This window comes from Nocardioides sp. T2.26MG-1 (genome assembly GCF_950101795.1).
In the GTDB taxonomy this organism is placed as follows: domain Bacteria; phylum Actinomycetota; class Actinomycetes; order Propionibacteriales; family Nocardioidaceae; genus Nocardioides.
Genome location: NZ_CATNLZ010000001.1, coordinates 573,560 through 628,270 on the forward strand (window position 1 = coordinate 573,560; position 54,711 = coordinate 628,270).

At 73.0% G+C, this 54,711-nt stretch carries 55 protein-coding genes and 1 tRNA gene (2 of these 56 only partly in view); 18 read left to right on the forward strand and 38 right to left on the reverse strand.

Translation table 11 applies throughout. The annotated features are described in order from the left end of the window. The 4 genes in view from QQZ14_RS02825 to QQZ14_RS02840 are tightly spaced (at most 51 nt apart) and all read right to left on the reverse strand, a layout consistent with a single transcriptional unit that may run on beyond the window. A protein-coding gene (locus QQZ14_RS02825; RefSeq protein WP_284532648.1) for a type VII secretion protein EccB crosses the window boundary here: on the reverse strand, window positions 1-882 show its 5' portion. 570 nt of this gene lie to the left of the window's left edge; the window shows 882 of its 1,452 coding nt (coding positions 1-882); it begins with the start codon at window positions 880-882; the stop codon falls past the left edge of the window. A gap of 10 nt (window positions 883-892) precedes the next feature. Continuing rightward, window positions 893-2,242 (reverse strand): type VII secretion integral membrane protein EccD, encoded by a 1,350-nt coding sequence (gene eccD, locus QQZ14_RS02830; RefSeq protein ID WP_284532649.1) that lies wholly within the window; start codon window positions 2,240-2,242, stop codon window positions 893-895. A gap of 27 nt (window positions 2,243-2,269) precedes the next feature. Next, window positions 2,270-2,566: a WXG100 family type VII secretion target gene (locus QQZ14_RS02835; RefSeq protein ID WP_284532650.1), complete on the reverse strand. Its 297-nt coding sequence runs from the start codon at window positions 2,564-2,566 to the stop codon at window positions 2,270-2,272. 51 nt (window positions 2,567-2,617) lie between these two features. Next, entirely contained in the window at window positions 2,618-2,935 is a 318-nt protein-coding gene (locus tag QQZ14_RS02840) for a hypothetical protein (RefSeq protein WP_284532651.1), read from the reverse strand. Window positions 2,936-3,166: 231 nt separating this feature from the next. Here QQZ14_RS02840 and eccCa point away from each other — a divergent pair, with 231 nt between their 5' ends. Next, window positions 3,167-7,120 (forward strand): type VII secretion protein EccCa, encoded by a 3,954-nt coding sequence (eccCa, locus tag QQZ14_RS02845; RefSeq protein WP_284533072.1) that lies wholly within the window; start codon window positions 3,167-3,169, stop codon window positions 7,118-7,120. Window positions 7,121-7,123: 3 nt separating this feature from the next. Here eccCa and QQZ14_RS02850 read toward each other — a convergent pair whose 3' ends face one another. After that, window positions 7,124-7,573, reverse strand: a complete 450-nt coding sequence (locus tag QQZ14_RS02850; protein WP_284532652.1) for a nuclear transport factor 2 family protein — start codon at window positions 7,571-7,573, stop codon at window positions 7,124-7,126. Between the two features lie 197 nt (window positions 7,574-7,770). On the opposite strand from QQZ14_RS02850, the gene QQZ14_RS02855 reads away from it, so the two are divergent. The 3 genes from QQZ14_RS02855 to QQZ14_RS02865 are packed head-to-tail and all read left to right on the forward strand — an operon-like array spanning window position 7,771 to window position 8,794. After that, window positions 7,771-7,947 (forward strand): hypothetical protein, encoded by a 177-nt coding sequence (locus tag QQZ14_RS02855; protein ID WP_284532653.1) that lies wholly within the window; start codon window positions 7,771-7,773, stop codon window positions 7,945-7,947. Between the two features lie 50 nt (window positions 7,948-7,997). Continuing rightward, window positions 7,998-8,294 carry a type II toxin-antitoxin system VapB family antitoxin gene (locus QQZ14_RS02860; protein WP_284532654.1) on the forward strand — a complete coding sequence of 99 codons (297 nt, stop codon included), beginning with the start codon at window positions 7,998-8,000 and terminating at the stop codon, window positions 8,292-8,294. Beyond that, window positions 8,294-8,794 (forward strand): LytR C-terminal domain-containing protein, encoded by a 501-nt coding sequence (locus tag QQZ14_RS02865; RefSeq protein ID WP_284532655.1) that lies wholly within the window; start codon window positions 8,294-8,296, stop codon window positions 8,792-8,794. The genes QQZ14_RS02860 and QQZ14_RS02865 overlap by 1 nt, the downstream gene beginning before the upstream one ends. A 6-nt stretch (window positions 8,795-8,800) precedes the next feature. Here the strand turns inward: QQZ14_RS02865 and QQZ14_RS02870 are convergent, their stop codons facing one another. Together QQZ14_RS02870 and QQZ14_RS02875 are read right to left on the reverse strand one after the other, a co-directional pair. Further along, window positions 8,801-10,318: a potassium/proton antiporter gene (locus tag QQZ14_RS02870; RefSeq protein WP_284532656.1), complete on the reverse strand. Its 1,518-nt coding sequence runs from the start codon at window positions 10,316-10,318 to the stop codon at window positions 8,801-8,803. 77 nt (window positions 10,319-10,395) lie between these two features. After that, window positions 10,396-11,367 (reverse strand): redoxin domain-containing protein, encoded by a 972-nt coding sequence (locus QQZ14_RS02875; RefSeq protein WP_446740472.1) that lies wholly within the window; start codon window positions 11,365-11,367, stop codon window positions 10,396-10,398. A gap of 38 nt (window positions 11,368-11,405) precedes the next feature. Between QQZ14_RS02875 and QQZ14_RS02880 the strand changes: the two genes are divergently transcribed. From QQZ14_RS02880 to QQZ14_RS02910, 7 genes are all read left to right on the forward strand, one after another. Next, window positions 11,406-12,890 carry an FAD-binding protein gene (locus tag QQZ14_RS02880; RefSeq protein ID WP_284532658.1) on the forward strand — a complete coding sequence of 495 codons (1,485 nt, stop codon included), beginning with the start codon at window positions 11,406-11,408 and terminating at the stop codon, window positions 12,888-12,890. A gap of 28 nt (window positions 12,891-12,918) precedes the next feature. Next, a complete protein-coding gene (locus QQZ14_RS02885) occupies window positions 12,919-14,097 on the forward strand; it encodes a pyridoxal phosphate-dependent aminotransferase (protein ID WP_284532659.1) in 1,179 nt (392 codons plus the stop codon). A 72-nt stretch (window positions 14,098-14,169) separates the two neighbouring features. Continuing rightward, window positions 14,170-14,622 (forward strand): hypothetical protein, encoded by a 453-nt coding sequence (locus tag QQZ14_RS02890; RefSeq protein WP_284532660.1) that lies wholly within the window; start codon window positions 14,170-14,172, stop codon window positions 14,620-14,622. Continuing rightward, on the forward strand, window positions 14,619-16,031 hold the full coding sequence (locus QQZ14_RS02895) for a hypothetical protein (protein WP_284532661.1): 1,413 nt from the start codon (window positions 14,619-14,621) through the stop codon (window positions 16,029-16,031). The genes QQZ14_RS02890 and QQZ14_RS02895 overlap by 4 nt, the downstream gene beginning before the upstream one ends. Window positions 16,032-16,111: 80 nt before the next feature. After that, entirely contained in the window at window positions 16,112-16,528 is a 417-nt protein-coding gene (locus QQZ14_RS02900) for a hypothetical protein (RefSeq protein ID WP_284532662.1), read from the forward strand. A 1-nt stretch (window position 16,529) separates the two neighbouring features. Continuing rightward, window positions 16,530-17,468, forward strand: coding sequence for a hypothetical protein (locus QQZ14_RS02905; RefSeq protein ID WP_284532663.1), 939 nt, complete (start codon window positions 16,530-16,532; stop codon window positions 17,466-17,468). Continuing rightward, entirely contained in the window at window positions 17,465-18,751 is a 1,287-nt protein-coding gene (locus tag QQZ14_RS02910; RefSeq protein ID WP_284532664.1) for a hypothetical protein, read from the forward strand. The genes QQZ14_RS02905 and QQZ14_RS02910 overlap by 4 nt, the downstream gene beginning before the upstream one ends. On the opposite strand, the gene QQZ14_RS02915 is transcribed toward QQZ14_RS02910, so the two are convergent. Both QQZ14_RS02915 and QQZ14_RS02920 read right to left on the reverse strand, forming a co-directional pair. Beyond that, window positions 18,752-20,122: a vWA domain-containing protein gene (locus QQZ14_RS02915; protein ID WP_284532665.1), complete on the reverse strand. Its 1,371-nt coding sequence runs from the start codon at window positions 20,120-20,122 to the stop codon at window positions 18,752-18,754. It abuts the gene before it with no gap. 10 nt (window positions 20,123-20,132) lie between these two features. Beyond that, a complete protein-coding gene (locus tag QQZ14_RS02920; RefSeq protein WP_284532666.1) occupies window positions 20,133-21,011 on the reverse strand; it encodes an AAA family ATPase in 879 nt (292 codons plus the stop codon). Between the two features lie 171 nt (window positions 21,012-21,182). Between QQZ14_RS02920 and QQZ14_RS02925 the strand changes: the two genes are divergently transcribed. Continuing rightward, on the forward strand, window positions 21,183-21,548 hold the full coding sequence (locus QQZ14_RS02925) for a hypothetical protein (protein WP_284532667.1): 366 nt from the start codon (window positions 21,183-21,185) through the stop codon (window positions 21,546-21,548). Window positions 21,549-21,675: 127 nt separating this feature from the next. Here the strand turns inward: QQZ14_RS02925 and QQZ14_RS02930 are convergent, their stop codons facing one another. The 3 genes from QQZ14_RS02930 to QQZ14_RS02940 are packed head-to-tail and all read right to left on the reverse strand — an operon-like array spanning window position 21,676 to window position 23,232. Beyond that, window positions 21,676-22,449 (reverse strand): crotonase/enoyl-CoA hydratase family protein, encoded by a 774-nt coding sequence (locus QQZ14_RS02930; RefSeq protein WP_284532668.1) that lies wholly within the window; start codon window positions 22,447-22,449, stop codon window positions 21,676-21,678. Beyond that, complete coding sequence (locus QQZ14_RS02935) at window positions 22,446-22,988, reverse strand: gamma carbonic anhydrase family protein (protein ID WP_284532669.1); 543 nt, start codon at window positions 22,986-22,988, stop codon at window positions 22,446-22,448. The genes QQZ14_RS02930 and QQZ14_RS02935 overlap by 4 nt, the downstream gene beginning before the upstream one ends. A gap of 19 nt (window positions 22,989-23,007) precedes the next feature. Continuing rightward, complete coding sequence (locus QQZ14_RS02940; protein ID WP_284532670.1) at window positions 23,008-23,232, reverse strand: hypothetical protein; 225 nt, start codon at window positions 23,230-23,232, stop codon at window positions 23,008-23,010. A 286-nt stretch (window positions 23,233-23,518) separates the two neighbouring features. Here QQZ14_RS02940 and QQZ14_RS02945 point away from each other — a divergent pair, with 286 nt between their 5' ends. Continuing rightward, window positions 23,519-23,725 carry a DUF1918 domain-containing protein gene (locus QQZ14_RS02945; protein WP_284533074.1) on the forward strand — a complete coding sequence of 69 codons (207 nt, stop codon included), beginning with the start codon at window positions 23,519-23,521 and terminating at the stop codon, window positions 23,723-23,725. Between the two features lie 130 nt (window positions 23,726-23,855). After that, the gene (locus tag QQZ14_RS02950) at window positions 23,856-24,059 is read left to right on the forward strand and encodes a DUF1918 domain-containing protein (RefSeq protein WP_284532671.1); all 204 of its coding nucleotides are present in this window, start codon (window positions 23,856-23,858) and stop codon (window positions 24,057-24,059) included. Between the two features lie 87 nt (window positions 24,060-24,146). On the opposite strand, the gene QQZ14_RS02955 is transcribed toward QQZ14_RS02950, so the two are convergent. From QQZ14_RS02955 to QQZ14_RS03025, 15 genes are all read right to left on the reverse strand, one after another. Continuing rightward, window positions 24,147-24,416 carry a dsRBD fold-containing protein gene (locus tag QQZ14_RS02955; RefSeq protein ID WP_284532672.1) on the reverse strand — a complete coding sequence of 90 codons (270 nt, stop codon included), beginning with the start codon at window positions 24,414-24,416 and terminating at the stop codon, window positions 24,147-24,149. A gap of 168 nt (window positions 24,417-24,584) precedes the next feature. Then, a tRNA-Ser gene (locus tag QQZ14_RS02960) sits at window positions 24,585-24,674 on the reverse strand. A gap of 42 nt (window positions 24,675-24,716) precedes the next feature. After that, complete coding sequence (locus QQZ14_RS02965; RefSeq protein WP_284532673.1) at window positions 24,717-25,298, reverse strand: TIGR03086 family metal-binding protein; 582 nt, start codon at window positions 25,296-25,298, stop codon at window positions 24,717-24,719. Window positions 25,299-25,335: 37 nt separating this feature from the next. Continuing rightward, complete coding sequence (locus QQZ14_RS02970; protein ID WP_284532674.1) at window positions 25,336-27,225, reverse strand: CocE/NonD family hydrolase; 1,890 nt, start codon at window positions 27,223-27,225, stop codon at window positions 25,336-25,338. A gap of 50 nt (window positions 27,226-27,275) precedes the next feature. Beyond that, entirely contained in the window at window positions 27,276-27,875 is a 600-nt protein-coding gene (locus QQZ14_RS02975; RefSeq protein WP_284532675.1) for a LutC/YkgG family protein, read from the reverse strand. Continuing rightward, on the reverse strand, window positions 27,868-29,319 hold the full coding sequence (locus QQZ14_RS02980; protein ID WP_284532676.1) for a lactate utilization protein B: 1,452 nt from the start codon (window positions 29,317-29,319) through the stop codon (window positions 27,868-27,870). Before QQZ14_RS02980 ends, QQZ14_RS02975 begins: the two co-directional genes overlap by 8 nt. Beyond that, window positions 29,316-30,044, reverse strand: coding sequence for a (Fe-S)-binding protein (locus QQZ14_RS02985; protein ID WP_284532677.1), 729 nt, complete (start codon window positions 30,042-30,044; stop codon window positions 29,316-29,318). The genes QQZ14_RS02980 and QQZ14_RS02985 overlap by 4 nt, the downstream gene beginning before the upstream one ends. An 8-nt stretch (window positions 30,045-30,052) precedes the next feature. Next, complete coding sequence (locus QQZ14_RS02990; RefSeq protein ID WP_284532678.1) at window positions 30,053-31,540, reverse strand: rhamnulokinase; 1,488 nt, start codon at window positions 31,538-31,540, stop codon at window positions 30,053-30,055. Continuing rightward, window positions 31,537-33,579, reverse strand: coding sequence for a bifunctional aldolase/short-chain dehydrogenase (locus QQZ14_RS02995; RefSeq protein WP_284532679.1), 2,043 nt, complete (start codon window positions 33,577-33,579; stop codon window positions 31,537-31,539). The genes QQZ14_RS02990 and QQZ14_RS02995 overlap by 4 nt, the downstream gene beginning before the upstream one ends. Window positions 33,580-33,582: 3 nt before the next feature. Next, complete coding sequence (rhaI, locus tag QQZ14_RS03000) at window positions 33,583-34,746, reverse strand: L-rhamnose isomerase (protein ID WP_284532680.1); 1,164 nt, start codon at window positions 34,744-34,746, stop codon at window positions 33,583-33,585. Between the two features lie 6 nt (window positions 34,747-34,752). Next, entirely contained in the window at window positions 34,753-35,163 is a 411-nt protein-coding gene (locus QQZ14_RS03005; protein ID WP_284532681.1) for an L-rhamnose mutarotase, read from the reverse strand. A 147-nt stretch (window positions 35,164-35,310) separates the two neighbouring features. Further along, a complete protein-coding gene (gene rhaS / locus QQZ14_RS03010) occupies window positions 35,311-36,357 on the reverse strand; it encodes a rhamnose ABC transporter substrate-binding protein (protein ID WP_284532682.1) in 1,047 nt (348 codons plus the stop codon). A 32-nt stretch (window positions 36,358-36,389) separates the two neighbouring features. Continuing rightward, on the reverse strand, window positions 36,390-37,472 hold the full coding sequence (locus tag QQZ14_RS03015; protein WP_284532683.1) for an ABC transporter permease: 1,083 nt from the start codon (window positions 37,470-37,472) through the stop codon (window positions 36,390-36,392). Further along, window positions 37,469-38,503, reverse strand: coding sequence for an ABC transporter permease (locus QQZ14_RS03020; protein WP_284532684.1), 1,035 nt, complete (start codon window positions 38,501-38,503; stop codon window positions 37,469-37,471). The genes QQZ14_RS03015 and QQZ14_RS03020 overlap by 4 nt, the downstream gene beginning before the upstream one ends. After that, window positions 38,500-40,047, reverse strand: a complete 1,548-nt coding sequence (locus tag QQZ14_RS03025) for a sugar ABC transporter ATP-binding protein (protein WP_284532685.1) — start codon at window positions 40,045-40,047, stop codon at window positions 38,500-38,502. The genes QQZ14_RS03020 and QQZ14_RS03025 overlap by 4 nt, the downstream gene beginning before the upstream one ends. Before the next feature lie 202 nt (window positions 40,048-40,249). Here QQZ14_RS03025 and QQZ14_RS03030 point away from each other — a divergent pair, with 202 nt between their 5' ends. After that, complete coding sequence (locus QQZ14_RS03030; RefSeq protein ID WP_284532686.1) at window positions 40,250-41,281, forward strand: LacI family DNA-binding transcriptional regulator; 1,032 nt, start codon at window positions 40,250-40,252, stop codon at window positions 41,279-41,281. A 4-nt stretch (window positions 41,282-41,285) separates the two neighbouring features. Here QQZ14_RS03030 and QQZ14_RS03035 read toward each other — a convergent pair whose 3' ends face one another. Next, complete coding sequence (locus QQZ14_RS03035) at window positions 41,286-42,110, reverse strand: class II aldolase/adducin family protein (protein WP_284532687.1); 825 nt, start codon at window positions 42,108-42,110, stop codon at window positions 41,286-41,288. Between the two features lie 136 nt (window positions 42,111-42,246). Between QQZ14_RS03035 and QQZ14_RS03040 the strand changes: the two genes are divergently transcribed. Further along, complete coding sequence (locus QQZ14_RS03040) at window positions 42,247-43,866, forward strand: FMN-binding glutamate synthase family protein (RefSeq protein ID WP_284532688.1); 1,620 nt, start codon at window positions 42,247-42,249, stop codon at window positions 43,864-43,866. 305 nt (window positions 43,867-44,171) lie between these two features. Here QQZ14_RS03040 and QQZ14_RS03045 read toward each other — a convergent pair whose 3' ends face one another. Next, the gene (locus QQZ14_RS03045) at window positions 44,172-45,332 is read right to left on the reverse strand and encodes an alpha/beta hydrolase family protein (RefSeq protein ID WP_284532689.1); all 1,161 of its coding nucleotides are present in this window, start codon (window positions 45,330-45,332) and stop codon (window positions 44,172-44,174) included. A 111-nt stretch (window positions 45,333-45,443) separates the two neighbouring features. Between QQZ14_RS03045 and QQZ14_RS03050 the strand changes: the two genes are divergently transcribed. Continuing rightward, window positions 45,444-46,685 (forward strand): glycoside hydrolase family 1 protein, encoded by a 1,242-nt coding sequence (locus QQZ14_RS03050; protein ID WP_284532690.1) that lies wholly within the window; start codon window positions 45,444-45,446, stop codon window positions 46,683-46,685. Here the strand turns inward: QQZ14_RS03050 and QQZ14_RS03055 are convergent. From QQZ14_RS03055 to QQZ14_RS03095, 9 genes are all read right to left on the reverse strand, one after another. Continuing rightward, window positions 46,672-47,043, reverse strand: coding sequence for a VOC family protein (locus tag QQZ14_RS03055; RefSeq protein WP_284532691.1), 372 nt, complete (start codon window positions 47,041-47,043; stop codon window positions 46,672-46,674). The genes QQZ14_RS03050 and QQZ14_RS03055 overlap by 14 nt on opposite strands. Window positions 47,044-47,269: 226 nt before the next feature. Further along, the gene (locus QQZ14_RS03060) at window positions 47,270-48,133 is read right to left on the reverse strand and encodes a fumarylacetoacetate hydrolase family protein (protein ID WP_284532692.1); all 864 of its coding nucleotides are present in this window, start codon (window positions 48,131-48,133) and stop codon (window positions 47,270-47,272) included. Next, entirely contained in the window at window positions 48,130-48,849 is a 720-nt protein-coding gene (locus tag QQZ14_RS03065; protein ID WP_284532693.1) for an SDR family NAD(P)-dependent oxidoreductase, read from the reverse strand. Before QQZ14_RS03065 ends, QQZ14_RS03060 begins: the two co-directional genes overlap by 4 nt. A 113-nt stretch (window positions 48,850-48,962) precedes the next feature. Further along, entirely contained in the window at window positions 48,963-49,910 is a 948-nt protein-coding gene (locus tag QQZ14_RS03070) for a VOC family protein (RefSeq protein WP_284532694.1), read from the reverse strand. A gap of 16 nt (window positions 49,911-49,926) precedes the next feature. Next, on the reverse strand, window positions 49,927-50,721 hold the full coding sequence (locus QQZ14_RS03075; RefSeq protein ID WP_284532695.1) for an SDR family NAD(P)-dependent oxidoreductase: 795 nt from the start codon (window positions 50,719-50,721) through the stop codon (window positions 49,927-49,929). A gap of 1 nt (window position 50,722) precedes the next feature. Continuing rightward, a complete protein-coding gene (locus QQZ14_RS03080; RefSeq protein ID WP_284532696.1) occupies window positions 50,723-51,139 on the reverse strand; it encodes a VOC family protein in 417 nt (138 codons plus the stop codon). 68 nt (window positions 51,140-51,207) lie between these two features. Further along, window positions 51,208-52,560, reverse strand: a complete 1,353-nt coding sequence (locus QQZ14_RS03085; RefSeq protein ID WP_284532698.1) for an aldehyde dehydrogenase family protein — start codon at window positions 52,558-52,560, stop codon at window positions 51,208-51,210. Beyond that, the gene (locus QQZ14_RS03090) at window positions 52,557-53,555 is read right to left on the reverse strand and encodes a fumarylacetoacetate hydrolase family protein (RefSeq protein WP_284532699.1); all 999 of its coding nucleotides are present in this window, start codon (window positions 53,553-53,555) and stop codon (window positions 52,557-52,559) included. Before QQZ14_RS03090 ends, QQZ14_RS03085 begins: the two co-directional genes overlap by 4 nt. Before the next feature lie 5 nt (window positions 53,556-53,560). Beyond that, a complete protein-coding gene (locus tag QQZ14_RS03095) occupies window positions 53,561-53,851 on the reverse strand; it encodes a putative quinol monooxygenase (protein WP_284532700.1) in 291 nt (96 codons plus the stop codon). Window positions 53,852-54,065: 214 nt separating this feature from the next. On the opposite strand from QQZ14_RS03095, the gene QQZ14_RS03100 reads away from it, so the two are divergent. Continuing rightward, window positions 54,066-54,711: the 5' portion of a sugar ABC transporter substrate-binding protein gene (locus QQZ14_RS03100; RefSeq protein ID WP_284532701.1), read on the forward strand. 365 nt of this gene lie beyond the right edge of the window; 646 of the gene's 1,011 nt are visible here — the first part of the coding sequence; the start codon lies at window positions 54,066-54,068; the stop codon falls past the right edge of the window.

A 54,711-nucleotide genomic window follows, 5' to 3' on the forward strand; every position in this document is an offset into this window, starting at 1 on the left:
CACGACGGCGTCCCCCGCGGCGTCCTGGAGGACGTCGCCGACCCGGGCGCCGCGGGGCACTCCCGCGAGGTCCCACCGCCCGGGCCGCTCACCGGCGTGCGTGAGCCCGAAGCTCGCCCAGCCGAGCGGCGCGCCCGTGGGGAACAGGTCGAGCCAGGCACGCGGCACCCGCGGCGCCAGGGCCCGGGCCGGCAGCCCGAGCGCCCCGAGCATGTTGTCGACGGCGTCCCCTCCGGGCAGCGGGAGTGCGTACGCCGACGGCGGCTCGTCGCCGACCTGCACAGAGGCGACCAGGTAGAAGTCGTGGCCGACGGCGACCACCAGCCCGGTGTCGGGCGCGGGTCGGACGTCGGGCTCCGCGGCGACCCGGACCCGGACCCCTCGGCGGTCGGCCGTGCACGCCGTCCAGCCCGACTCGACCAGCCGGTCGGACGCCGGCAGGCTCCCCGGGGCGCCGAGGATGCCGACGTCGTGGGCGACCACCTGCTCGTCGATCACGTCCTGCGGGAGCAGGATCGGGTCCACGTCGTGGCCCAGGATCAGCCTCGCCGAGGCGAGGTTGACGACCGGGTGGAGCTCGACGTGCCCGTCGTCCGCAGGGCGTGGGTCGTCCTCGTCCGGGAGGACCACGTAGGCCTGCCCGGTCTCCTTCGAGACGACGAGGCCGTGGCTCGCCCAGTCGTCCGGCGGCCGCGGCGCGAGCACATGTGCGATCGCGGCACCCGCGCCTAGCAGTACGGCGAGCGCGAGCCCCCCGACGACCGCGCGGCCGGGGTGTCCCGGATCGACCTCTCGCCCACCGGGGGCACCGGCCACGAACGCGCCGGTCAGCCGCCGCCGGCAGAAGGACGCGGCCTGGGCGAGATCGGAGGAGGTGGGCACGGCGAGTCCCTCACGACCGGATCACGGAGAACAGGCCCGAGGCGACCACGAGCGCCGGCAGCAGGGCGAGCACCGCGATGCTCTCGGCGCGGTCGCCCAGCCCCCGACGGCGCACCGACGCAACCGGCGCGAGCACGGTCACCACGATCAGCAGCAGGCCGACCCCGACCGACGCCGCCGCCACCGTCGGCCGCCACCCGGGGTGCAGCCACAGCACCGCGACCGCGACCGCGGCCAGCCCGGCGGTGCCCGACGCCAGGCCCACGAGGACCTCGGAGCGCGAGCGGTGCCGACGGGTCCGCAGCAGGACGACCAGGCAGCACGACACCGCCAGGAGCGTGCCCGCCACCCCGCGAGCGGCGGCCAGCGGCGCCGCCAGCACGAGCAGCAGGCCGACGGTGGCGGACAGCCCCACCAGGATCTCGTGGGCGAGGCGGGCGTCCGCGGCGACCCGGTCCCGGTCGACCGGCCGAGGAGCCGCCTCGGCGTCGTCGTCCCCGACGGGCAGGTCGGCCGAGACGCCGGTCAGGCCGAGCGCCAGCCGCGGGAACCCGCCGCCGGCCAGCACGGCCACGACGATCACGCCGGCCGCCACCGCGGCCGGGTCGAGGCCGGTGGCCCGCAGCAGCGGGCCGGTCGCGACGAGGATGGCGCCGAGGACCGCCGGCGGCATCAGCAGCGCCCGACCGTGGCGGACCCCGACCAGGCACCCGAGCCCGGTGAGCACCATGGCCCCGCCCGCGACCGGCAGGCCCCCCAACGGATCGTCGCCGGCCGTCGGCACCAGCCCGGCGACCGCGGCGTACGCCGTGGCCAGCCAGGCGACCGCGACCGCGGGCCCGGCCTGGTGCCGCACCCGGGACAGCACGACCGCGCCGGCGGCGAGGACCGCCGCGACCACGCCCGCGGCCGCACCCGCGACGGGCGACCCGCGCTGGAGCAGCACCGCCGCGGCCCCGACGCACAGCGCCAGGGTGACCGCACCCAGCACGGCGCGCCGGCCCGAGGCCGGATCCCAGGGCGCGAGGTCGTGCTCGACCACGTCGACCATCGCCTCGACCACGTCGTCGTAGGTGCGGGCCGGGCCCTCCTCGATCCGGGCGGCGACGGCCAGCAGCCCGCCGTCCCCGACGCCCTGGGCGGCCAGGCCCCGGTCGGGCGCGAGCTCTCGCCCCCGCGAGGTCACCACCCGGTAGCCGGCGTGCACCACGGCCGGGTCGAGGAGCCCGACACTGCGGGCGAGCTCGGGGACGAGCTCGGCGACCGGCACCGCGCCCGGCAACACGAGGTCGACCCGACGGGTCCCCGAGGCGACCGTCACCCGCACCAGAGCCGGCCCGGCCGCCGGTGCGGAGCTCATGCTCGGCCCCGATCCACGGCGTGGCCCTCAGGCCCCGAACGACGCCGCGCCGCGCTGGTCGGCGGCGCGGTACTCGGCGTTCGACTGGACCACGGCGGCACTGGTCTCGTGCAGGAGGCCCTTCATCTCCTGCATGGCGCGGTCCCACGTGGTCTTGGCCGCGGTGTAGGCCTGCTGGGCACTGCCGGTCCAGTCGCTGCGCAGCGGCGCGAGCTCGGACTCGAGGCGGTTGAGCCGCTCGTCGATCCGGGTGACCGCCTGGCCGAGGTCGTCGGCGACGGTGTCGAGGCCGGCGTGGTTGACGCGAAGTCCGTCGAGGGTCATCTCATTCACTCCTCAGGTTGTGCGCATGTGGTGGTGGTGTGGGGTTTGCGGTCAGCCGAGCCGGCCGGCGACGCGGTGGTAGCCCGACGACTGGGTCTCGTCGGTGCGCATGTTGTCCCGCTCGGTCGAGCTCAGCGACGCCTCGAACTCGTGCAGGGCGCCGGTGATCACGCGCTGCTTGTCGGTCCAGGCCCGGTGCAGCGTGAAGAACGCCGATCCCCCCGCCCCGACCCAGGCGCCCTGCTGGGCCAGGATCTGCTGCTCGAGCCCCTTGCTGAGGACGTCGAAGTCCGCCTTGGCGTCGGCCACGAGGGCCGCGGCCCGGCTGAGCGTGCCCTGGCCCTGTCCCATCTCGGGTGCGTACGACATGTCGCCATCTCCTTCCCCCGAGGCGGCGCTCGCCGCCCGAGAATCACTGGTGTCCTGTGTGGCGGTCCGGTCGGTCGCCCGAGCCGGACACGGGTCGATTGCCCGCGCGGCACGGGGCCCGAAACCGGCACCCGGCCGGCCTGTGGAAAGCCGGCAGGCGGGTTGTCCACAGGCCGGGCCGGCCGAGGCGTCACGCGTCCGGCGCCCGGGTAGGTGCCCGGCGTGACCACGATGCTGCGCGGTGCGCGTCCCGACGAGCCGGAGCTGCCGACGGGCCGGATCGTGCTCGAACCACCGCCACGGCTCCAGCCCCACGAGGGCGCCGGAGGCGTGCTCGTGAACGCGATCCCGATGCTCGGCAGCCTCGGCTCCGTCGCCCTGGTCGCGACCATGGGCCGTGCGGGCGGCGGCCGCGCCCTGATCGCCGGCGGGCTGTTCCTCTTCTCGACCCTCGGCTTCGTCCTGGTCCAGATCGACCGGCAGCGCCGGCAGCGCACCCACCAGGTCGCCGGCCCGCGCACCGGCTACCTGCGCTACCTTGCGGGCGTGCGCCGGGCGGCCCGGGTCGCCGCCGACGCGCAGCGGCGGGCGCTCACCTGGCACCACCCGGACCCCACGGCGCTGCCCGCCCTCGCCGACCAGGCGTCCCGGGTGTGGGCGCGCGACCTCGCCGACCCGCGGTTCCTGCACGTCCGCTACGGCCGCTGCGACCAGCCGCTCGCCCTCGACCTCGTCCCGCCGGAGCACACCACGACCGACGAGGCCGACCCGGTCGCCGTCTCGGCCCTGCACCGCCTACTGGGCGTGCACCGGCTCCAGCCCGAGCTGCCGGCCTGGCTCGACCTGCGGTCCGTCGACCGGGTCGAGGTGTGCGGGCCCGCCGAGCCCGCGCGCGCCCTGGCCCGCGCCCTGATCTGCTCGGCGACCACGTCCCACTCCCCCGACCACCTCGCGATCGCGGTGCTGACCTCCGAGCAGCACCTCGCCCACTGGGACTGGGTCAAGTGGCTGCCGCACGCCCGCAGCGACCGGCGCTCCGACGCCGCCGGACCGGCCCGGATGGTCGCCACCTCGCTCCCGGACCTCGCCGGCCTGCTGCCGCGCGACCTCGCGGCGGCGCCGCACCTGCTGATGGTCGTCGACGGGGCGGAGCCGCCGTCGGGCGACCCCGACGTACCCCTCGACGAACGCGCCGGCGTGACGGTGCTGGACCTGCCGACCCGGTGGGGCGACCTCGACGACGCGACCGGGCTCCGCATCCGGCTCGCCGACGAGCCCACCGGGGGAGGCGCCGGCGACACACCCCGGCCGGCGGTCCTGCGGCGACACCGGGAGGAGCCGGTGCGGGCACGCGCCGACCAGTGCAGCCTCGCGACCGCGGAGGCGCTGGCCCGTCGGTTGGCGCCGCTGCGCCCGGTCTCGCCCGGCGGCGCCGGCCGGCCGGCCGGCGGACCCACCCGGACCGCCGGGCCGCTCGAGCTGCTGGGGCTCGACCGCGTGCACACCTACGACCCCGAGTCGGCCTGGCGGGGCCGGCCCGCGCGCGACCGGCTGCGGGTCCCGATCGGGGTGGGCGACGACGGGTCGGTCGTCCACCTGGACCTGAAGGAGTCCGCCCAGCACGGCATGGGACCGCACGGGCTGGTGGTCGGCGCGACCGGGTCCGGCAAGTCCGAGCTCCTGCGCACCCTGGTGCTCGGCCTCGCCCTCACCCACTCGCCTGAGCAGCTCAACCTGGTGCTCGTCGACTTCAAGGGCGGCGCCACGTTCGCCGGCATGGCGCCGCTGCCGCACGTGTCCGCGATCATCACCAACCTCGCCCAGGAGCTCACGCTCGTGGACCGGATGCAGGACGCGCTGTCCGGCGAGCTGGTCCGCCGCCAGGAGCTGCTCCGGGCGGCGGGCAACTTCGCGTCGATCCGCGACTACGAGGGCGCGCGGGCCGCCGGTGCGAACCTCGCCCCGATGCCGTCGCTGCTCGTCGTGGTCGACGAGTTCTCGGAGCTGCTCGCGGCGAAGCCGGAGTTCATCGACCTGTTCGTCGCGATCGGCCGCCTCGGGCGCTCGCTCGGCCTGCACCTGCTGCTCGCCTCACAGCGTCTCGACGACGGCCGGCTGCGGGGCCTGGAGTCGCACCTGTCCTACCGGATCGGGCTGCGCACGTTCAGCGCCGCCGAGTCCCGCACCGTGCTCGGGGCTCCCGACGCCTACGAGCTGCCCGCCGAGCCCGGGCTCGGCCTCCTCAGGCCCGACCCGGCCACGCTGCAGCGCTTCCAGGCGGCCTACGTCTCGGGTCCGCCGCGGCGCACCGCGCGGATCCCGCCCGAGGACGACGGACCCGTCCCGGGCATCCTCCCGTTCACGATCACCGAGGTCTCGGCCCTCGACGCGTCGGCCCCGGCCGCCGTCGTACGCCGCTCGGCGGAGCCGCCCGGCGACCAGGAGTCGCTGCTCGACGTCGCCGTACGCCGGATGGCCAACCGGGGCCCGGCCGCCCACCAGGTCTGGCTGCCGCCGCTGGACGTGCCCGACCCGCTCGACGGCCTGATGACCGACCTCGTCGCCGACCCGGCGCTCGGACTCGTCTCGCCGCACTGGCGCGGCCGCGGCGGGCTGGTCGTCCCCCTCGGTGCCGTCGACCGGCCGCGCGAGCAGCGGCGCGACACCCTGACCGTCGACCTCGGCGGCAGCGGCGGCCACGCGGCCGTCGTCGGCGGACCACGCAGCGGCAAGAGCACCCTGCTGCGCACGATGGTCGCGAGCCTGTCCCTGACCACCACGCCGCTCGAGTCGCAGTTCTTCGTGCTCGACTTCGGCGGCGGCACGTTCGCGCCGTTCGCCCGCCTCCCCCACGTGGCCGGCATCGGCAGCCGGTCGGAGCCGGACGTGGTCCGGCGCATCGTCGCCGAGGTCCGCGGCGTCGTGGACCGGCGCGAGGAGTACTTCCGCGCCCGCGGGATCGACTCGATCGAGACCTACCGCTCGCTGCGGGCGGCCGGCCGCGCCGACGACGGGTACGGCGACGTGTTCGTCGTGGTCGACGGGTGGAGCACCCTGCGTGCGGACTTCGACGACCTCGAGATCGAGCTGCAGCAGCTGGCCGGCCGGGGCCTCACGTTCGGCCTGCACCTGCTGGTCGGCGCCACCCGCTGGGCGGATTTCCGCGCGGCGACCCGCGACCTGCTCGGCACCCGTCTCGAGCTGCGCCTGGGCGACCCCCTCGACTCCGAGGTCGACCGCTCGACCGCGGCGCGGGTGCCGGCCGGGAGGCCGGGGCGCGGGCTGCTGCCGAGCCGGCACCACTTCATCGCCGCCCTGCCCCGCATCGACGGGTCCGCGGACGTCGACGGGCTCGGCGACGGCGTGACGGACCTGGTGGACCGCGTCGCGGCGGCCTGGACCGGCCCGGCCGCGCCGCGGCTGCGGCTGCTGCCCGACCTGGTCACCCTCGAGGAGGTGCGCGAGGTCTCCGGCCCGGCCGCCGACGGTCGGCGGCTGCTGCTCGGCCTCGGCGAGGGCGACCTGGCCCCGGTCGGTCTGGACGTGGACGCCGAGCCGCACCTGCTGCTGTTCGGCGACGGGAGGTCGGGCAAGAGCGCAGCCCTGCGCGCCTACGCCCGGGAGGTGATGCGCACCCGCAACGCCCAGGAGGCGCAGCTGGTCGTCGTGGACTACCGGCGTTCGCTGCTCGGGGAGGTCCCCGAGGACTACCTCGTCGACTACCTCACCTCCGCCACGCAGGCCCAGCCCGCGCTCCGCGACCTCGCGGCGTACCTGCAGTCCCGGCTGCCCGGCCCCGGTGTCACCGCCGAGCAGCTGCGCCACCGCTCCTGGTGGTCCGGCGCCGAGGTGTTCGTGCTCGTCGACGACTACGACCTCGTGGCCACCCAGCAGGGCTCGCCGGTGCAGGTGCTCCAGCCGCTGCTGGCGCAGGCCCGCGACGTCGGCCTGCACCTGGTGGTGGCACGCCGCTCCGGTGGCGCGTCGCGAGCGCTCTACGAGCCGGTGGTCCAGTCGCTGCGCGACCTGGCCACGCCCGGGCTGCTGCTCTCCGGCAGCCCCGACGAGGGACCCCTGCTCAGCGGGCAGAAGCCGCAACCCGCACCGCCCGGCCGTGGCCGGCTCGTCACGCGCGACCGGGGGGTCGAGGTGGTGCAGCTGGCCTGGTGCGAGCAGCGCCAGTGACCGTCACACGTGTGTGTGCTCGCCGGGGCCCTTGACCCTCGCCCCGGGCAGGTCGGCGAGGTTGTAGGTCATCTCGAACGTACGCCGGTAGCCAGTGTGGGCGACCCGCCAACCGTCCGGGGTCCGGGTGTAGCGGTCCTCGTAGAACGCCGCGCCCTCGAGCATGAAGCTGAACTCCGGGACGATCACCTTGTCCTGCAGGTACCAGCGGCCGGTCGCCGCGTCGCCGTCGACGTCGATCTCGGGGTGGTGCGCCTGGTGCAGGGTGAGCCGCCCCTCGCCGAGGTTCTCCCGCATGTAGGCGACCAGCGCCGCCCGGTCGGCGAAGACCAGTCCGTTGTAGTCGCCGGTCGCGTCCGGCAGGAAGCACTCCGCGAACTCGTCCCAGCGCTTCGTGTCGAGGGTGCGCAGGTAGCGGTACTTGAGCCGGCAGATCTGGTCGATGTCGTCCACGAAACGAGAACGTATTCCAGTTTCGCGCTGTTCGTAAGGGACCTCCCGGCACCACGCGGGCCGAGCCCAGCCACGCGCCGGAGGGCAGCGGTTGACCTGCTCGTAACACACATTCAACCTCCCGGCGACAATGCTTTGGCACTCTAGGAGCCGAAGTCGCTCCCTCCGGGCGACCCGACCGACCGATGGAGGCCGAGATGGACCACCCCACCACCACGCCGGACCGCGACCTCGACCGGCTCCGCGAGCAGCGCGTCGAGCTGCGGCTGCGCCACGCCCAGCGGTTGACCAGCCTCATGGAGGAGCGCGCCGACCTGCGCGGCGTCCACGCCCTCGCCGACTACTTCGACGACGCGGTGCGCTGGTCCGCCTGACCGGCACCGGAGGTGACTGAGGTCGGGAGGGGCCTCGTTATAGTCGCGACGTGATCTTCAAACGCGTCGGCGACGGGAGGCCCTACCCCGACCACGGGCTCTCGTCCCGCGCATGGGCGGCGGTCCCGCCCCGACAGGTGCGCCTCGACCAGCTCGTCACCACCAAGGACACCCTCCAGCTCGCGGCCCTGCTCGACGAGGACTCGACGTTCTACGGCGACCTGTTCGCCCACGTGGTCGAGTGGCGTGGCGAGCTCTACCTCGAGGACGGGCTGCACCGCGCCCTGCGCGCGGCCCTCCAGCAGCGCAACGTGCTGCACGCGCGGGTCCACACGCTGGAGGACTGATGGTCGAGGGGGCCCGGTCGGCGATCACGATCTCCGCACTCGGCCTGCTCCTGGCGCTCGCCGCCGCCTGGGGGTGGTCGGCTGCGACCAAGCCGCTCCCGGCCAAGGTCGACACCCCGATCTGCGTCGACCACGGCGTCGCGGCCGGGACGAAGGTCTTCCCGCAGGACGTCACCGTCAGCGTCTTCAACGCCGGCACGCGGGAGGGCTTGGCCGGCCGCACCATGCAGCTGCTCACCGACGACGGCTTCGCGGAGGGCACGATGGGCAACGTCAGCGCACGCGTCGGGGTGGTCCAGATCTGGACCCTCGAGCCGGACAACCCCGCCGTCCGGCTGGTGGCCAGCCGGCTCGGTCCCGGCGTCGAGATCGAGCGCCGCGACCCACCCGGGGTCGGCGTGGCGGTCGTCGTGGGCGACGGGTTCCGCGACCTCGTCGAGGGCCGGCGCTCGACGGCGGCCGACTCCGACGCCACGATCTGCAGCCCGCCGGTGGGGTGAGACCGCTCAGGACGGCGGGCGGCGGGGCGGCTTCTCGACCAGCCACTGGGCGAGCCGGCCGCGCTCGCTGACCTGGCGCAGCCGCTCCTCGGTCTGCCACCGCAGCTTGCGCGGGGTGACCACCAGCAGGTCGTCGCCGTGCCGCAGGACCGTACGCCGCTCCGGCACCAGCGTCTGCCCGTCCCGGATCACCATCGACACCGACGCGCCGCGCGGCAGCCGCAGCTCGCCGACCTCGACGCCGTGCATCCGCGAGGTCGGCGCGATGAAGACCTGGAGCAGGTCCGCGGCGATCCGCTCCAGCGGCGCGGCCTCGACCTCCAGGCCCCGGGGCTCCGAGCGGCGCGCCACCTTGAGCAGCCGGGCCACCGCCGGCAGCGTCGGCCCGGTGAGCAGGGTGTAGATCACCACCATCACGAACACCAGGTCGAAGAGCCGGGTGGCGTCGGTGACGCCCTCGGCCAGCGGGATCGTCGTGAGCACGATCGGGACCGCGCCGCGCAGTCCCGCCCACGAGACGAACGACAGCTCGCGCCACGGCATCGGCTGCGCGACCGAGCTGGCGAGCACCGACAGCGGCCGGGCGACGAAGGTGAGCACCAGCCCGGCGACCACGGCCAGCCCGACTGTGGACAGCGTGATCCGGCCCGGCGAGAGCAGCAGGCCGAGCGTGACGAACAGGCCGATCTGGGCCAGCCAGGCGAGGCCCTCGGCGAAGGACCGGGTGGCGGCCCGGTGCGGCAGCTCGGAGTTGCCGAGCACCAGGGCGCCGACGTACACCGCGGCGAACCCGGACCCGTGCACGAACGTGGCGCCGCCGTACGCGAGGAACGCCAGCGTCATCACGGCGAGCGGGTAGAGGCCGGACGACGGCAGCGCGGCGCGGCGCATCACCCAGGCGCCGCCGAAGCCGGCGGCGAACCCCAGCGCGACACCGATCGCGAGCTCGTAGGCGATGATGCCGACCATCGCCGGTACGCCGTGCTCGGCGGCGGCCCCGGTCGAGATCAGCGTGACGAGCACGACCGTCGGGGCGTCGTTGAGGCCGGACTCCGCCTCGAGGGAGCCGGTGAGGCGCTTGGGCAGCGGCACCACGCGCAGCACCGAGAACACCGCGGCCGCGTCGGTCGGGGACGTCACCGCGCCGAGCAGCACGGCGAGCTCCCACGGCATGCCCAGCAGGTAGTGCCCCGCCAGGGCCACGACCGTCACCGAGACCGCGACCCCCAGGGTCGCGAGCGAGACCCCGAGCCGGATCGAGGGCCGCATCTCGCGCCAGCTGGTGGTGAGACCACCCTCGGCCAGGATCACCGCGAGGGCGCCGAACCCGACCGCGTGCGCGACCTCGTAGTTCTCGAACTGGATGCCGGCGCCGGACTCGCCCAGCGCGACGCCCATGAGCAGGTAGACCAACAGGCTGGGGAGGCCGGCGCGAGTGGACATCCGGACCGCGAGGATCGCGAGGAACGTGACCACGGACCCGACGAGGATGAACGCGTCGAGATCGTGGACGTCGAACGACACAGGTCACCTCGGCGATCGTCGGGGCGCGGGTGCGCAGTCTATCGGTGCGCCCGGTCCGACTCCGGCCGGAGGAAGGGTCAGCCGGTGGGGGTGTAGCCCGGCCGGCCCGAGGCGTCCCACTCCTCCCAGAACGAGGTGAACTCCTCCCCCAGGAACGGGTCCCCGCCGGTCATCGCGATGCCGCCGCGCCGCACGGTCCAGTCCCAGGGCGCCAGGTCCTGCGCGAGCGCGAGCTGGGTCTTGGCGGCGTCGGTGCGCCCGGCGCGCTGGTGGTGCGCCGCGATCCGGCGGTGGGCGAGCGCGAGCTGCTCGTCGTCGGTGCGCTCGGCAGCCGCTCTGTCGGGCACCTCGGGGAGGGTGCCGTCCCGCACCCAGGCCCGCAGCAGGTCGTGGTGGCGGGCGCTCTCGATCTGCGTGAACTCCACGAACTGGTCGTCCCCGGGGGCGATCGTCGGCGGCTTCACGATCCGGTCGTGCTCGTCGACCCACACGACCGACGGGACGTTGGTGATGCCGTACCGCTCCGCGGTCACGTGGGCGGTGTCGACGGCGACGGGGTACGTGGGGGCGGCCTGCTCGATCCAGGGCCGGGCATCCTCCGGGTCGGCGTCGAGCGCCACCGAGAACAGCCGCAGCCCGGCGTCCGCCAGCTCCTCCTGGAGCCGCTGCCAGCCGCCGAGCTCGTGCCGGCAGCCGCACCAGGAGGCCCAGGTCACCAGCACCCGCTTGTGCCCCGAGTGCTGGTCGAAGGAGACCGGGTGGCCGTCGACGTCGTTGAGGGTCAGCGACGGCGCCCGGCCGCCTGCGAGCTCGGTGCGGTGCGCCTCGGCCGACGGGGCGAGCGCCACGACGTCGCCGTCGCGGGCCACGAGGAGGCCCAACGCCTCGGGCACCGAGCGGCCGAGCAGGGGGACGCAGGTGTCGTCGCGGCACAGGCCCTCCGGCTTGAGCGTCCACCCGAGCACGCCCGCGAGCGCCTCGTCGGTGAGCTCCGCGGCGACCTCGCGCTCGGTACCGTCGACGTCGATGAGGGTCGCCACGACGGACAGGATCGCACGGAAGTGGAACTTGTTCTAGATTTGGCGCCATGAGCAGAGGCACCGAGATCCCCGACGTCCTGACCGCCGACGTCCTGACCGCCGACGTCCTGGCCGGCGCGTCGGCGTACGACGTCGTCGTCGTCGGCTTCGGGATCGCCGGCGGCTGCGCCGCGCTCGAGGCGGCCCGGGCCGGCGCGCGGGTGCTGCTGCTGGAGAGGGCCGCCGTGCACGGCGGCACGTCGAGCATGTCCGGCGGGCACTTCTACCTCGGCGGCGGCACCGCGGTGCAGCAGGCCACCGGGCACGAGGACTCGCCCGAGGAGATGTACAAGTACCTCGTCGCGGTCTCCAAGGAGCCCGAGCACGACAAGATCCGGGCCTACTGCGAGGGGTCGGTCGAGCACTTCGGGTGGCTGGAGGCGCTGGGCTTCGAGTTCGAGCGCTCCTACTACCCCGAGAAGGCCGTGATCCAGCCCGGCACCGAGGGCCTGATGTACACCGGCAACGAGAAGGTGTGGCCCTACCAGGACCAGGCGCGGCCGGCGCCGCGCGGCCACAAGGTGCCGGTGCCCGGCGACACCGAGGGCACCAAGATGGTGATGGACCTGCTGCGGGCCCGGGTCGAGGAGGCCGGGGTCGAGGTGCGCTACGAGACCGGCGCCACCAACCTCGTGGTGTCCGGGGAGGGCGCGGTCGTCGGGCTGGCCTGGAAGTCGTTCGACGAGACCGGGTACGTCGCCGCCGGGGCGGTCGTGATCGCGGCCGGCGGCTTCGTGATGAACCCCGACATGGTCGCGGCCTACACCCCCCGGCTCGCCGAGAAGCCGTTCACGCTGGGGTCGACGTACGACGACGGCCTCGGCATCCGGCTCGGCGCCTCGGTCGGCGCCGAGCTCAAGCACATGGACGAGCCGTTCATCACCGCGCCGTTCTACCCGCCGGCGGCACTGATCACGGGCTTCGTGGTCAACCAGCACGGGGAGCGGTTCTGCAACGAGGACGGCTACCACTCGCGCACCTCGCAGTTCGTGATGGAGCAGCCGGACTCCGCGGCGTACCTCATTGTCGACAGCGAGCACGTGGAGTACCCGAAGTTCCCGCTCGTGCCGCTCATCGACGGCTTCGAGACGATCACCGAGCTCGAGGACGCGCTCGGCCTCCCGGCCGGCTCGGTGGTCAAGACGCTCGAGCGCTACAACGAGCTCGCCGACGCCGGCGAGGACGTCGACTTCCACAAGGCACCTGAGTGGCTCGCACCCCAGCGCATCGGGCCGTGGGCGGTGTTCGACCTGCGGCTCGGCAAGGCGATGTACGCCGGCTTCACGCTCGGCGGCATCCGGGTCACGGTCGACGGTGAGGCCCAGCGCCCCGACGGCTCGGTCGTCCCCGGCCTCTACGCCGCCGGCGCCTGCGCCTCCAACCTCGCCCAGGACGGCAAGGGCTACTGCTCCGGCACCCAGCTCGGTGAGGGGTCGTTCTTCGGCCGGCGGGCTGGTCGGCACGCTGCGCGAGTTTCGTCGGCCGGCCGATGAAACTGGACCGGGCCGTAAGGTCGGGCCCGTGAGCAGGTTCGCAGTCGCTTCGAGGGCCAACGTGCCGCCGTTCCACGTGATGGACCTGCTGGCGGCGGCAGCGGCGCGGCAGCGCACGCACGGCGACATGCTGAACCTGCTGGCCGGGCAGCCGATGACCGGCGCGCCGGTGCCGGTGCGCGAGGAGGCCAAGCGGCTGCTCGACTCCGGTGACCCGCTGGGCTACACGCCGTCGGCCGGGATCCTCGAGCTGCGCCAGGCGATCGCCGGCCACCACCGGCGGATGCACGGCATCGACGTCGACCCCGAGCAGGTGGTGGTGACGACCGGCAGCAGCGGCGGGTTCCTGCTGGCGTTCCTCGCGGCCTTCGGGGTCGGCGACCGGGTCGCGATGGCGCGTCCGGGCTACCCCTGCTACCGCAACGTGCTGACTGCGCTGGGCTGCGAGGTCGTGGAGATCCCGACCGGCCCCGAGACCCGCTTCCAGCCCACGGTCGACCAGCTGTCCGAGCTCGACGACATCAAGGGCCTCGTCGTCGCCAGTCCCGCCAACCCCACGGGCACGATGCTGCTGCCGAGCGAGCTGGCCGCGCTGGCGGCGTACTGCGAGGACCGGCAGATCCAGCTGATCAGCGACGAGATCTACCACGGCATCGAGTACGCCCCGCTCACCGGCGGCGACCGCATGGCCCGCAGCGCCTGGGAGACCAGCCGCGAGGCAGTCGTGTTCTCGAGCTTCTCCAAGTACTTCTCGATGACCGGCTGGCGGATCGGCTGGATGCTCGCCCCCGACCGACTGCGCCGGGCAGTCGACGTGCTCACCGGCAACTTCACGATCTGCCCGCCGGTGATCGCGCAGCGCGCGTGCCTCGCGGCGTTCGACGACGCGTCGTACGCCGAGCTCGACGGCCACGTCGCACGCTACGGCGACAACCGCCGGATCCTCCTCGACGGCCTGCCGAAGCTGGGGATCACCGACCTCGCGCCCGCGGACGGCGCGTTCTACGTGTACGCCGACGTCGGCCACCTCACCGACGACACGATGCGGTTCGCGCACGAGCTGCTCGCCCGCACCGGCGTCGCGGTCGCCCCCGGCGTCGACTTCGACACCGTCGACGGGCCGCGCTACATCCGGCTCAGCTTCGCCGGCCCGGGAGCCGAGATCGAGCAGGCCCTCGAGCGGCTGTCCACAGTGCTCGACCGCTGAGGTTTCTCCACAGCCGCCGCCCGGCGACCCTCCCTGTGACCCCACCCGGGGCCAGCAGGAAGGGGGCACCAGATGTACGGCGACACCACGACGATCCGAGCGCTCGCGGCCCGGCTGCGCGAGCGCGGCGACGAGATCCGCGGCGAGGCGACCATGCTCGCGACCCGGGCCGAGCAGGTCCCGTGGCAGGGCCTCGCCGCCGACGCGATGCGCGAGCAGGCCCGGGTCCGCGCCGCGGCACTGCGGCGCACCGCCGCGCTCCACGACGACGCCGCCGACGCCCTCGACCGGCACGCCCGGGAGGTGGACCGGCTCAAGGACCTGATCGCGGCCATCGAGAGGAAGGTGCACCACCTGCTCGCCGAGGCCGCCGACGGGGTCGGCGGCCTGGTCGGCGGGGCGATCCACGGAGCGGTCCACGGCCTGCGGGACCTGGTCCCCGGCGGACCGGCCGGCTTCGTCCCGCCCCCGCCCGGCAGCCGTGCGTGGCTGAGCGTCGACCTCCCGGGGCTGGGCCGGTCATGAGCGCCGACATCGTCTCCGTCACCGGCGGGTCCGCCGGGCTGGCCGCGACGTACGCCGCCGTCCGGGAGCTTGCCGACACCTACGACGCGGCCGGCAGCCGGCTGCGCGGCTGGGCCGCGCTCGGTGCCGAGACGATGACCGACCCCGACCTGGCGGAGTCCGCGATCCTCGCGCCGCTGACCTTCGCGGAGGCCGAGGCCGCGGTGCTGGCCGCGACCACCGGGCCCGACGGGGTGCTGGTGGAGTCGTGCGGCTGGGAGGTCGACGCGGTCGCCGTGCGCGCCGCGGTGGCGGCGCTCGAGACCGCCGACGCGCTCGTCCGGGCGGCGGTCGACCAGGTGGACCACGCGGTCGGCCGGTCGGTCGGCTTCACGCTCGGCGCGACCGCGCCCGGCCTGGTGCCGCTGCTCGCCACGACGCTGCCGCTGGTCCCGCCCGGCGTCTGGCACGCGCTCGAGGACTGGGTCGTCGCCCACCCCGGCGTCGTCCAGCACGCCGCGAACGGCGGCGGCGGGGTGCTCGAGGGTCTCTGGGACGGCACCACCCCGCTGGCCCCGGGCGGCCCCGTGGGCCTGCCGCTGGTCGTCCCCGACGCCGCTGCCGGGGCGGGCCTGCTCGCGCTGCTCTACGGCCCCGCCGGCCACGCCGCGGTGACCGGGCTGCCCGGCGTCCGCGGCGGCCCCGACGCCCAGCCCGGCGACCTGGCGGGGCTGATCTCGCACCTCCACGACGTCGCCGACCTCTCGCCCGACCCCGACTCGCCGCTCAACGGCACCATCGAGATCCAGACCCTCGACGCCGGCACCGACCACGTCCGGCACATCGTCTACCTGCCCGGCACCGACGACATCGCCACCCTGCCGTGGACCCAGGACGACGACACCCGGGACTCGGCCAGCGACCTGGCATCGGCGGCGGGCCACCAGACGGTCTACCAGCAGGGCATCCTCCAGGCGATGGTGCAGGCCGGCATCGGGCCGCACGACCCGGTGCTGCTGGTCGGCCACTCCCTCGGCGGCATGGAGGCGGCCGCGATCCTCGGCCGGGGCGGCGACGGGTTCAACGTCACCAACGTCGTCACCGCCGGGTCGCCCACCGCGCAGGTCGACGGGTTCCCGGCCGGCAGCCACCTGCTCTCCCTCGAGCACCACGGCGACGTCGTACCGCTGCTCGACGGCGCGGACAACCCCGACTCTGTCGAGCAGGCCACGGTCACCTTCGACGACGAGCCCACCGGCATCCTCGACGCCCACGACTACCACCACTACGTCGCCGGAGCGGCGGCGGCCGACGCGTCGGCGGACCCGTCCGTGCGGGAGCAGCTCGCCAGCCTGCACGCCCACGGCTTCCTGGGCGCCGGTGGCGCGACCACCGAGGCGCAGGTCTTCCAGATCGTCCGGCAGCCGTGACCTCCTCCCGCGTTTCGCACCCCGGCATTCGGGGAAGGCGGGCGAGGACCACCCGGCGACGACTCCAGGGAAGGTGGCTCGTGTACGGCGACACCGACGTGATGCGCAGACGAGCGGCACAGCTGCGCGACCAGGGCGTCGACCTGCGCGCGATGGCCGACCGGCTGGTCGCCCAGACCGAGGCGGCCGGATGGACCGGCCGCGCCGCCGACGCGCTCGCTGAGCGGATCCGCGACCGGGCGGCCCTCCTGCGCGAGCTGGCGTCCCACCACGACGACGCGGCCGACTCGCTGGAGTCGCACCTGCTCGAGGTCGACCAGCTCAAGGACGCGATCGCGGGCGCGGAGCGGCACGCGGACCACCTCCTCGCCGAGGGCCGGGTGCCGGGCGGGTTCACGGCGCCGCCCCCGGGCCACCACGACTGGCTCACGGTCGAGCTCCCCCGCGCCGAGCTGCCCGGCGCCGAGCTGCCCGGCGCCGAGCTGCCCGGACCCTGACATGGCGACCATCGACCTCAGCACCCCGCCCCCACCGGCCGCCGGAGCGCTCGACGAGATGCCGCGGCGGCTCACCCTCACCCTCCCCGAGCTGCGCTACGTCGCCGAGCAGGCGGGGGGCGCCCCGCTGCCGTTCGAGACGGTCCCGGCCGGCGCCGACCCGACGCTCGCCGGCCGGCTCGGCGGCGACCCCGCGACCGGCACCGAGGCCGAGGCGTACGCCGCCGCGCTGGCCGCGCTGCACGAGCCGCGCGCCTCGCTGGCCCGCCGGGGCCTGCTGGTCGACACGGTCGTCGACGAGGGGCTGCTCGGTGCCGTCGGGCTGCTCGCGAAGCCGGCGGTCGCGGTCGACGTCGAGGTGGCTGCGGGCGGCGCCCGGGCACGCGCCTGGCACCGGCAGCGAGCCGGCGCGGTCGCCAGCCTGGCGAGCGTGGACGGCCTCGTGTTCGAGCTGGCGTGGTTCCCGGTGCACCGGTGGGTCGACGAGCTGTCCCGGGTCGCCGTACTCCCCGAGGACCACGGGACCCGGGAGTCCGGGGTGCCCGGCCACGTCGACCTCCCCTACGCACTGCTCGACGCCGCCGGTGAGGCGGTCCGCGGGCACCGCTCCGACCTGCTCTCGGTGCTGGCCGCCGAGCACACCGGCCGGGCCCGCGACGGTGCGGGGCGCGCGGTCCCCGACCTCGAGGTCGTCACGCTGCTCGGCGCCCTGGCCGACGAGTCGTGCGGCCGGCTCCGCGCGCTGGTCGCCGACGTCTCCGGCGACGTGACGACCGTGGTCGGGGTCGTCTCGTGGGTCCTGGTCGCCGACGGCTGGCGGGTGCTGCGGCCTCGCCGGGCCGACGGCGTCGACCGGGTCGTGGTCGAACGGGTCGCGCCCGGAGACCTCGCGCGCGAGCTCGCGCCGGTGCTCGCCGAGGTCGCGGGGGTGCAGCGATGACGCCCGAGCGGACCGACCGCTACGACTCGCTGCTGCGGCTCGCCGACCTGTTCGACGGCGCCGGCGCCGAGATGCGCAGCCGCGCCGCGCTCGGCGAACAGGTCCTCCGCGACCCCGGGGTCGCGGAGTCGGCGCCACTGTCGCCGACCACGTTCGGACGGGTCGACGAGCACGTGCGGGCGGCGACCACCGGACAGCGCGGCCTGCTCGGGCGGTCGGTCGAGCTGGACGCCGACGCGCTGGTCGTGCGCGCCACCGTCCTCACCTACCGCTGGATCGACGAGCTCCAGGACGCCGCCTACCGCACGCTCGGCTCGATCGCGGGCCGTGCCGTCGGCTACCTCGCACCCGAGGTCGCCCTCGGTGGCGCGATCGTCTCCGCGGGGCTGATCGAGACCGACGCGCTCGACCGCGACGAGGTCGCGGCGTACCTCGACGAGCTCGCCCGGCACAACCCCGAGCTCTTGGACCACGTCGCCGGCGGCGGTGGTCTCCTCGACGGCCTGCAGATGCGCTCGCTGCTGACGGCGAGCTTCCTCGCAGGCGACTCCGGCCCCGCTGCCGCTCGCGGCGGACTGCGGGCCGCGGGCGCCGAGCCGTTCGCCACGGACCTCGGCTCGGCGCTCCGTGACGTCGCGGGCGGCCTGGTCACCGCTCCCGCGGGGCCGCCGCACGCGGCATCGATCGACACCGATCACGGACGCCGACTGGCCGGTCTCGAGGACCTGATGACGGCGCTGACCTCGGCGCCCGACTCGGTCTGCGTGCACGAGGTCGCGCCCGCGCGCTACGTCGCGTTCCTCCCCGGGCCGCACGTCGGTGCCGGGGGACGGCTGCTCCTGGCCGGCGGCGACCACCTGACGTACGCCGAGCGCGCGATCCAGGCCATCGAGGCGGCGCTGCCGCGGGCCGACGAGCCGGCGCACGTGATGCTGGTCGGCTGCGCCCAAGGGGGCGTGACGGCGGTGGACATCGCGGCCGGCATCGTGCCGGCCGGCTTCGTCGTCGACCAGGTCGTCACCGCCGGGGCGCCGTCGGCGCTGGTGCCGCGGGTCCCGGGCCCGACCCGCGTGCTCTCGCTGGAGGACCGCTCCGACCCGGTGGCGCTGCTGGGCTCGCTGGTCAACGCCGACGCCGACAACCGGCTCACCGTCGTCTTCGACGGCGAGGGCGCCACCGGCTCCGCCGGCTACCTCGTCGGTGGCCGCGCGGCCGACGCCGCGCCACACCCCGAGCTGCAGGCCGAGATCGACCGGATCCGAGAGCTGGGCTTCCTCGGGTAGCTACAAGATGTCGTGCACCAGCTCGCCGAGCTGGGTGAGGTTGCGACACTCCACCATCGGCACGATGTCGCCGTACCTCGTCGCGGCGGAGTCGCCGGTGTCCCAGTGCCGGCGGTGCTCCGGGTTGAGCCACCAGGCGTGCCGGGCCGAGCCCGCGAGCCGCTTCAGCACGTCGAGGTTGAGGTCGCTGTAGTTGGAGCGGGCGTCCCCGAGGATCAGCAGCGACGACTTCGGGCCGAGCGCGTCGGCGTGGTTCACCTCGAACTTCGCCAGCGCGCGGCCGTAGTTGGTGCGGCCCCACAGCGCCGCGTGCGCGGTGCTCGCGGCGAGGTCGGCCATCACGTCGGCGGGGTCGGCGCCGGGAGTGAAGTACGGCGTGACCTCGTGGACGTGGTCGATGAACGTGAACGCCCGTACCTTCTCGAACTGGTCGCGCAGGGCGTAGACGAGCAGCAGCGTGAACTGCGCGAAGTTCGCGACCGAACCGCTCACGTCGCAGAGCACCACGAGCTCCGTGCGGTGCGGCCGCTTGGGCTTGTGGTGGGTGATCATCGGGACACCGCCGGTCGACATCGACGCGCGGACGGTGCGCCGGAAGTCGAGCGGTCCCCGTCGGCGGGCGTGGTGCTCCTGGGTGAGGCGGGTGGCCAGGCGTCGGGCCAGCGGGTAGATCTCGCGCCGCATCTCCTCGAGATCCGCCTTGCGCGCGGCGGTGAAGTCGAGCCGGTCGATGGTGGGGCGGACCGCGACGCCGGCGACGTGGTCGGGCCCCTTCTCCTCGGCGATCCGGCGCCGTGCGTCGGCCTCGACCAGCGTGGTGAACGAGCCGATCCGGCGCGCGGCCTCGCGGCGCCCGTCGTCCTCGGGCCGGCCCGCGGCGAGCAGAGCCGCGACGATCCGGTCGGTCAGCTCGGCGGGCGCGACCCGCTGCAGGGCGGTGTACGCCGACCACGACGACAGGCCCGGACCGCGGCCCGGCATCGCGCCGAAGCGCGCGACCATGTCCGCCGCCAGCTCGACCATCGCCTGCCGGTCGCCCTCGGCCAGGGCGTCGACGACCTGGTCGCGGAAGCCGGACAGCGCCTCGGCGTTGTCGCGGACGCCGCCCTCGGGGTCCTGCTCCCGGGTCGCCGCGGCCGCCCCGTCGCCCACCATCCGCGGGAAGTAGAGGTCGAACAGGGCGTCGAACGTGGGCCGCTGCGACTGCTTCTTGACCAGCGTGGCGGCGTACCCCGCCCGTACCGTCGCGCGGTCGTCCCACTCCAGGGCCCGCAGCGCCCGGATCGCGTCGAGGTCCTCGGCGAGCGACACCGACAGCCCGGCGCCCCGCAGGGCCTCCAGGAACTGGATGTGGCGGTCGACGAGACTCATGACGGCACGCTCATGCCCGGAGCCGTAGCTCCTTGACGGCGCGCGCCTGGTCGGACGCGTGCTTGAGGACGACGCCCAGGGTGTCGGCGATCGCCCGGTCGTCGAGGTCGCCGATCTCGAGCGCCACCAGCGTGCGCGCCCAGTCGACGGACTCCGCGATCGACGGCGCCTTCTTGAGGTCGAGGTCGCGCAGCCGGGTGATCGTTGCGACCAGCTGGGCCGCGACCCGCTCCTCGAGGTCGGGGACCTGCGAGGACACGATCTCGCGCTCCCGCTCGGCGTCGGGGTAGTCGAGGTGCAGGTACAGGCAGCGCCGCTTGACGGCCTCCGACAGCTCGCGGGTGGCGTTGGAGGTGAGCACGACGAACGGGCGGCGTACGGCGCTGACCGTGCCCAGCTCGGGGATCGTGACCTGGAAGTCGGAGAGCACCTCGAGCAGCAGCCCCTCCACCTCGACGTCGGTTTTGTCGACCTCGTCGATGAGCAGCACCGTCGGCTCCTCCCGCCGGATCGCGGTCAGCAGCGGCCGGGTCAGCAGGAACTCGTCGGTGAAGATGTCGTCGTGGGTCTCCGACCACGCCTGGTCGGTGCCCTGGCTCGACTGGATCCGCAGCAGCTGCTTCTTGTAGTTCCACTCGTAGAGCGCCCGCGCCTCGTCGAGGCCCTCGTAGCACTGCAGCCGCACGAGGTCGGCTCCGGTCACCCGCGCCACGGCCTTGGCCAGCTCGGTCTTGCCGACGCCCGCCGGACCCTCCACCAGCAGCGGCTTCTCCAGCGCCCCCGCGAGGTACGCCGTCGTGGCGGTCGCCTCGTCGGCGAGGTAGCCGGACGCGGCGAGGCGGGCAGCGGCGTCGGCAGGCGTGGCGAACCACGAGTTCGGCTGCGGCATGCGCGACATCCTCGCGCACAACGACGCTCCCCGCCGGTGGGGTGTGACCCAGGCGACCTGGGCCCGCGGTCGCGTCACCTCGACCGGTCCTCCTCGTTGTCGATCTGGGAGAGGGACGCGCGGGTCCTGGGGGGACAGGCGCGGAGGAACGGCACAGGAGGAGCGAGACCCATGCCCCACCGACTCCCTGGTCGCGTGCGCCTTGCGTGCGGTGCGGTCAAGCTCGCGGTCGTCGCCGTGCTGGCCGTGCTGGCCCTCGGCAGCGGCCCCGGCGCGGCCGTGGGGCAGCGGAGCTCGGCTCCCGTGGACGTCGACCAGCAGCTCGCCGCCCAGCCCGGCCCCGTGGCGCGCAAGCTCGCGCGGCACCACTGCTCGCCCACCGGCTTCGACGACGGCCGGCAGCCGGTCTCGGCCGTGGTCCGCTCCGCCCGCGGCGCGCTCCGGTTCGTGGACTTCGACACCGGCTGGCGGGTCTACACCCGCCACGGCGCGGCCACGCTGGTGGCGGTCTGCCTCGACGACCCGCCGGTGCGGTAGGCGCTTGCGGGGTTCGGCTGCTGGCAGCCGATCCCCGCACGACACGCCGGGGCCCATCGGCGTGTCGTGCGGGTTCCGGCTGCCAGGTGTGACCGGTGGTGCCGTTGAGGCGGCGCCTCAGCGGGCGCTACGACGGGGCCGACCCGTGCCGGCCCTCGCCGCCGGCGAACCGCGCCGCGCCGTCGAGCGCCCCGGCCGCCAGCGACACCAGGCCGTGCCGCAGCTCACCGGCCATCGCGTCCTCCTCGCTGAGGCCGTCCTGCTCGAGCAGCGAGAGCCGGTCCTGGCGCAGGCACTCCTGGGGCAGCGCCGCCAGCGAGCGGGCCAGCGCCTCGGCCTCGACCCGGGCCTGCCCGACCGGCACCACCCGGTTGACCAGGCCCATCCGCTCGGCCTCCCACGCGTCCACGGGCCGGCCGGTGAGGACCAGGTCCATCGCACGGCTCGTGCCGATCAGCCGCGGCAGCCGCACCGTGCCCCCGTCGATCAGCGGCACGCCCCAGCGCCGGCAGAACACGCCCAGCACCGCGTCGCCCGCCGCCACCCGCAGGTCGCACCACAGCGCCAGCTCGAGGCCGCCGGCGACGGCGTACCCCTCGATCGCGGCGATGACGGGCTTGGAGAGGCGCATCCGGGTCGGCCCCATCGGGCCGTCGGCTCCCTCGATGGGCTCGGCGACCTGGTTGCCGCGCTCGGTGCCGATCGCCTTGAGGTCGGCGCCCGCGCAGAACGTGCCGCCGTCGCCGTACAGCACCGCGACGCTCTGCGTGTCGTCCGCGTCGAACGCCCGGAACGCCGAGGCCAGCGCCGCGGCGGTCGGGCCGTCGACGGCGTTGCGGGCCTCGGGACGGTCCAGCACCACGGTGGTCACCGCACCGTCGACCTCCACCCGGACGCTCACGACTCGACCGTCCCGGAGACCTCGACGATGCCTGCCGCGTGCCGCTGCGCGAGCTCGCGGTAGTACGGCGGGTTCTGCTCGACCCAGAACTCCGACGACGTGCCCTCGATGGGCTTCGTGGGCCGGGCGGGTACGCCGGCGGCCACCATGCCTCCGGGCAGCTCGGTGCCCGGCGTCACCACGGAGCCCGCGGCGACCAGCGTCCGCGGCCCGACGACCGCCCGGTCGAGGAGTGTCGAGCCGTTGCCGACGAGCGCCTGCTCGCCGACCTCGCGGCAGTGCACGACGCACCCGTGGCCGATGGTGGCGTCGCGGCCGATCACCAGGGTCTCGCCGGGCGCAGCGTGGAGCACGGAGTTGTCCTGCACGTTCGCCCCCTCGCGGACCACGATCGTGCAGATGTCGGCGCGCAGCACCGCGCCGTACCAGACGCTGGCACCGCGCTCGACGGTCACGTCGCCGATCAGCGTGGCGGTCGGGGCGACGAACGCCTCGGGGTGGACGGTCGGGCGCTTGCCCTCGAACTCGAAGGAGACCATGGGGCCCATTCCACACGGTTCAGCGCGTCCGCCGGCGCAGCACCACCACGACGGTCGCCGCATAGAGGGCTCCGATCAGGACGGCGAAGATGCTCTCGGCCGCGGCCGGCACGTCGACGTCCACGTTCGTGGCGGCCACGAGCACCGCGAGCACCAGCACCGGCAGGCCCCAGAGCAGGGCCGCGCCGAACACCGCCGCGACGATGTCGAGCGTCTGCTCGTCCCGCTCCTGCTGCGTGCGCACGGTTCGATCATCCGTCGCCCGCGGCGGGAAGGGAACGGGCACGAGTAACGGCGAGAGGAGCCCCGCCGTATGACACGGCCATGGTCGGGACCGGTGCCCGGGCTTGCGCCTGGTTCCCGCGGTCCGATTCCTGTGTCGGCTCCTCTCGCCGTGGTCCCATCACACCTCGCCGGAGGCCCTGTGGTGCAGGGGCGAAGGTCTCCTATCTCGGGGGCCCCCGGCCCTCCCGGCCACCGACCGCGCCTCCTAACGTCGACAAAGGACTGACCACGAGAGGGACGTGAGCATGTACGCGATCAAGGGCGACCGGTTGCTCGTCCAGGGCAACCGCGCCGGCGAGCCGTTGCGCGACGGCGAGATCATCGCCGTCCGCGGTGACGACGGGGCGCCGCCGTACCTCGTCCGCTGGACCGACGACGGCCACGTGTCGCTGACCTACCCGGGTCCGGAGACCTGGATCCAGCACTTCGTGCACGCCCCCAGCATGGACTGACCTGGCAGCCACCGCGGCCGAGTGCGACCGGCCGGGGCGAAGGTCTCACCTCCCGGAGGTCACAGGCCTCTTCCGGTGCTGCCGGCGACCTTCTACCGTCAGACCATTACCGGTCTGGGAAGGAGCCACCATGCACGCGACCAAGGGCGACCGTCTCGTCATCCACGGCAACCACGTCGGTGAGCCGCTCCGCGACGGAGAGATCGTCGACGTGCGCGGTCCCGACGGCGCACCGCCGTACGTCGTCCGCTGGGCCGACAGCGGCCACGAGTCCCTCACCTACCCCGGACCCGATGCCGAGGTCCAGCACCTGGGGCACGAGGACACGGACTGAATCGAGGCCGAACTGGGCGCCGTCCCGGCCGCTGCGTGAGCGGACGGGACGGCGTATCCGACCGGGCGGGCCGCGCCCGGTCGGACGTCAGTGGGTCAGGTGCACCGGCTTGCGGGTGACCGCGCCGATGTCGACGGCGGCGGTCTCGAGCAGCTGGTGCGCGAGGTCGGCCAGCGCTCGCGCGGCCGCCAGCTCGCTGCCGATCTCGGGCACCTCCGGGTCGGCCGGGTTCAGCCGGGCGATGCCCCATCCGGTGAGCGTGACCGCGGAGAGCTCGGTCGAGAGGCGCGCCTCGGCGCGCGTCTTGCCGTCGTGCTCCCCGATGAAGATCTCCACCGACCAGGTCGTGGTGTGCATGGTCCCTCCTCGGTGTCGTCGTCTCCTCCCAGCGAGGCACCGGGACGGTCCGGTCCACCAGAGGCCAAGGTCACGAGCGCGGGGGGACGTCAGGGCGGTTCACCTGATGACACGCACCGCGGACGAGAACGGCCCCCGATCCGCAGTGCGGATCGGGGGCCGTTCCCATGGCGGTGGCGGAGGGATTTGAACCCTCGGTGGGCTTGCACCCACAAACGCTTTCGAGGCGTTCTCCTTAGGCCGCTCGGACACGCCACCGCCGGAGAGAGTACCGGAGCGGCCCGGTGGCGACGAAATCCGTCAGGGGGTCCAGGCCGGGTCGCGGCCGGTCGCTCCGGCGAGCCGGTCCAGAGCGGGAGCACCGGGTGGGACCGGCACCGGCGGCCCGAACGGCCCGCCGCCGGCGGCCCCGGCCGGCGCCTCGAAGCCCTCGGCGAAGGCGAGGCTGGCGAGCACGGCCTCCACCCCGGGCGCGTAGGGCTGGCCGGTCGCGCGGGCGAGGTCCCAGCCGTGCACGACGACCTCGTCGAGCGCGACCAGCGCCGCGATGCCGGCGGGCATCTCGAACGGGCCGGCCTGGGTGGTGCCGTCGTACGCCGCGGGGTCGCGCCACGCCTCGGCAAGCGCGTGCAGCCGCCCGCTCAGCTCCTCACGCCAGCCCTCGGCCAGCCGCGAGCCGTCGACGTCCGGCGCCCCGTCGCCGGGCAGCGGCTCCTTGCGAGCCGACAGCGTGAAGGCGAGCGAGAGGCCGTTGAGGTGGTCGAGGAGGTCGGCGACCGTGTACGCCGGGCAGGGGGTCGGGTCAGCCAGCTGGTCGTCCCGCACCCCGCGCACGAGCGCGGCCACCGCCGCGGTCGCCGGTCGGAAGTCGATGGTGTCCATGCCAGGACCGACCGGCGCCGCACGGCGTACTCATCGCTCAGAGAGCGGGGACCGTCAGCACCGACGGCCACAGCGGCCCGGTGCGCACGGTGAGCGGCGTCAGCGTGGCCGGCAGGTCCGGCACCGTGGGCAGCAGGTGCGGCACATCGAAGGCCTGGATCGCGATCCGCAGCCGGTGCCCCGGGGCGAGCCGCGCGGCCGTCGGGAACACCTCGACATCGACGGGCGCGACCTCCCCGGGTGGGAGCGACTTCTTCGCCGCGCGCGTGAACAGGTGGAACGGCTGGATCACCGAACCGTCGAGGTAGCGAGTGCGGTCCCGGTCGAGCGCTCGGTGCGAGATGACCTGCCAGCCGCCGGTCAGCCGGGTGACCCTGCCGTCGGGTGCGACATCGGAGACCGACACCGAGAGCATGCCGTCGCCGGACGGGGTGGAGGTGTAGAGCCGGGCGTTGATCGGGCCGCGCAGGCGCAGCGGCGCGGTGAGCGGCTCGGTCTGGAAGACGACCCCGGTGTTGTCGTTGGGCGCGTTGTCCTCCCAGCAGGGCAGCCCGTCGAGCACGGTCGAGGGCAGCCCGGCCATCCACTGCGCGGTCGAGCGGGTGCACAGCCCGGAGACCGGCACCGGCGGCACGATCGCACGGCCGTCGACGGCCGCGCCCTGCGTCAGGACGCCGATGCCGCCACCCGCGGTCGCGGAGCCCGAGAGCCGGAAGGTCTCGGCGTGCTGGTCGCCCATCCACTGCCGCGCGCGCGTCCAGCGGCCGCTGCCCTGCTCGTAGTAGGTGATCGGCGGGATGTCGGAGTCGAGCGCCCGGTCGGGGACGCCGCGCACGTACCGGTCGAACCACCGCAGCTGCAGCTCGCTGAGCGAGCCGTAGCCGGCCTGGTCGATGTCGGCGGCCGAGGAGCCCTCGAGGTGGTTCCACGGGCCGATGATCATCTTCACCGGCACGCCCCGCCGCTCGAGGTTCTCGAAGAGCAGCGGGGTGCCGCGCTGGAAGATGTCGAACTCCCCGCCGACCAGGAACGTCGGCACCTGCACCCGGCCGATCACCCGGTCCGGCGAGCGGTCGCGGTAGAACCTCCCGTCGTACGCCTCCTCGCCCCCGGTGAGCGCCTTCAGCATCAGCGGGATGGTGAACGTCGCGGCTGCGGTCAGGTGGTCCACGAACGCGCCGAACCCCGACTGCGGGTCGGTCGCGGTGACCGCCGGCGGGAGCACGCCGGTGCCGGTCACCAGGCCCAGCCACAGCGGGATGAAGCCCACGTCGATCTGGCCGCCCGAGGCGACGACGTCGCGGTAGACGTCTGCGGCCGGGACTTGCGGGAAGATCGCCTTGAGCCCCTTCGGGCGGGCGCCGGCGGCGAAGATCTGGCTCATGCCGAGGTACGACGGGCCGCTCATGCCCACCCGGCCGTCGCTCCACGGCCGCATGCGTGAGTGCGCCCACTCGACGATCTCGCCGGCGTCCTTGTCCTCTCGGCGGCTGAACGCCGCCCACTGCCCCTCGGAGCTGCCGGTGCCGCGGGCGTCGACGGTGAGCTGCGCGTAGCCCCGCTGCACGAGGTAGTTCGGGCTGCCACCGGTCAGACCGCCGCTGACGGCGCCGGACGCCTTGTTGTACGCCGTGATCGTCACGATCACCGGCAGCCGCCGGCGCACCGGCGTGCCGTCGGCGCGCGCCGGGAGCACCAGGTCGCCGCGCAGCACGGTGCCGTCGGACATCGGGATCGCGAGGTCCGTGCGGGTCACCGTCGAGGGGTAGATCTCGGGCCGCGGAGTCCACACACCCCGCTCAGCCGAGATTGCCGGCGCGCCGTGCGCGCGCGGCATCATGGACGAGATCGCGGGCGCCGGACCCACCAGGGCCCCGGCGACGAGGACGGCGGCGAGACGGCAGCTGAGCCTGCGGATCCGGGTCATGCCGGGTCCAACGACTCCTCCGGCCGCCGGTCACCCCCGCGTGACGTGCGTCACTGCACGAGCAGCACGACAAGGGTCCGGGGGCCGTGAACGCCCTCGACCCGGTCGAGCTCGATGTCGCTGGTCGCCGACGGGCCGCTGATCCAGGTGTGCGGCCGGCCCGGGTCGAGCAGCGGCAGCGCGTCTGGCACGTCGGCGACCACCTGGTCAGCCCGCACGACGCAGACGTGCAGGTCGGGCACCAACGTGATCGCCCGCCGGCCCTGGCCGGGGCCGTGGTCCAGCACGATGGTGCCGGTCTCGGCGATGCCGACCCGCGCCTCGGTCACCACGGCGTCGTAGCCGTCGAGCTCGGCCGCGGACAGCCCGTCGTCGACCGTCGCGCCGGGCACCTCGACGCCCAGCCCGGGCGGTACGACGACACGCGCACCACCCGGCAGAGCGGCCGCGACCCGGTCGGCCAGGTCGGCCGCCGAGCAGCGCTCCACCACGGCGCGGTAGTCGGCGACCCGCTCGGCGAAGTGCGCGACCACGTCGGCGAGCGGCGCGATCCGCGGCGCCGGCGGGACGTCGTACCCCGCCTCAACGCCGTCCAGCGCCGCGCGGATCCGGCCGAGGATCTCGTCTCGGGCAGTCGTCCGCTCACTCATCGCGACCTCCGTCGGTGCGCTTCCACCAGGCCCGGAACGACTCGCGCGGGCCGGGTGGCAGGTCGCGGGCGGAGGCCCAACGGCTCAGCCCGGGGATTACGCCGGCCCGGCGCGCGAGCCGCAGGCCTGGGCCGGCGAGGCGCTCGCCGAGGCCGAGCTTGCGCGCGTCCGACAGCGCCACAGCGGCGCCCTTGAACGCGAGCGCCTCGGCCGAGGGAACCCCGCCCCGGTGGGCGTCGACGACCTGCGCGCGCAGGTCGACGAGGACCGAGGGGATGTCGATGCGCACCGGGCACACCTCGAAGCACGCGCCGCACAGCGACGAGGCGTAGGGCAGCGAGTCGGTCTGCTTGTCCTGGCCGACGCCCTTGAGCAGCGGGTTGAGGATCGCCCCGATCGGACCGGGGTAGACCGACCCATAGGCGTGGCCGCCGACCCGCTCGTAGACCGGGCACACGTTGAGGCAGGCCGAGCAGCGGATGCAGCGCAGCGCCTGGCGGCCGACCTCGTCGGCGAGCGCGTTGGTGCGGCCGTTGTCGAGGAGCACGACGTGCACCTCCTGCGGGCCGTCGCCGGGGGTCACCCCCGACCAGGTCGAGGTGTAGGGGTTCATCCGCTCACCGGTCGACGATCGCGGCAGCAGACGCAGCATCGGGTCGAGCTGGTCCCAGGTCGAGACGACCTTCTCGATGCCGACCACCGAGACCAGCACCTCGGGCAGGGTCAGGCACATCCGGCCGTTGCCCTCGGACTCGACGACCACCAAGGTGCCGGTCTCGGCGACCGCGAAGTTGGCGCCGGACACCGCGACCTTGGCCCGCAGGAACTTCTCCCGTAGGTGGGCACGTGCCGCCGCAGCGAGCACCCGCGGCTCGTCAGTGAGCCCGGCGGGAGCCGGCCGCCCGGCCCGGCCCATCTCGGCGAGGAAGATCTCGCGGATCTCGGCGCGGTTGCGGTGGATCGCCGGCACCAGGATGTGCGAGGGCAGGTCGTCGCCGAGCTGCACGATCAGCTCGGCGAGGTCGGTCTCCCAGGCCGCGATGCCCTCGGCGGCGAGCGCCTCGTTCAGGCCGATCTCCTGGGTGACCATCGACTTGACCTTGACGACCTCGTCGACGCCGTGCCGCCGCGCGACCGTCGCGACGATCGCGTTGGCCTCGGCCGCGTCGCGGGCCCAGTGCACGGTCGCGCCGTTCGCGGTCAGCGTCTCCTCGAGCCGGACCAGGTGCTCGTCGAGCGAGCGCAGCGCGGACTCCTTGACGCCCGCGCCGGCGAGCCGCAGCGCCTCCCAGTCGCAGTTGGCGTTGACCTCGTCGACCAGGCGCTGCCGCTTCGCGCGGATCGTGGCCGTGGCGTGCGCGAGGTTGTGCCGCAGCTGCGCGTCCCCGAGTGCGGCGCGCGCCGCGACCGGGAACTTCGGCATCCCGACGAAGGTGCCGCTCATTCTGTGGCCGCCAGGATCTCGGCGAGGTGCACGGTGCGTACGCCGGCGCGCTGGCGCGACAGCACGCCGCCGATGTGCGTCAGGCAGGAGTTGTCACCGGCGACCACGACCTCGGCGCCGGTCTCACGTACGTGCCGCGCCTTGTCGGTGCCCATCGCGATCGAGGTGTCGGCGTTCTTGACCGCGAAGGTGCCCCCGAAGCCGCAGCACTCCTCGGCCTTCGGCAGCTCGACCAGCGTGAGGCCGCGGACATGGTCGAGGAGCTGCCGGGGGCGGTCGCCCACGCCGAGCATCCGCAGCGAGTGGCAGGTGGGGTGGTAGGTCACCGTGTGCGGGTAGTAGGCGCCGACGTCGGTGACGCCGAGGACGTCGACGAGGAACTCCGAGAGCTCGTGGACCCGGGGCGCGAGCTCGCTCACCGCGGTGACGAGTCCGGCGTCGCCGGACCGGCGCGCGACGATCGAGTGCTGGTGCCGCGCGGAGCCGGCGCAGGATCCGGACGGGGTCACCACGGCGTCGTACCCGGCGAAGGCGTCGACGAAGGTCCGCACCACCGGCACCGCCTCGTCGAGATACCCGGTGTTGACCATCGGCTGCGCGCAGCAGGTCTGCGCAGGAGGAAAGTCGACCTCGACACCGAGGCGGCGCAGCAGCGTCACGACTGCCCTCCCCGTGTCGGGATAGATCGCGTCGTTGATGCACGTGACCATCAGCGCGACCCGCATGCCGCTCATCATGCCTCCGGGCGAGTCGCGAGGCGGCGCTCAGCCGCGTCCCAGTCGAGGCCGGATCGGGGCTCGTAGCGCCGGATGGCGTGGGTACGTCGGACCAGCGATCGCATCGCGGCCAGGTCGGGGAGGTCCACGCCCAGGGCGCGGGCCTGGACGAGTCCGTTGCCCAGGGCGGCAGCCTCCGCGGGCCCGGCCAGCACGGGGAGTCCGAGCGCATCGGCGGTCAGCTGGCACAGCAGCTCGTTCTGCGAGCCGCCGCCCACGACGTGCACGACGTCCACCGGGCGCCCGGCGAGGGAGGCCGCGAGCCGGATGTTGCGGCGGTAGGCGAGGGCAAGACTGTCGAGGATCGTCCGGGTGATCGACACCGGGTCCTGCGGCACGACCTCGCCCGTCCGGTCGGCGAGCTGCTGGATCCGCGCCGGTAGGTCACCCGGTGTGAGGAAGTTCGGATCGTTGATGTCGACGACCGTCCGGAGTCCGGGCGACTCGGCGGCGCCGGCGAGCAGTGACGGCAGCGTGAGGTCACGCAGTCGCAGATCGGCCCAGGTCCGCAGCGACTCGGAGAGGACCCAGAGGCCCATCACGTTCTTGAGGAACCGGATGGTCCCGTCGATCCCGGTCTCGTTGGTGAAGTTCGCGGTCCGGGCGTCCTCGGTCAGCACGGGCTCCTCGAGCTCGAGGCCGACCAGGGACCAGGTGCCCGACGAGATGTAGGCGAACGACTCGGCCTCCGCTGGGACCGCCACCACCGCCGATGCGGTGTCGTGCGATCCCACGGCGATGACCGGCACCCCCGGCGCCCCGAGCTGCCGGCCCACGTCCTCCGACACCGGGCCGATACGCTCGCCCGGCTCCCGCAACGGCGGCAGCACCGACCAGGGCAGGCCGATCCGCTTGGCCAGCTCCAGCGACCATGCTCGGGTCCTGACGTCGTACAGGCCCGTGGTGGACGCGTTCGTCCGCTCGGCCCCCACCTCACCGGTGAGCCAGTACGCCAGCAGGTCAGGGAGCAGCAGGAGCGTCTCGGCCGACTCCAGCACGGGCGTGCCCAGCTCGGACGCCAGTTGGTAGATGGTGTTGAACGGCAGCTGCTGGAGTCCGGTCACGTCGTACAGCTCGGCGTCGGGCACCTGCTCACGCACTCTGGCCGGCACGCCCTCGGTACGACGGTCCCGATGGCTGCGCGGGTTCGCGAGCAGGTGCCCGTCGCGGTCCAGCAGGCCGTAGTCGACGGCCCAGGAGTCGATGCCGATGCCGTTCAGGCGCCCGGTGCCGCTGACCCGACGGACGCCGGCGAGCACCTCGCGGTGGATGCCGAGCACGTCCCAGAACAGCGCGCCGCGAACCGGAACCGCCGCGTTGGGGAACCGGTGCAGCTCCTCGAGGTCGAGCCGGTCGGCACCGACACGGCAGGCCATGACGCGACCGCTGGTCGCGCCGAGGTCGACCGCGGCGACGCGGACGGGCTCCGCCTCGAGACCGGTCATCGCAGGAACGCCGCCGCGACGCCCGCGTCGACCGGGACGTGCAGACCGGTGGTGTGGCTGAGCTCTGCGGAGCAGAGCACGAAGACCGCGTTGGCGATGTTCTCGGGGAGCACCTCGCGCTTGAGGATCGTGCGCTGGGCGTAGAACTTGCCGAGGTCCTTCTCCTTCACGCCGTAGACCGCGGCCCGGTTGGCGCCCCAGCCGCTGGCGAAGATGCCGGAGCCCTGGACGACGCCGTCCGGGTTGACGCCGTTGACCTTGATGCCGTGCTCGCCGAGCTCGGCGGCCAGCAGCCGCACCTGGTGTGCCTGGTCGGCCTTGGCCGCCCCGTACGCCACGTTGTTGGGGCCGGCGAAGACGGCGTTCTTCGAGGAGATGTAGACGATGTCGCCGCCCATCCTCTGCTCGATCATCACCTTCGCGGCCGCCTGGGAGACCAGGAACGAGCCCTTGGCCATCACGTCGTGCTGGAGGTCCCAGTCTCGCTCGGTGGTCTCGAGCAGAGAGCGCGACAACGAGAGCCCGGCGTTGTTGACCACGAGGTCGACCCCGCCGAACGCCAGCACGGCTGCATCGACCATGGCCCGTACCGCTGCGGCGTCGGAGACGTCGACCTGCACCCCCACAGCGACGTCGGCCGAGCCGATCGACGCCGCAGCCTCCTGCGCCTTCTCCAACGACAGGTCGGCGATCACGACACAGGCGCCCTCGGCGGCGAGCTTCTCGGCGGTCGCCCGACCGATGCCCGACGCAGCGCCGGTGACCAGCGCGACGCGGGTGGCCAGCGGCTTCGGCTTCGGCATCCGCTGGAGCTTGGCCTCCTCCAGCGCCCAGTACTCGATGCGGAACTTCTCCGACTCGTCGATCGGGGCGTACGTCGAGAGCCCCTCCGCCCCGCGCATCACGTTGATCGCGTTGATGTAGAACTCGCCGGCCACGCGGGCGGTCTGCTTGTTCGCGCCGTAGGAGAACATGCCGACTCCGGGCACCAGGATGACCAGCGGGTCGGCACCGCGCATCGCGGGCGATCCCTTGACCTTGTTGCGCTCGTAGTAGCCGGCGTAGTCGGCGCGGTAGGCCTCGTGGATCTCGGCGACGCGGGCCTTGACCTTGTCCAGCGGCGCGTCGGCCGGGAGGTCCAGGACCATCGGCTTCACCTTGGTGCGCAGGAAGTGGTCGGGGCAGGAGGTGCCGAGCTCGGCCAGGCGCGGGTGGTGGCGGCCGGCGAGGAAGTCGAGCACGACCTTGTCGTCGGTGAAGTGGCCGACCATCGGCCGGTCCCGGGACGCGACGCCGCGCAGCAGCGGGGCGATCTCGGCGGCGCGGGCACGACGCTTGGCGGGGCTCAGCGGCTCCCATCTCTTCACGCGGGCACCGAACGGCTGCTTCTTCGAGTTCGCCTTGATGTACCTCTCGGCCGTGCGGATCATCCACAGCGAGTTCTTCTCGCACCTCTCGGATGTCTCGCCCCAGGCGGTGATGCCGTGGCCGCCGAGGATGCAGCCGATCGCCTGGGGGTGCTGCTCCTTGATGGCGGCGATGTCGAGGCCGAGCTGGAAGCCCGGGCGGCGCCAGGGCACCCACACGACCTTGTCGCCGAAGATCTCCTTGGTCAGCGTCTCGCCGTCGGCAGCGGTCGCGATCGCGATGCCGGAGTCGGGGTGCAGGTGGTCGACGTGTGCGGCGTCCACGAGACCGTGCATCGCGGTGTCGATCGAGGGAGCCGCGCCGCCCTTGCCATGCAGGCAGTAGTCGAACGCCGCGACCATCTCGTCCTCGCGGGCGACACCCGGGTAGACCTCGACCAGCGCACGCATCCGGTCGAGCCGGAGCACGGCGAGGCCGGACTCCTTCAGCGTGCCGAGGTCGCCGCCGGAGCCCTTGACCCAGAGCAGCTCGACCGGCTCGCCGGTGACCGGGTCGGTCTCGGTGCCCTTGGCGGAGGTGTTGCCGCCGGCGTAGTTGGTGTTCTTCGGGTCGGCGCCGAGCCGGTTGGACCGGGCGATCAGCTCGCTCGCGGTGGTGGTCGTGTCACTCATGGGTCAGCTCCATCCTGCCTGCGTGCCGCCGATGCGGTCCGCCTCGATCTGCTCCTGGTGGCCGCTCTCGAGGTAGGCCCGCATCGGGTTGGCGGGCAGCCCCCGATCCTCGCGCCAGACGGCGAGGTCGGCGCGTACGTCGGTGTAGAAGGCGTCCATGAGGATCTCGTTGGCCAGCAGGACGTCGCCCTCCTCCTGCGCCGTGGTCAGCGCGTCGGTGTCGACGAGCAGCGCTCGCGCGGTCATCTCCTGGACGTTGAGCACCGAGCGGATCTGGCCCGGGATCTTCTTCTCGATGTTGTGGCACTGGTCGAGCATGTAGGCCACCTCGCTGTCCGGGCCGAACGCGCCTCCACGGATGCATTCGAAGAGGATCCGGAACAGCTGGAACGGGTCGGCCGCCCCGACGATCAGGTCGTCGTCGGCGTAGAAGCGGCTGTTGAAGTCGAAGGACCCGAGCTTCCCCAGCCGGATCAACTGGGCGACGATGAACTCGATGTTGGTGCCCGGGGCGTGGTGCCCGGTGTCGAGGCAGACCATCGCACGCTCGCCGAGCGCGGCCACGTGGACGTACGACGTGCCCCAGTCCGGGACGTCGGTGTGATAGAACGCCGGCTCGAAGAACTTGTACTCCAGCACCAGCCGCTGGTCGTCGGAGAGCCGGTCGTAGATCGTGCGCAGGCTCTCCGCCAGGCGGTCCTGGCGCCCGCGGATGTCGGCCTGGCCCGGGTAGTTGGAGCCCTCGGCGAGCCAGATCTTCAGGTCCCTCGAGCCCGTGGCGTGCATGACGTCGATGCAGGCGAGGTGGTGGTCGATCGCCTTCTGCCGGATCCGCTTGTCGGTGTGCGTGAGCGCCCCGAGCTTGTAGTCGTCGTCCTGGAACGTGTTGGAGTTGATCGTGCCGAGCCGGATGCCGAGGTCCTCGGCGTAACGGCGAAGCGCGCCGAAGTCGTCCACCAGGTCCCACGGAATGTGCAGGGCGACCGAGGGCGCGAGCCCCGTGAACCGGTGCACGGTCGCGGCGTCCGCGACCTTCTCCTCGACGGTGCGGGGCGTCCCGGGTGTGCCGAACACCTTGAACCGGGTCCCGGAGTTGCCGTAGGCCCACGATGGGACCTCGATCGCCTGCGCCTCGAGCAGAGGAGCGATCTCGCTGAACGTCTTCATCTCACATCACTTCTCTGCGTCGTCTGCTGCGGGTGCTGCTGCGGGGTCCGCAGCGGGATCGGGGGGCCGGTCGTCCGGCAGTGCGTCGAGCTGGTCCTCCAGGTGGAAGACCTCCTCGAGGAGCAGGAAGCCCTCGTCGGGTGCGCGGCCGTCGATGCCGATGAAGAACTCCGCCATCTCGGCCTGCCACCGGGCGTTCACCTCGGTGCGGGCCATCGCGGCCTGTGCCTCCGCGATCGACCCGGTCGTCTCGACGTAGCCGATCAGCAGTCCGTCCTCGCGGAGGAAGAGCGAGTAGTTGTGCCAGCCGGTCCGGTGGAGCGCACGGAGCATGTCCGGCCACACCGCGGCGTGGCGCGTCTTGTACTCGGCGACCCGGTCGGGTCGGACCTGGAGCTGGAAACACGCACGGGGCATCGGTCCGCTCCTCTCTCGGGCAGCTGGCGGGGGGTGCGCTGCCGTCCGGCCCCATGAGGCTGGACGGAGTGGTGCCGGACGGCAGCGCGGGAGGGCTTCGACCTTGCGCTTGGCCGTCTCCCGGAGCGAGCTCCGGGAGACGGGCGCTCAGAAGTCGAAGTCGTCGATGTTGGACTTGTCGAACACGAACGGGTCGCCGAGGAGCACGGTCGCGTCCGCGTCGACCTCGAAGGTGCCGAGGTCGCCGGCCTCGAAGGAGTCACCCTCCGCGCCGGTGATGTCGCCGTCGGCGAGTGCCTTGGCGGCGTACGCCGCCAGGTACCCCAGGTCGCCCGGGTTCCACAGGGCGAACGCGGTGACGGTGCCGTCCTTGACGTACTCGCGCATCTGGTTCGGGGTGCCGAGCCCGGTCAGCGCGACCTTGCCCTTGTACTTCGAGGCCGAGAGGTAGCGAGCGGCGGCCGCGATGCCGACGGTGGTCGGCGAGATGATGCCCTTGAGGTTCGGGTGGGCCTGCAGGAGCGCCGCGGTCTTGTCGAACGACGTCTGGTCGTCGTCGTCGCCGTAGACGGTGTCGACGAGCTGGATGTCGGGGTGGTTCGCCGAGAGCTCCTTCTCCATCAGGTCGATCCACGCGTTCTGGTTGGTCGCGTTGGCCGAGGCCGACAGGATCGCGATCTCGCCGGCGTCGCCGATCTGGTCGGCGATCAGGTCGATCTGCGCCTTGGCGATGCCGTCCGCGGTGGCCTGGTTGATGTAGAGGTCGCGGCACTCGGGGTTGGTGTCCGAGTCGAAGGTGACGATCTTGGTGCCGGCGGACCGCGCCTCGTCGAGCGCGTCGCAGATCGCCTCGGGGTCGTTCGCCGAGACGACCAGAGCGCTCACGCCCTGCTGCGCGGCGGTGTTGATGAACGGGACCTGGGCGTCCGGCGTGGCCGTGTCGGGACCGACCTCCTCGAAGGTGCCGCCGAACTCCTCGACCGCCTTCTTGCCGCCGGCGTCGCTGGTGTCGAAGTAGGGGTTGCCGAGGTTCTTGGGCAGGAAGGTGACCGAGATGTCGCCGCCACCTGAGCCGCCGGTGTCGCCGCCCGCGTCGGAGCCGCCGCCGTCACTGTCGCTGCCACAGGCGGTCAGGCCCAGACTGGCGACCAGGGTCACCGCCGCGAAGGCGGAGAGTCGTCGGTTGAACTTCATGGAATTGCCTCTCTCTGGTGCTACCCGGGGTGTCACTTGTGGTCGGCGGCCGAACTGCGGCGCCTCAGGGGACCGAGGCCCCGTCCTCTCGTGGCCAGGCCCGAGGCCCACGAGAGGAAGCTGGTGGAGATCACCGAGAGCACGAGCAGCACTCCGATGACGATGTTGATGAGGTTGACCGTCTGGTTCTCCAGGCGCATCGCGCTCGCGAGGACCCCGATCAGGAGGACGCCGGCGATGACGCCGTGCAGCGCGCCGCGCCCGCCGAAGATCGAGACTCCGCCCAGCAGGACGGCCGCGATGACCTGGAGCTCCAGGCCGGTGGCGTTGTCGCCACGGGCGCTGCCGAAGCGGAGTGTGTAGTAGATGCCGGCGAAGGCGGACACCGCGCCCGCCAGGACGAACAGCCACAGCTTGGTGAGCTCGACGTTGACGCCGGTGAAGTGCGCGGCCTCGTCGTTCAGCCCGATCTCGAACACCCCACGCCCGAACGGCGAGAAGTGGAGCAGCAGCGCGAACGCGACCAGCAGCACGAGGAACGGGATGAGGATCGTCGGGTAGGGGTGGTCCTCCCAGATCCGCTTCTTCGCCAGGTCCGTCCACTTCTCGGGGAAGTCGGTCTTGGCGGTGGTCCCGAGGATGCCGACGGCGATGCCTCGATAGAGCGCCAGCGTGCCGATGGTGACCGCGAGGGATGGGAGTCCGACGTACGCGACGAGGAAGCCGTTGAAGGCGCCGCACACGGCGCCGACCAGGATCGCGATCGCACCGGCGACCGGGATCGACAGGCCGGCATCCTGGTGCAGGACCCCGACCAGCACGCTGCTGAGCCCCACCACGCTGGCGACCGACAGGTCGATCTCGCCGGTGATGATCACGAGCGTCATCGGCAGGGCGATCAGCAGGATCGGCGCGGTGTCGAGGAACAGGTAGTAGAGGGTGAGCGGTCCGTCGAAGTTCCCGACGTTGTTCATCGAGTACTCGTAGACGACGACCAGCAGGGCGATCATCGCGACCTCGCGGGTCAGCAGCACCCGGCGCCACAGCGGTCGCGCGTGGGCGGGGTAGACGCGGGCGAGTCCGGCGTCCGGTCGGGACACGGTCGGGGCGCTCACTGCTTGTCCCTCGCTTCCACGAGCTTGCGTTCTTGCCGTGCGGTCAGGAGGCGGTCGAGGACGACCGCGCCGATGATGAGCCCGCCGACGACGGCGCGCTGCCAGAAGTCCTGGATGCCGACGACCGGGAGCGCCCGGTTGATGGTGATGAGCAGGAACGCGCCGATCGCCGCGCCCCAGACCGTGCCGCTGCCGCCGAAGATCGCGACCCCGCCGATGACGGCGGCGCCGACCGCCTGCAGCTCGATGCCGTAGCCGGCGCCGGAGCTGACCGTGCCGTACCGCGCCGTGTAGAGGACGCCGGCCAGACCGGCGAGCGCCCCGGAGAGCACGAACGCCGAGAGGACGCGCCGGGTGACCTTGAGGCCGTAGAGCTTCGCGGCGTCCGGGTCGGACCCGATGGCGTACAGCTCGCGACCGCCGCGTGCGGTGTAGAGGTAGTAGCCGACGACTCCGAGGACGGCGAGCGCGATGATCGTGAGGATCGGGATCCCGAGCAGCGACTGGGTGCCGAGCTTCAGGAACCCGCGCGGCATGTCGGAGGCGTTGATCCGGTCGCTGCCGGCCCAGGTGAGGAAGATGCCCCGGTAGATGTAGAGCGTGCCGAGTGTGATCACGAGCGCCGGGACCCTGCCGAACGCGACGAGCACGCCGTTGACCAGGCCGAGCACGGCGCCGAACGCGAGGCCGGCGAGGAACACAGCGACGATCGGGATGCCCGGGTGGTCGAGGAAGAGCCGGCCGGTCAGGTACGCGGTGAGCCCGAGGGTCGAGCCGACGGACAGGTCGACGCTCCGGGTGACGATGACGACCGTCTGGCCGACGGCCAGCAGGATCAGGATGGACGGCGTGACGAGGAGGTCGCGCCAGTTGTCTCCGGCGAACAGGAAGCCGTGGCTCTTGGCCGTGGTGATCGCGACGACCGCCACGAGCACCGCGGCGACCGCGATCTCGCGGGAGCGCAGGGCGCCGCCGACGACCCGCTGGATGGTCGAGGCCCTGCTGGGCTCGAGCAGGAGGGTGTCGCTCATGCCGTCACCTCCGTTCGGGTGTCGGCGCCCGCGGCCGGGACCGTGGTGACGGTGGCGGCGTGCATGACGGCTTCGGGAGTGGCGGAGTCACGGTCGAGCTCCGCGGTGATGCGCCCCTCGCGGACGACCAGGACGCGGTCGGCCATGCCCAGGACCTCGGGGAGCTCGGAGGAGATCATCAGGATCGCCATGCCCTGGCCGGCCAGGTCGGAGAGGAGGCGGTGGACCTCGGCCTTGGTCCCGACGTCGATGCCGCGTGTGGGCTCATCGACGATGAGCAGCCGAGGGTTGGTCGCGAGCCACTTGGCCAGGACGACCTTCTGCTGGTTCCCTCCCGACATCGTCGCGGCGGTCATGTCGAGCGCGTTGGTCTTGACCTCCAACCGGGCAGCCCACGGACCCGCGGCGCGGGTCTCGGCTCTGGAGGTGAGGACGCCCGCCCGGGCGAGGCCTCCGCGGATGGCGCCGGCGACGTTGCGCGCGACCGAGCTGTCGACGACCAGGCCCTGCTTGCGGCGGTCCTCGGGGACGAACCCGATCCCAGCCCGGATCGCGGCGCGCGGGTTGTGCGCGCGAAGGTCGCGGCCGGCGATCCGGACGTGGCCCGCGTCGTACCGATCGACGCCGAACACGGCGCGGGCGATCTCGCTGCGCCCGGCACCGACGAGGCCGGCAAGACCGACGATCTCTCCGGCTCGGACGGAGAAGGTGACGTCGTGGAACGTGCCGACCGACGTCAGGCCCTCGACCTCGAGGACCACGTCGCCCACGGTCGCGTCGACCTTCGGGAACAGGTCGGACACCTCGCGGCCGACCATGCGCGCCACGATCTGCTCGACCGAGGTGTCGGCAGTTGCGTCAGTGGAGACGTAGTCGCCGTCGCGCATCACGGTGACCGTGTCGCACAGGTCGAACACCTCGTCGAACCGGTGGGAGATGAAGACCAGCGCGCGACCCTCGTCCCGCAGGCTGCGAGCAACCGCGAAGAGCCGGTCGACCTCGACCCCGCTGAGCGCGGCCGTCGGCTCGTCCATCACCAGGACTCTTGCGTCGAGCGAGATGGCCTTGGCGATCTCGATGATCTGCTGATCGGCGATCGACAGTCCTCGCGCCGGCCGGCGTGGATCGATCATCACACCGAGGCGACGGAACAGGCTCTCTGCCTCGGTGCGCATCGCGGCCCGGTCGATGCGCCGGCCGCGGCCCAGCGGCTGGCGGCCCATGAAGATGTTCTCTGTGACCGACAGGTCCGGGAAGAGCGTCGGCTCCTGGTAGATCACGGCGACGCCGGCGGCCTTGGAGTCGGCGGTCGATCCGAAGTCGACGGCGGCACCGTCCAGCTCGAAGGTGCCGCTGTCGCGGCGATGCACGCCGGCGACGATCTTGACCAGCGTCGACTTGCCGGCACCGTTCTCGCCGACCAGGCCATGGATCGACCCCGCGTCGACCGACAGACTGCCGGAACGGAGTGCGACCACGGGCCCGAACGACTTGGCCACGTCACGCAGCACCAGCACCGGGGGCCGCTTCGTGGGACCGGGCATCAGCGCCCCTTCCAGGTCGGATTGAAAGGTTTCAACTCAATGCGCGACAACCTATGTGGCTGCCGTCACAGACGTCAATACCCTCCCCGAAATTCACCGGTAACATCTGGGACACGAGCCTCGGATGCGCGTGGCGGGCACCCATCAGGAGGCCTTGAACGTTTCAGACAGACTGCGGACAACCGCGGCGAGGAGGACACCCGTGACGGTCGGCCCCGGAACGCCTCGTAGCGCCTCGGTGAAGGACGTGGCCGCCGCGGCGGGCGTCTCGCTCGGCACCGTCTCGAACGTGCTCAACCGTCCCGACCGCGTCAGCGACGCCACGCGCCGGCGCGTCGAGCAGGCGATGGCCGAGCTGGGCTTCGTGCGCAACGAGTCGGCGCGCCAGCTGCGCGCCGGGCGCAGCCACACGCTCGCCTACGTGATGCTCGACGCCGGCAACCCGTTCTTCACCGACGTCGCTGCGGGCATCGAGCTGGCGGCCGAGGCCGCCGGGCTCGCGCTGTTCCTCTGCAACAGCGACAGCCGGATCGAGCGGGAGGCGTCCTACCTCACGCACCTGGAGCAGCAGCGGGTCCAGGGCATCCTGGTGACCCCGGTCGATCCCGACGCCGCATCCCTGGTGGCTCTCGCGCAGCGTGGCACGCCCGTGGTCGTCGTCGACCGGGTCCGCCGCGAGCAGGCGCTGTGCTCGGTCGCCGTCGACGACGTCCTCGGCGGTCGGCTGGCGGTCGAGCACCTGATCGATCGCGGACACCGGCGCGTCGCCTTCGTGGGCGGCCCGCCCACCATCGGCCAGGTCCGCGACCGCCTCGACGGCGCCCGCAAGGCGTGGGCCGAGGCCGGCCTTCCCGGGAAGGACCTGCTCGTGGTGTCCTCCTCGGCGCTGACCGTGGCCGAGGGTCGCTCCGCCGGAGCGCGGATCGCCGGACTCACTGCCCGGCGCCGCCCGACCGCGGCGTTCTGCGCCAACGACCTGGTCGCCCTGGGCCTGCTCCAGCAGGCGATCAGGAGTGGGTGGCGGATCCCCGACGACCTGGCGATCGTCGGCTACGACGACATCGACTTCGCCGAGGCCGCGGCCGTGCCGCTGACGTCCGTTCGCCAGCCCCGGCACGAGCTCGGCCGGATGGCGGCCGAGCTCGTGCTCGACGAGTCCGGCAACCCCGAGCACGAGCACCAGCAGGTGGTGTTCCAGCCCGAGCTCGTCGCGCGGGCGTCGACCTTGGGGTGACCGGTCAGATCCAGGTCGTCTCCACGCCGAACTCGTCCGCGACCCGGCGCAGCTCCTCGTCGGAGAGGCCCTCGCCGCGCCCGCCGGCGACCAGGTCCATGTACTCGTAGCGCGCGCCGGTCTCGGCGTACTCGACGCGGTCGACCGCACGGGTGACCGAGATGTCGGAGCGGGACATCACGCCGTGCTTGGACCACAGCACGATCTCGTGGTCGCGCAGCCCGGCGACGTTGGCGGCCATCATCTCGGCCGACCCGGGCACCAGGAACGGCAGCACACCGACACCCGCGGCCAGGCTGACGACGGTCTCCGGCTCCCACCGCAGGATCCGGCGGTTGAACATGCGGGTGTCGCGGTAGCCGGCCAGGTGGCTGAGGTAGGTCAGGTGCGGCGGCTGAGCGTGGACCACCGCCTGGAAGTCGATGCCGCGCCGCGCGACCTGGTCGTCGTGGACGCCAAGGTGGGAGTTGAACTCGCTGGTGAGCCGCTCGAAGAGCCGCCGCGGGTGGTGGTGGAGCGTCGCCGAGTGGCCGTCGTCCCCGACGGTGACCGCACCCACGTTGGCGAGCGGGTCCGCGGCGATCTGTCGCAGCCGCCGCCCCGAGCCGGTGACCAGCAGGGTGTGCCCGGCGAGCGCGGGCGCGGCGACCGGCAGGGTCAGCGGCTCGGTCTCCGGGAACAGCTCGCCGAGGTCGACCTCCCAGCCCATCAGCACCGAGATGTTGCCCGCCCCAGCCTCGCTCGCGTCGATCTCGCTGATCCGGGCGCCGGCGGCGCCCATCGCGCCGAGCAACTCGTCGAGGTCCGGGCGTGCGCTCGGGTCGGTCATGTCCTACTCCGTCCGTTCGTCGAATGAATCGTTTCACAGCCTATCGGCGCGGGCCGGCGCCGGACCGGTGCCAACCGCCCGACCTGCCGGGACCTCCGTCCCGAGTCCCCAGAGCCCAGGTGGGTACCGCCCACCCATGAGGAAAGCCACGCTCGCCGCGCTCCCCGCCGCCGCGCTCGGCGCGGTCGCGGCCCACGACCTGCTGCAGAAGCGGCACGCGATCCTGCGCAACTTCCCGGTGATCGGGCACGCGCGCTACTGGCTCGAGTCGATCGGGCCCGAGCTGCGGCAGTACATCGTGGCGAGCAACGACGAGGAGCGTCCGTTCAGCCGCGACCAGCGGCGCTGGGTCTACGCCTCGGCGAAGCTGCAGAACAACTACTTCGGCTTCGGGACCGACAACGACCTCGAGCACAGCTCTGGCAACGTGATCGTCCACCACCGCACGTTCGGCCGCTCCTACCCCACCCACGGCTCGGTCGGCCAGGAGGCCCGCCTGCCGGCGGCCAAGGTGCTCGGCGGGGCCCGCGGGCGACGGCACGCCTTCCGCCCCGAGTCGGTCGTGAACATCTCCGGCATGAGCTTCGGCTCGCTGTCGGGCAACGCCGTCGAGGCGATCAACCGCGGTGCCGCCGAGACCGGCTGCCTGCACAACACCGGCGAGGGCGCGGTCTCGAAGTACCACCACCACGGGGCCGACCTGATCTTCCAGATCGGTACGGCGTACTTCGGCTGCCGCGACGACGACGGGCGGTTCAGTCTGCCCAAGCTCAAGGCGCTGGTCCAGCAGGCGCCGATCCGGGCGTTGGAGATCAAGCTCAGCCAGGGCGCCAAGCCCGGACTCGGCGGCGTGCTGCCCGGTCCGAAGGTGTCGGAGGAGATCGCCGAGACCCGCGGCGTGCAGGCCGGGGTCGACTGCCTCAGCCCGTCGCGGCACGCGGAGTTCGACGACGTCGACTCGCTGCTCGACTTCGTGGAGCTGCTCGCCGACGAGACCGGGCTGCCGGTCGGCATCAAGTCCGCCGTCGGCGACCTGGCGTTCTGGTCCGACCTCACCGAGGCGATGGCGTCGGGTGACCGCGGCGTCGACTTCGTGACGATCGACGGCGGCGAGGGCGGCACCGGCGCCTCGCCGCTGATCTTCACCGACGCGGTCTCGCTGCCGTTCCGGCTCGGCTTCTCGCGCGTGTACGCCGAGTTCGCCCGCCGCGGCCTCCACGAGGACGTGGTGTTCATCGGCTCCGGCAAGCTCGGCCTGCCCGACAACGCCGTCGTGGCCTTCGCCCTCGGCGTGGACATGGTCAACGTGGGCCGCGAGGCGATGCTGGCCGTCGGCTGCGTGCAGGCGCAGAAGTGCCACACCGGCGAGTGCCCGACGGGCGTCGCGACCCAGCACCCCTGGCTCGCCCACGGGCTCGACCCGCTGGAGAAGGCCGACCGCGTGGCGAACTACGTCAGGACCCTGCGCCGCGACCTGCTGAAGGTCGCCGAGACCTGCGGGGTCGAGCACCCCGGGCTGATCGGGCCGCACGACGTCGAGATCATCGACAACCTCAGCAGCGGCGCGCTGCTGGACGAGGTCTACGGCTACGAGCCTGGGTGGGGGTTCCCCTCGGCCGTGGACCAGCTGCAGATCACGGCGATCATGGAGGTGACCGAAGAGGAGGAGACTCGCACCGAGGGCCCGCCGGAGACCGCCGAGGAGGGCGAGCAGGGCACCGAGCACGCCGGAAGGGGCGGCACCGAGTCGACGTAGGTCCGACCGGCGCGGGCGAGCCCCAGGGTCTACCGTGAGCAGATGGACACGTGTTCCCGGTGCGGACACTCGGCGAAGGTCGCCAGGCTGTCCTGGATCGATCGCCTGTGGGGCCTGCGCCCGCAATGCCCAGCACCGCCGTCGCACGGCGCCCCAGCCACGGCCATGCGCTGCGGGTGCACGGACCCGTGGCACGTGGCCGGGACCTGACCCGGGGACCCTTCGGATGGCCTCAGCCTCGATTCACCGGCGACGCGCCGAGCACACCGGCGGAGGCGGGACCGGGGTCGGTCGACGTCTGACCGCTACGACCCCCCGAGCAGCTCCGCGAACGTGTCGTCGACCCAGTCCGCGACGAACGCGTTGATGTGCGGCATGTGGTCGAGCCCCACGTGCTCGGCCGCACCCTCCTCGACGGTGAAGACCCGCAGCTCGCGCTTCGGGCTGTGGACCGCCTGGTCGTAGGAGCGGTGGGCGTACGCCACCGGGATCTGCCGGTCGTTCTCGCCGTGGGCGATGAGGAACGGGCAGGTGATCTGGTCGACGACGCCGTCGAGGTGGATGCCCTCGGCGTACTCGATGAACTTCTCGACGTCGTCGAACCCCCACACCCACAGCACGTGCTCCCAGTAGTGCGGCACCGGGTTCTCGCCCTCGCGCTGGAGCCGGCGCTTCTGCACCTCGCCCCAGTTGTGGTTGGCGCCCCAGACCGCGACCAGCTTGATCCGCTTCTCGAACGCCGCCGCGCGCGGCGCGTAGTAGCCCCCAAGCGACCAGGCGGCGAGACCGATCCGATCGGCGTCGACGTCGGAGCGGGTCTCGAGGTAGTCCACGCAGGCGGTCGCCCAGCCCTCGGTCTCGATGCGGGCCTTGAGGTCCTGCACGCGCAGCGCCTCACCCGACCCGGGACAGTCGACCATGAGCACCGAGATCCCCCGGGCGCGCATCTCCTGCGGCCACCCGGACGTGTACATGTGCTCCTTGGTGGAGTCCAGGCCGTTCCACATGATCACGCACGGCACGGGCTCGCCGTCCCGGCTCGCGTCGGAGAAGTACGCCGGCAGCGTGGTGCCCTCGAACGGCACCTCGACCCGGGTGGTGGCCGGGTCGGCGATCTCGAAGACCTTCGCGAACGCGTCGAGCGCCTGCTGGTAGAACGCCCGGCGCCCCGGGTCGGTGTTGCTCAGCATCCGCTCGGCCTGGCAGACGTAGAGCCCCGATCGGTACCACTGCTGCCCGGCGGTGCGCAGGTGCCCGGCGGCCTCGGAGGCCCGGGCCTGGTCGGCGAGCTGGTCGGCGACCGCCTTCCACGACTGCATGAAGATCCGGCTGCCCGAGTTGACGTCCGCCGCCTCGCGGGCCGGGCGGCAGGCCCGGTCCACCTCGTCGATGGCGCCGCCGTTGTTGAGCGTCGCGCACACGCCGAGGTTCCAGACGTACTTGGGACCCGTGAAGTACTCGAACATGCCGGTCACTGTGCCGGGCGTCACAGGGTCGCGGAACCCGCCACCTCGTGATGGGAGGTATCGGCAGACCGCTCGTTCCCCGACCGGCCGCTCGCGGGTTCCCTTGAGGGCATGTCCGACCTCACGTTCCCGGCCGACTTCCTGTGGGGCGCCGCCGGCGCCGGCCACCAGATCGAGGGCGACAACGTCGACAGCGACACGTGGTTCGCCGAGCACGTCTCCCCCAGCGTCTTCAGCGAGCCGTCCGGCAAGGCGTGCGACAGCTGGAACCGCTGGCGCGACGACCTCGACCTGGTGGTCGGCCTGGGGCTCACGGCGTACCGCTTCTCCGTGGAGTGGGCGCGCGTCGAGCCGACCGAGGGGACCTGGTCGGAGGACGCGCTCGACCACTACGAGGCCCTCGTCGACGAGTGCGTCGCACGCGGCATCGCCCCGGTCGTCACGTTCAACCACTTCGCGGCACCGCACTGGTTCGCGCAGCGCGGCAGCTGGCTCGATGCCGGGGCACCGGAGGCGTTCGCGCGCTACTGCGACCAGCTGATGGAGCGGTTCGGCGACCGGATCGCGTACGCCGTCACCCTCAACGAGCCGAACCTCCCGCACGTGCTGACCTGGCTGGACCTGCCCGACTTCGTCCGGCAGGTCGAGCGCGCCACGCTCGACGCCGCGAGCGAGCAGGCCGGCGTGGCGGCGTACCGCCTCGCGAACGTGGTGCTGCCCGAGGAGCTCGACGCGATGGAGGACGGGCTGACCGCGGGGCACCTCGCCGCACGGGCCGTGATCAAAGCCCGTCGGCCCGATCTGCCGGTCGGCTTCAGCCTCGCGATCGTGGACGACGTGGTCGACGGCGACGACCCGTCGGTGCGGGACCGCAAGCGCGCGGAGTGCTACCAGCGCTGGCTCGAGCTGGCACGCGAGGACGACTTCCTCGGTGTGCAGAACTACGAGCGCGTGGCATACGACGGCGCCGGCCCGGTGCCGCCACCGCCGGGCGCACCGGTCAACCAGATGGGCTCGGCGATCGAGCCGCTGTCCCTGGCGGGCGCGGTCCGCTACGCGCACGCGGTCGCGGGGGTGCCGGTGCTCGTCACGGAGCACGGCATGTCGACCGATGACGACACGCAGCGTGCGGCGTTCCTCGAGCCGTCGCTCACGGGCCTGCGCGCCGTGATGGACGACGGCGTGCCGGTGCTCGGCTACCTCCACTGGACGCTGCTCGACAACTTCGAGTGGGTCTTCGGCTACGCCCACCGGCTCGGCCTGCACGAGGTCGACCGGGAGACGTTCGCGCGCACACCCAAGCCGAGCGCCGGCGTCTACGCCGACCTGGTGAAGCGGTTCACGCCGGCCTGACGATCTCCTGCAGCGCCCACCGGTTGCCGTCGGGGTCCTGGAAGTACACGAACCGGCCCCAGGGCTGCTCGTCGACGCCCTCGCACGCAACGCCGCGCTGGCGCAGCTCGGCGAGGGCGGCGTCGGCGTCGGCCACCACGACCTGGATGAACTGCGACGAGCCGGTGGGCATCATCTCGAGCCCGGTGCCGAAGCAGATCGAGCAGGCGGAGCCGGGAGGGGTCACCTGCACGAACCGCAGCTCCGGCGACACGGTGCGGTCGTGGTCGACGCTCCAGCCGAGCGCCGTGCCGTAGAAGTCCCGGGCCCGGTCGACGTCGGCGACGGCCAGGGGGATGAGCTCGATCCTGTAGTCCATGCCGCGACGCTAGGTGCTGATCAGGTCAGGTCCTGACCTCTATCGACGACGAGTGCCCGGTCTCGGCCAGGCCCGGGTGGGAGGGTGGGCGGCGGGGACGGGACGACCCTCGACGAGCGCCTGGCGCGACCCAGCCTCGAGCGCAGGGCCGCCTCCTCGTGGCCCCGCCCGCGGCCTGGGTGACATCCGCGGCGAGGTCCCACTGCCCGGCTGACCGGCGCTCCGGTCAGGCGACCGACCCGACCAGCACGCCGATCCCCTCGACCTCGATCGTGACCACGTCACCGGGCTCGAGCGGCGGCGGGTCCTGGACGCCGCGGCGGCCCCAAAGCTCGGCGAGGCAGCCACCCCCGCCGGTGGTGCCGGAGGCAAGCAGGTCGCCGGGGACGACCACGGAGTCGCGCGAGGCGTAGGCGATCATCTCGGCGAACGACCAGTGCATGTGGGAGAGCCGGTCCTGGCCGACCTGGACGTCGTTGACCGCGACCCGGCAGTCGAGGTCGAGCGAGGGCAGCTCGTCCGCGGTGACGATCCAGGGCCCGATGGACGTCGCGAAGTCCTTGCCCTTGGCCGGGCCGAGCCCGACCTGCATCTCCCGGGCCTGCAGGTCGCGGGCCGACCAGTCGTTGACGATCGTGTAGCCGAACGCCGCGGCCTCGGCCTCGGCCACCGACAGCGACGAGCCACCCGCCCCCAGCACGACCCCGACCTCGAGCTCGAAGTCCAGCGCGCGGCACGACGCCGGACGCGGGATCGCGGCGCCGGGGCCGTAGAGCGCGTGCGGGTTGGTGAAGTAGAACGTGGGCGCGTCGTACCACGCCTCCGGGACGCCGGTCGCGTGGTCGACGCTGCGCCGCACGCCCTCGACGTGGCTCTCGAACGTCACGAAGTCGCGCACCGAGGTCGGCCGGTAGGGCAGCAGCAGGTCGGACTCGGCGTACGGCACCGGGGCGGTGCGCAGCGCCGCCGCACCGACCTCGAGGGCGCGCTCGAGGCCGAGGCCGACCAGCTCGCCCAGCGGCATCGGCAGCAGGTGGGCGCCGTCGCCGGACAGCACGACCGCGCCCTGCGGCAGCGTCGCGAGCCTCACCGGGTCGCGTCCGCGATCCGCTTGTGCGACACGTGGGCGGTGAGCCCGCCGTCGACGACGATCTCGGCGCCGTTGTAGTACGCCGCGTCGTCGGAGACGAGGAACACGATCGTCGGCGCGATGTCCGCCGGCGTCCCCACCCGCCCGAGCGGGATCTCGGCCAGCGCCGCCACGGTGAACGCCGGCGACGCCGACGCCATCAGGGGGGTGTCGATCAGCCCGGGCATCACCGCGTTGACCCGGATGCCCCGCGACCCGAGCTCGAGCGAAGCCGAGCGGGTGAGCCCGCGCAGCGCCCACTTCGAGGCGGTGTACGCCGCGGCCGCGTGGCCGGACATCGCGGCGACCGAGCAGATGTTGACGATCGAGGAGCCCGGCGGCATCAACGGCGCGAGGGCCTGGATGCCGAGCAACGGCCCCGTGACGTTGATGTCGAATGTGCGCTGCCAGGTCTCCAGGGTGACGTCCGGCAGCCGCTCGCGGGCGGCGACACCGGCGTTGTTGACCAGGGCGTCGACGCGGCCGTACTCGGCGTCCAGGTCGGCCGCCAGCGTGGCCCAGTCCGCCGCGGACGTCACGTCCAGGTGGCGCCCGGCGAAGGGCAGGACGTCGGTCGCGACCACGGTGGCGCCGGCCGCTGCCAGCGCCTCCACCTCCGCGGCGCCCTGGCCGCGCGCGGCGCCGGTGACGACGACGACCTTGTCGGTGAGATCCATCTGCTCCTGCTCGATGTCGGGTGGTTTCGAGGCTCAGGCCTGGCGGCCCTCGCACCTCAACCAGCGGGTCGGCTCAGGCCTGGCGGCCCTCGCACCTCAACCAGCGGGTCGGCTCAGACCGGCGGGGCAACGAAGACGCCCTTGTCGGGGTCGTTGAAGGAGTCGCGGGCGATGATCTCCGACATCGGGTCGGCGGTGCCCCACACGTCCTGGGTCATCGGGTCGGCGATGTCGTAGACCGACGGGTGCCACGGGTCGGTCTCGATCTTCTCGAGCTCGGTCGTGTACTCCATGGTGTTGCCGGAGGGGTCGAGGAAGTAGGAGAACGTGTTGTTGCCGGCGTTGTGCCGGCCGGGACCCCAGATCTTCTTGATCCCGGCGCGCATCACCCGGCCGGTGCCGCGCATGTACTCGTCGAGCCCGCGCATCTCGAACGACACGTGGTGCACCGAGGTGTGCGGGCCCTTCGCGATCGCCAGGCTGTGGTGCCAGTCGTTGCACCGCATGAAGTGCATCATCTCGCCCATGTGCGCGCCCCAGAGCGAGTCGGAGAGCTTGAAGCCGAGCACGTCGGCGTAGAAGTCGCGGGTGCGGTTGATGTCGTTGCTGTTCATCACCGCGTGTGAGATGCGCACCGGGATCGCCTCGCCCTCCTCGATCGCCCGGTGCTGCCGGGTCTCGACGTCGGTGCTGATCTCGATGGTGCGGCCGTCGATGTCGAAGAACCGGAACCCGTAGCCGCCGCCGGCGGTCTGCAGCCGGTCGGGCTCGCTGACGAGCTGCACACCCTGGGTGCCGAGCCGGGCGGCGAGCGCGTCGACGGTCTCGACGCTCTCGGAGCCGAACGAGATCAGGTCGAGCCGCTTGTCGTCGGCCTGGCGGAGCCGGATCACATACTGCTCGGGCGAGCCCTCGGCCGCCAGGTAGGACAGCTTGCCGTCGGTGCCGGTCTCGGTGAGGCCCCAGGTGTCCTTGTAGAACGAGCGCTGGGTCTCGTAGTCGGTGACCGCGAGGTCGACGTGGCGCAGGTGGGTGATGCCGTGCTCGTTGAGGTGGCTCATGTTCTCTCCCTAGTTCTCAGCCGAGGACGGACGCGCCGCCGTCGACCACGATGTTGGTGCCGCTGATCCACGCCGACTCGTCGGAGGCGAGGAAGACCGCGGCGTTGACGACGTCCTCCGGCCGGCCGGGCCGGCCGAGCGGGATCCGGTCCAGCACGACCCGCCTCATCCGCTCGGGCGGGTCGGCCAGCAGCGATGCGGTGTTGGGGGTCTCGGTCATGCCCGGGCTGATCACGTTGGCGCGGATGCCGTGCGGTCCGCCCTCGACGACCAGCTGAAGGGTCAGCGCGATCACGCCGCCCTTGGCCGTGCTGTGCGCGTTCTGCGCCATGAACTCCACACCCCGCAGCGCCGCGATCGAGCCGACGTTGACGATCGACCCGCCGCCATGTGCCTTGAAGTGCGGCCACGCGGCCTTGACCGTGTAGAAGACGAGGTCGAGCTCGTTGCGCATCGTGAAGTCCCAGTCCTCCACCGACAGCTCCTCGATCGGCGCGAAGCGCTGGGTCGAGGCGTTGTTGTAGAGCACGTCGATGCCGCCGTACGTCGCGACCGCGGCGTCGACCCACGCGCACGCCGCGTCGGCGTCCCCGAGGTCGACCCCACCGAACACGGTGATCTCGCCGCCCTCGGCGCGCACCAGCTCCTCGGTCGAGGCCGCGCCGTCCTCGTCGAGGTCGCAGCCCACGACCCGGGCGCCCTCGGCGGCGAACCGGCGCGCCGCGGTGACGCCAATGCCGCCTCCGACGCCGGTGATCAGCGCGATCTTGCCCGCCAGCAGCCCGGGTTCCGAGGCTCGCTCCGCTCGCACCTCAACCACCGAGTCCACCGGTGCGGTCGAGCAGCTCGACGAGGTTGCCCTCGGGGTCGGCGACGTAGGCCATCCGGACCCCGGGCTCGGGCGAGGGCCGCGGCGACATCCGGTCGGTGGCGCCCGCGGCGACGAGCGCGTCGTACGCCGCGTCCACGTCGGGGACGTCGAGGGCCAGGTGCCCGAAGCCGCGGGTGAGGGCGGCCTCGACGGGGCTGTCGGCCTGGAGGCCGGCCAGGTTGCCCGCGCGGGTGAGCAGCTCGAGCCGCCAGCCGTCGGCGGAGCGCAGCATCGCGCCGCGGAGGTCGACGTGGTCGAGCGCGAACTCGAACTCCACCGCCAGGTCGAGCGCCGAGCGGTACCAGTCCGTCATCGCGTCGAGGTCCGCGACGTTGAGGCCCACGTGGTCGAGCCTCATCCGGGGTCCCCGCGGAGTCGTGCGCTGGGGGAGCGAAGCGGAGGAGGCGCGCGACCTCGTGGGGTGGTTCATGCGACGTACACCGTGCGGACGTTGGTGAACTCGCGGACGCCCTCGGCGGACAGCTCCCGGCCGTAGCCGCTGCGGCCGGTGCCGCCGAAGGGCAGCCGGGGGTCGGAGGCAACCATCGCGTTGACGAACAGCGCACCGGAGCGGATCCGCCGCCCGACGTCGAGTGCGTGGGGGGCCTCGCCCCACACCGAGGCCCCCAGTCCGAACGTCGTGGCGTTGGCGAGCTCGACCGCGTGGTCGTCGTCGCGGGCCCGGGTGATGGTGGCGACCGGGCCGAACGTCTCCTCGTCGAACGCCGTCATGCCGGGCTCGACGTCGGCGAGCACGGTCGGCTCGAGGTACCAGCCCGGGCCGTCGATGGCGCTCCCGCCGGTGACGAGCCGGGCGCCCTGAGCGACGGTCTCCTCGATCTGCCGCAGGACGGCGTCCCGCAGGTCCTCGCGCGCCAGGGGTGCGATCTCGAGGAGGGCGAGCTGGTCGACGAAGCGCTCCAGGAACTCCTCGGCGACGGCGTCGTGCACGATGAACCGCTTGGCGCACACGCAGCTCTGGCCGGTGTTGGCGAACCGGGAGCGCACCGCGGTGGCGGCCGCCGCGGCGACGTCGGCGTCGGCGAGCACCACGAACGGGTCGGAGCCGCCGAGCTCGAGCACGGTCTTCTTGACGGCCGCGCCGGCGACGGCGGCGATCGAGGCGCCCGCGCGCTCGCTGCCGGTGAGCGTCACAGCGGCGACCCGGGGGTCCTCGACGACCCGCCGGCTCACCTCCGGGACGTCCTCGGCGGCAACCACTAGCGAGCGGAACAGCCCGGCGGGCGCGCCGGCGTCGGCGAAGAGGCTCTCGACGGCGAGCGCGCACCCGGTCACGTCGGGGCTGTGCTTGAGCAGTGCGGCGTTGCCGGCCGCGAGAGCGGCGCAGGCGAAGCGGAGCACCTGCCAGAACGGGAAGTTCCACGGCATCACCGCGAACACCACGCCGAGCGGCTCGTAGGCCAGCCAGGACCGGGAGGCGCCGGACGCGACGGGGTGGTCGGCGAGCCACCCGGGGGCGAGGTCGGCGACGACCTCGCAGTTCCAGGCGCACTTGTCGACCTCGCCGAGCGCCTCGACGAGCGGCTTGCCCATCTCGGCGGTGATCAGCGCCGCGTACTCCTCGCGACGCTCGGTCAGCAGCTTGCCGGCGCCACGCAGCAGGGCGAGCCGATCCTCGAGCGGGGTGCCGCGCCACAGCTCGGAGGCGGCGTACGTCGCCGCCAGTGCGGCCTCGACGGCGGCCTCGTCGTGGGCGAGGTACGTCGCGAGCATCTCGCCGGTCGCGGGGCTGCGCGTGGTGACGGTGGGCGCGCTCACGCCGAGGCCTCCAGGCGCGTACGCCGCCGGGCCGGCGCGACCGGATCGACCGACTCCTCCGCGGGCGCGACCTCGTTGCGGATCGTGCCGAGCCGCTCGACGGTCATCTCGACGACGTCGCCCACCTGGAGCGGCGGCGGCACCAGCGCGCCGTTGCGGCCCCAGGACTCGGCGAGCGAGCCGGTCGAGCAGGTGCCCGAGGCGAGCACCTCGCCGGCCTTGACCCACGACGCCCGCGACGCGTGCGAGACCAGCTGCTCGAACGACCAGCCCATGTGGCCGGAGCGGTCCGCACCGACCGGCTCGTCGTTGACCTTGACGATCATCTCCAGGTCGAGGAACCCGTCGGCGTCGCGGCGGTCGTCGAGCTCGTCGGCGGTCACCACCCAGGGCCCGATGGTGGTCGCGAAGTCCTTGCCCTTCGACGGGCCGAGCTTGAGCCGCATCTCCTTGCCCTGCACGTCGCGCGCCGACCAGTCGTTCATCACGCAGTAGCCACCGATGGCGGACCGGGCCTCCTCCGGGGTCACGTTGCGCACGTCGCGGCACACGATCGCGGCGACCTCGAGCTCGAAGTCGAGCCGCTCGGTGTCGGGGGGCATCGGGACCGGGTCGTGGGCCCCGGTCACGGCGTGCGGCGCCATGAACAGGAAGACCGGCGCGTCGTACCACTCCTCGGGCGGGCCCGGGTTGCCGTGCCCGCGCTCCATGCCGTCGACGTGGGCCTCGAACGTGAGGAAGTCGCGCATCGCGACCGGGTAGACCGGCGGCAGTAGCACCACCTCGTCGGGCCGCAGCCCGTCGACCTGCGCGGCCGCGTCGGCGGCGGCCTCCCGCACGGCCCCGTCCGCCGCGAGCAGCTCGACCAGGTCGGTGCCCTCGTCGAACGGGTGGATCCACCATCCTCCGGCGTCGGCGGAGCCGTCGCCGAGGACCAGCCCGACGCGGCGGGAGCCGTCGGGGTCGTCGGCGAGCCGGAAGGCGGCCACGCGCACGTTCGTCAGCCGATCGTCTGGAAGAAGGCGCGCTCGCGGTTCGCCAGCACCGGGATCGCCTGCTCCAGGGCGAACTCCTGGAAGTGCGGCGACGCCCCGTGGGCGGCGTAGGCGTCCTCGTCGTCGTAGATCTCGAAGAGCCGGAAGACCAGCGGCTCCGCTGGGTCCTGGTAGGCCTGGTAGAAGCGGTTGCCGGGCTCCTCCCGAGACGGCGGCGTGAGCTTCGCGATGGCGTCGAGCACCACGCCCTCCTGACCGGGCTGGGCGGTCCAGACGGCGCTGACGACGTAGGCCATGGGGGCTCCTCAGAGGGTTCACAGGTGCGAGAGCCGACCGCGGTTCGCGTGACGGCGATCTCACGCTAGGTCGGTCGCGGAGCACCAGAGAAAGCACTGGCGGCTATGGCTGGCATCACGCCGATCGGGGTTCCGGGTCGCCCGGACCCGGGGCTTTCCTGTGACCGACCACACAGCGGCCGGACCGGGCCGCGCCGAGGACCAGGAGATCTCCATGACGTCCAGATCCAACTCGTCGGCCACCGCGAGGGGCACCGCCGTGCTCGCCGTCCTGGCCATCAGCAGCCTCGGGTTGCTCGCCGGCTGCGGCAGCGACACGACGCCGGCCGCCGGTGCCGACAGCAGCTCCAGCTCCGACTCGGGATCGGACTCCAAGACGCTCGTGTTCTCGCCGCTCGCGCTGAAGATCCCCGCGATGCAGCAGCTCTCCGACGGCATCAAGGCCTTCGCCGGGGAGCAGGGCTACGACGTCGTCATCCAGGACCCCAACCTCGACCCGCAGAAGCAGGTCACCGACCTGCGGACCGCGATCGAGTCCGGCAAGGCGGACGCCGTCTGGGCGATCATGGTCGCTCCCGAGGCGGCCGCCTCGCTGATCCCGGTGGCCCAGGAGAAGGGCGTCCCGATGGTCGTCAACGGGACGCCCGAGGCCTACGGCCTCGACGGCCTGCAGGCCGGCATCTCGTTCTCGTCGATCGACTACGCGGCCGAGGGCGAGGCCGCCGGCACCGAGCTCGGCAACTGCATCAACGAGCAGCACGACGGCAAGGCCAAGGTCCTCTTCGCCGAGGCCGCACCGGGCACGGCCGGCAAGGAGGAGTACGAGAGCGCGGTCAAGAAGTACCTCTCCGAGACCGCTC

What these genes read in the sequence shown, in the direction of transcription:
- eccD (WP_284532649.1), bottom strand. Translation starts at nt 2,242, where the DNA reads ATGAGCTCCGCACCGGCGGCCGGGCCGGCTCTGGTGCGGGTGACGGTC.
- QQZ14_RS02835 (WP_284532650.1), bottom strand. Translation starts at nt 2,566, where the DNA reads ATGACCCTCGACGGACTTCGCGTCAACCACGCCGGCCTCGACACCGTC.
- QQZ14_RS02840 (WP_284532651.1), bottom strand. Translation starts at nt 2,935, where the DNA reads ATGTCGTACGCACCCGAGATGGGACAGGGCCAGGGCACGCTCAGCCGG.
- eccCa (WP_284533072.1), top strand. Translation starts at nt 3,167, where the DNA reads ATGCTGCGCGGTGCGCGTCCCGACGAGCCGGAGCTGCCGACGGGCCGG.
- QQZ14_RS02855 (WP_284532653.1), top strand. Translation starts at nt 7,771, where the DNA reads ATGGACCACCCCACCACCACGCCGGACCGCGACCTCGACCGGCTCCGC.
- QQZ14_RS02865 (WP_284532655.1), top strand. Translation starts at nt 8,294, where the DNA reads ATGGTCGAGGGGGCCCGGTCGGCGATCACGATCTCCGCACTCGGCCTG.
- QQZ14_RS02880 (WP_284532658.1), top strand. Translation starts at nt 11,406, where the DNA reads ATGAGCAGAGGCACCGAGATCCCCGACGTCCTGACCGCCGACGTCCTG.
- QQZ14_RS02890 (WP_284532660.1), top strand. Translation starts at nt 14,170, where the DNA reads ATGTACGGCGACACCACGACGATCCGAGCGCTCGCGGCCCGGCTGCGC.
- QQZ14_RS02895 (WP_284532661.1), top strand. Translation starts at nt 14,619, where the DNA reads ATGAGCGCCGACATCGTCTCCGTCACCGGCGGGTCCGCCGGGCTGGCC.
- QQZ14_RS02905 (WP_284532663.1), top strand. Translation starts at nt 16,530, where the DNA reads ATGGCGACCATCGACCTCAGCACCCCGCCCCCACCGGCCGCCGGAGCG.
- QQZ14_RS02910 (WP_284532664.1), top strand. Translation starts at nt 17,465, where the DNA reads ATGACGCCCGAGCGGACCGACCGCTACGACTCGCTGCTGCGGCTCGCC.
- QQZ14_RS02915 (WP_284532665.1), bottom strand. Translation starts at nt 20,122, where the DNA reads ATGAGTCTCGTCGACCGCCACATCCAGTTCCTGGAGGCCCTGCGGGGC.
- QQZ14_RS02920 (WP_284532666.1), bottom strand. Translation starts at nt 21,011, where the DNA reads ATGCCGCAGCCGAACTCGTGGTTCGCCACGCCTGCCGACGCCGCTGCC.
- QQZ14_RS02925 (WP_284532667.1), top strand. Translation starts at nt 21,183, where the DNA reads ATGCCCCACCGACTCCCTGGTCGCGTGCGCCTTGCGTGCGGTGCGGTC.
- QQZ14_RS02935 (WP_284532669.1), bottom strand. Translation starts at nt 22,988, where the DNA reads ATGGTCTCCTTCGAGTTCGAGGGCAAGCGCCCGACCGTCCACCCCGAG.
- QQZ14_RS02945 (WP_284533074.1), top strand. Translation starts at nt 23,519, where the DNA reads ATGTACGCGATCAAGGGCGACCGGTTGCTCGTCCAGGGCAACCGCGCC.
- QQZ14_RS02950 (WP_284532671.1), top strand. Translation starts at nt 23,856, where the DNA reads ATGCACGCGACCAAGGGCGACCGTCTCGTCATCCACGGCAACCACGTC.
- QQZ14_RS02955 (WP_284532672.1), bottom strand. Translation starts at nt 24,416, where the DNA reads ATGCACACCACGACCTGGTCGGTGGAGATCTTCATCGGGGAGCACGAC.
- QQZ14_RS02965 (WP_284532673.1), bottom strand. Translation starts at nt 25,298, where the DNA reads ATGGACACCATCGACTTCCGACCGGCGACCGCGGCGGTGGCCGCGCTC.
- QQZ14_RS02970 (WP_284532674.1), bottom strand. Translation starts at nt 27,225, where the DNA reads ATGACCCGGATCCGCAGGCTCAGCTGCCGTCTCGCCGCCGTCCTCGTC.
- QQZ14_RS02975 (WP_284532675.1), bottom strand. Translation starts at nt 27,875, where the DNA reads ATGAGTGAGCGGACGACTGCCCGAGACGAGATCCTCGGCCGGATCCGC.
- QQZ14_RS02980 (WP_284532676.1), bottom strand. Translation starts at nt 29,319, where the DNA reads ATGAGCGGCACCTTCGTCGGGATGCCGAAGTTCCCGGTCGCGGCGCGC.
- QQZ14_RS02985 (WP_284532677.1), bottom strand. Translation starts at nt 30,044, where the DNA reads ATGCGGGTCGCGCTGATGGTCACGTGCATCAACGACGCGATCTATCCC.
- QQZ14_RS02990 (WP_284532678.1), bottom strand. Translation starts at nt 31,540, where the DNA reads ATGACCGGTCTCGAGGCGGAGCCCGTCCGCGTCGCCGCGGTCGACCTC.
- QQZ14_RS02995 (WP_284532679.1), bottom strand. Translation starts at nt 33,579, where the DNA reads ATGAGTGACACGACCACCACCGCGAGCGAGCTGATCGCCCGGTCCAAC.
- rhaI (WP_284532680.1), bottom strand. Translation starts at nt 34,746, where the DNA reads ATGAAGACGTTCAGCGAGATCGCTCCTCTGCTCGAGGCGCAGGCGATC.
- QQZ14_RS03005 (WP_284532681.1), bottom strand. Translation starts at nt 35,163, where the DNA reads ATGCCCCGTGCGTGTTTCCAGCTCCAGGTCCGACCCGACCGGGTCGCC.
- rhaS (WP_284532682.1), bottom strand. Translation starts at nt 36,357, where the DNA reads ATGAAGTTCAACCGACGACTCTCCGCCTTCGCGGCGGTGACCCTGGTC.
- QQZ14_RS03020 (WP_284532684.1), bottom strand. Translation starts at nt 38,503, where the DNA reads ATGAGCGACACCCTCCTGCTCGAGCCCAGCAGGGCCTCGACCATCCAG.
- QQZ14_RS03025 (WP_284532685.1), bottom strand. Translation starts at nt 40,047, where the DNA reads ATGCCCGGTCCCACGAAGCGGCCCCCGGTGCTGGTGCTGCGTGACGTG.
- QQZ14_RS03035 (WP_284532687.1), bottom strand. Translation starts at nt 42,110, where the DNA reads ATGACCGACCCGAGCGCACGCCCGGACCTCGACGAGTTGCTCGGCGCG.
- QQZ14_RS03040 (WP_284532688.1), top strand. Translation starts at nt 42,247, where the DNA reads ATGAGGAAAGCCACGCTCGCCGCGCTCCCCGCCGCCGCGCTCGGCGCG.
- QQZ14_RS03045 (WP_284532689.1), bottom strand. Translation starts at nt 45,332, where the DNA reads ATGTTCGAGTACTTCACGGGTCCCAAGTACGTCTGGAACCTCGGCGTG.
- QQZ14_RS03050 (WP_284532690.1), top strand. Translation starts at nt 45,444, where the DNA reads ATGTCCGACCTCACGTTCCCGGCCGACTTCCTGTGGGGCGCCGCCGGC.
- QQZ14_RS03055 (WP_284532691.1), bottom strand. Translation starts at nt 47,043, where the DNA reads ATGGACTACAGGATCGAGCTCATCCCCCTGGCCGTCGCCGACGTCGAC.
- QQZ14_RS03065 (WP_284532693.1), bottom strand. Translation starts at nt 48,849, where the DNA reads ATGGATCTCACCGACAAGGTCGTCGTCGTCACCGGCGCCGCGCGCGGC.
- QQZ14_RS03070 (WP_284532694.1), bottom strand. Translation starts at nt 49,910, where the DNA reads ATGAGCCACCTCAACGAGCACGGCATCACCCACCTGCGCCACGTCGAC.
- QQZ14_RS03080 (WP_284532696.1), bottom strand. Translation starts at nt 51,139, where the DNA reads ATGAGGCTCGACCACGTGGGCCTCAACGTCGCGGACCTCGACGCGATG.
- QQZ14_RS03095 (WP_284532700.1), bottom strand. Translation starts at nt 53,851, where the DNA reads ATGGCCTACGTCGTCAGCGCCGTCTGGACCGCCCAGCCCGGTCAGGAG.